This is a genomic window from Curtobacterium sp. USHLN213 (assembly GCF_037144815.1).
Taxonomy (GTDB): Bacteria; Actinomycetota; Actinomycetes; order Actinomycetales; family Microbacteriaceae; genus Curtobacterium.
In genome coordinates this window covers 335,802-390,065 of sequence record NZ_JBBCYQ010000002.1, presented here as the reverse complement: position 1 = coordinate 390,065, position 54,264 = coordinate 335,802, and the positions used below count along the sequence as shown (strand labels likewise).

Annotated in this window: 61 protein-coding genes (2 of these 61 running past the window's edge); 18 read left to right on the top strand and 43 right to left on the bottom strand. The window is 72.4% G+C overall.

Annotation, left to right across the window (positions count from 1 at the left end):
- Both WFH25_RS04520 and WFH25_RS04515 read right to left on the bottom strand, forming a co-directional pair.
- Nucleotides 1-2,292 carry the 5' portion of an ATP-dependent DNA ligase gene (locus WFH25_RS04520; RefSeq protein WP_336696951.1) on the bottom strand. Its footprint begins 231 nt before the window's first position, so only the first 2,292 of its 2,523 coding nucleotides appear in the window; the start codon lies at nt 2,290-2,292; its stop codon lies off the left edge, out of view.
- On the bottom strand, nt 2,289-3,179 hold the full coding sequence (locus WFH25_RS04515; RefSeq protein WP_092388240.1) for an SDR family oxidoreductase: 891 nt from the start codon (nt 3,177-3,179) through the stop codon (nt 2,289-2,291). The genes WFH25_RS04520 and WFH25_RS04515 overlap by 4 nt, the downstream gene beginning before the upstream one ends.
- Before the next feature lie 106 nt (nt 3,180-3,285).
- On the opposite strand from WFH25_RS04515, the gene ku reads away from it, so the two are divergent.
- Nucleotides 3,286-4,278, top strand: coding sequence for a non-homologous end joining protein Ku (gene ku / locus WFH25_RS04510; protein WP_336696950.1), 993 nt, complete (start codon nt 3,286-3,288; stop codon nt 4,276-4,278).
- 49 nt (nt 4,279-4,327) lie between these two features.
- Nucleotides 4,328-4,933, top strand: a complete 606-nt coding sequence (locus WFH25_RS04505; protein ID WP_442892398.1) for an antibiotic biosynthesis monooxygenase — start codon at nt 4,328-4,330, stop codon at nt 4,931-4,933.
- On the opposite strand, the gene WFH25_RS04500 is transcribed toward WFH25_RS04505, so the two are convergent.
- From WFH25_RS04500 to uriH, 4 genes are read right to left on the bottom strand one after another with little or no spacing between them, the layout of a single operon-like run.
- Complete coding sequence (locus tag WFH25_RS04500; RefSeq protein ID WP_336696947.1) at nt 4,930-5,865, bottom strand: Ppx/GppA phosphatase family protein; 936 nt, start codon at nt 5,863-5,865, stop codon at nt 4,930-4,932. The genes WFH25_RS04505 and WFH25_RS04500 overlap by 4 nt on opposite strands.
- Before the next feature lie 50 nt (nt 5,866-5,915).
- Entirely contained in the window at nt 5,916-6,773 is an 858-nt protein-coding gene (locus WFH25_RS04495) for a ribokinase (RefSeq protein ID WP_336696946.1), read from the bottom strand.
- Nucleotides 6,770-8,179: a uridine transporter UriT gene (gene uriT / locus WFH25_RS04490; RefSeq protein WP_336696945.1), complete on the bottom strand. Its 1,410-nt coding sequence runs from the start codon at nt 8,177-8,179 to the stop codon at nt 6,770-6,772. The genes WFH25_RS04495 and uriT overlap by 4 nt, the downstream gene beginning before the upstream one ends.
- 5 nt (nt 8,180-8,184) lie before the next feature.
- Nucleotides 8,185-9,180 (bottom strand): uridine-preferring nucleoside hydrolase UriH, encoded by a 996-nt coding sequence (gene uriH, locus WFH25_RS04485; RefSeq protein ID WP_070417195.1) that lies wholly within the window; start codon nt 9,178-9,180, stop codon nt 8,185-8,187.
- A gap of 179 nt (nt 9,181-9,359) precedes the next feature.
- On the opposite strand from uriH, the gene WFH25_RS04480 reads away from it, so the two are divergent.
- Nucleotides 9,360-10,358, top strand: coding sequence for a LacI family DNA-binding transcriptional regulator (locus WFH25_RS04480; RefSeq protein WP_254791849.1), 999 nt, complete (start codon nt 9,360-9,362; stop codon nt 10,356-10,358).
- A 366-nt stretch (nt 10,359-10,724) separates the two neighbouring features.
- Here the strand turns inward: WFH25_RS04480 and WFH25_RS04475 are convergent, their stop codons facing one another.
- Genes WFH25_RS04475 through WFH25_RS04420 form a run of 12 tightly spaced genes read right to left on the bottom strand, consistent with a single transcriptional unit; the run spans nt 10,725 to nt 22,057 of the window.
- On the bottom strand, nt 10,725-12,425 hold the full coding sequence (locus tag WFH25_RS04475) for an MDR family MFS transporter (RefSeq protein ID WP_336696944.1): 1,701 nt from the start codon (nt 12,423-12,425) through the stop codon (nt 10,725-10,727).
- Nucleotides 12,422-13,042: a TetR/AcrR family transcriptional regulator gene (locus WFH25_RS04470; RefSeq protein WP_070417197.1), complete on the bottom strand. Its 621-nt coding sequence runs from the start codon at nt 13,040-13,042 to the stop codon at nt 12,422-12,424. Before WFH25_RS04470 ends, WFH25_RS04475 begins: the two co-directional genes overlap by 4 nt.
- Before the next feature lie 53 nt (nt 13,043-13,095).
- Entirely contained in the window at nt 13,096-13,578 is a 483-nt protein-coding gene (locus tag WFH25_RS04465) for a GNAT family N-acetyltransferase (protein ID WP_229086503.1), read from the bottom strand.
- A 14-nt stretch (nt 13,579-13,592) separates the two neighbouring features.
- Nucleotides 13,593-14,105, bottom strand: coding sequence for a VOC family protein (locus tag WFH25_RS04460; RefSeq protein ID WP_336696942.1), 513 nt, complete (start codon nt 14,103-14,105; stop codon nt 13,593-13,595).
- Complete coding sequence (locus WFH25_RS04455; protein WP_336696941.1) at nt 14,102-14,821, bottom strand: HAD family hydrolase; 720 nt, start codon at nt 14,819-14,821, stop codon at nt 14,102-14,104. Before WFH25_RS04455 ends, WFH25_RS04460 begins: the two co-directional genes overlap by 4 nt.
- Before the next feature lie 54 nt (nt 14,822-14,875).
- Nucleotides 14,876-15,517 carry an MBL fold metallo-hydrolase gene (locus WFH25_RS04450; protein WP_336696940.1) on the bottom strand — a complete coding sequence of 214 codons (642 nt, stop codon included), beginning with the start codon at nt 15,515-15,517 and terminating at the stop codon, nt 14,876-14,878.
- Nucleotides 15,518-15,575: 58 nt separating this feature from the next.
- Entirely contained in the window at nt 15,576-16,007 is a 432-nt protein-coding gene (locus WFH25_RS04445) for a MarR family winged helix-turn-helix transcriptional regulator (protein WP_336696939.1), read from the bottom strand.
- Between the two features lie 37 nt (nt 16,008-16,044).
- On the bottom strand, nt 16,045-17,952 hold the full coding sequence (locus tag WFH25_RS04440) for an amylo-alpha-1,6-glucosidase (RefSeq protein WP_336696938.1): 1,908 nt from the start codon (nt 17,950-17,952) through the stop codon (nt 16,045-16,047).
- Nucleotides 17,949-18,773 carry a Type 1 glutamine amidotransferase-like domain-containing protein gene (locus WFH25_RS04435; protein WP_336696937.1) on the bottom strand — a complete coding sequence of 275 codons (825 nt, stop codon included), beginning with the start codon at nt 18,771-18,773 and terminating at the stop codon, nt 17,949-17,951. The genes WFH25_RS04440 and WFH25_RS04435 overlap by 4 nt, the downstream gene beginning before the upstream one ends.
- A 10-nt stretch (nt 18,774-18,783) precedes the next feature.
- Nucleotides 18,784-19,749, bottom strand: a complete 966-nt coding sequence (locus tag WFH25_RS04430; RefSeq protein WP_083295110.1) for a carbohydrate ABC transporter permease — start codon at nt 19,747-19,749, stop codon at nt 18,784-18,786.
- Nucleotides 19,746-20,786, bottom strand: a complete 1,041-nt coding sequence (locus tag WFH25_RS04425) for a carbohydrate ABC transporter permease (RefSeq protein WP_336696936.1) — start codon at nt 20,784-20,786, stop codon at nt 19,746-19,748. The genes WFH25_RS04430 and WFH25_RS04425 overlap by 4 nt, the downstream gene beginning before the upstream one ends.
- A 5-nt stretch (nt 20,787-20,791) precedes the next feature.
- On the bottom strand, nt 20,792-22,057 hold the full coding sequence (locus WFH25_RS04420) for a sugar ABC transporter substrate-binding protein (protein ID WP_336696935.1): 1,266 nt from the start codon (nt 22,055-22,057) through the stop codon (nt 20,792-20,794).
- Between the two features lie 96 nt (nt 22,058-22,153).
- Between WFH25_RS04420 and WFH25_RS04415 the strand changes: the two genes are divergently transcribed.
- Nucleotides 22,154-23,140, top strand: coding sequence for a LacI family DNA-binding transcriptional regulator (locus WFH25_RS04415; RefSeq protein ID WP_336696934.1), 987 nt, complete (start codon nt 22,154-22,156; stop codon nt 23,138-23,140).
- A gap of 28 nt (nt 23,141-23,168) precedes the next feature.
- On the opposite strand, the gene WFH25_RS04410 is transcribed toward WFH25_RS04415, so the two are convergent.
- Complete coding sequence (locus WFH25_RS04410) at nt 23,169-24,140, bottom strand: nucleoside hydrolase (RefSeq protein ID WP_336696933.1); 972 nt, start codon at nt 24,138-24,140, stop codon at nt 23,169-23,171.
- A 146-nt stretch (nt 24,141-24,286) separates the two neighbouring features.
- Between WFH25_RS04410 and WFH25_RS04405 the strand changes: the two genes are divergently transcribed.
- Nucleotides 24,287-24,928 carry a hypothetical protein gene (locus tag WFH25_RS04405; protein WP_336696932.1) on the top strand — a complete coding sequence of 214 codons (642 nt, stop codon included), beginning with the start codon at nt 24,287-24,289 and terminating at the stop codon, nt 24,926-24,928.
- Here WFH25_RS04405 and WFH25_RS04400 read toward each other — a convergent pair.
- On the bottom strand, nt 24,925-25,536 hold the full coding sequence (locus WFH25_RS04400) for a helix-turn-helix domain-containing protein (protein ID WP_336696931.1): 612 nt from the start codon (nt 25,534-25,536) through the stop codon (nt 24,925-24,927). The two genes, WFH25_RS04405 and WFH25_RS04400, sit on opposite strands and share 4 nt — an antisense overlap.
- A gap of 67 nt (nt 25,537-25,603) precedes the next feature.
- Here WFH25_RS04400 and WFH25_RS04395 point away from each other — a divergent pair, with 67 nt between their 5' ends.
- Nucleotides 25,604-26,587 carry an NAD(P)/FAD-dependent oxidoreductase gene (locus tag WFH25_RS04395; protein ID WP_336696930.1) on the top strand — a complete coding sequence of 328 codons (984 nt, stop codon included), beginning with the start codon at nt 25,604-25,606 and terminating at the stop codon, nt 26,585-26,587.
- Here the strand turns inward: WFH25_RS04395 and WFH25_RS04390 are convergent.
- The 5 genes from WFH25_RS04390 to WFH25_RS04370 form a co-directional block, all read right to left on the bottom strand.
- On the bottom strand, nt 26,572-27,237 hold the full coding sequence (locus WFH25_RS04390) for a pentapeptide repeat-containing protein (protein WP_336696929.1): 666 nt from the start codon (nt 27,235-27,237) through the stop codon (nt 26,572-26,574). The genes WFH25_RS04395 and WFH25_RS04390 overlap by 16 nt on opposite strands.
- Nucleotides 27,238-27,241: 4 nt before the next feature.
- The gene (locus WFH25_RS04385) at nt 27,242-27,661 is read right to left on the bottom strand and encodes a DUF6314 family protein (RefSeq protein ID WP_336696928.1); all 420 of its coding nucleotides are present in this window, start codon (nt 27,659-27,661) and stop codon (nt 27,242-27,244) included.
- Nucleotides 27,662-27,670: 9 nt separating this feature from the next.
- Entirely contained in the window at nt 27,671-28,015 is a 345-nt protein-coding gene (locus WFH25_RS04380) for an SHOCT domain-containing protein (protein ID WP_336696927.1), read from the bottom strand.
- A 75-nt stretch (nt 28,016-28,090) separates the two neighbouring features.
- Nucleotides 28,091-29,128, bottom strand: a complete 1,038-nt coding sequence (locus WFH25_RS04375; protein ID WP_336696926.1) for an NAD-dependent epimerase/dehydratase family protein — start codon at nt 29,126-29,128, stop codon at nt 28,091-28,093.
- Nucleotides 29,128-30,321: a zinc-dependent alcohol dehydrogenase gene (locus WFH25_RS04370; protein ID WP_071303342.1), complete on the bottom strand. Its 1,194-nt coding sequence runs from the start codon at nt 30,319-30,321 to the stop codon at nt 29,128-29,130. Before WFH25_RS04370 ends, WFH25_RS04375 begins: the two co-directional genes overlap by 1 nt.
- A 338-nt stretch (nt 30,322-30,659) precedes the next feature.
- On the opposite strand from WFH25_RS04370, the gene WFH25_RS04365 reads away from it, so the two are divergent.
- A complete protein-coding gene (locus WFH25_RS04365; protein WP_336696925.1) occupies nt 30,660-31,478 on the top strand; it encodes a polysaccharide deacetylase family protein in 819 nt (272 codons plus the stop codon).
- Here the strand turns inward: WFH25_RS04365 and WFH25_RS04360 are convergent.
- Nucleotides 31,470-32,096 (bottom strand): TetR/AcrR family transcriptional regulator, encoded by a 627-nt coding sequence (locus WFH25_RS04360; protein ID WP_336696924.1) that lies wholly within the window; start codon nt 32,094-32,096, stop codon nt 31,470-31,472. The two genes, WFH25_RS04365 and WFH25_RS04360, sit on opposite strands and share 9 nt — an antisense overlap.
- A gap of 54 nt (nt 32,097-32,150) precedes the next feature.
- On the opposite strand from WFH25_RS04360, the gene WFH25_RS04355 reads away from it, so the two are divergent.
- Nucleotides 32,151-32,477 carry a hypothetical protein gene (locus WFH25_RS04355; RefSeq protein WP_336696923.1) on the top strand — a complete coding sequence of 109 codons (327 nt, stop codon included), beginning with the start codon at nt 32,151-32,153 and terminating at the stop codon, nt 32,475-32,477.
- Here WFH25_RS04355 and WFH25_RS04350 read toward each other — a convergent pair.
- Nucleotides 32,461-32,961 (bottom strand): GNAT family N-acetyltransferase, encoded by a 501-nt coding sequence (locus WFH25_RS04350; protein ID WP_336696922.1) that lies wholly within the window; start codon nt 32,959-32,961, stop codon nt 32,461-32,463. The genes WFH25_RS04355 and WFH25_RS04350 overlap by 17 nt on opposite strands.
- 51 nt (nt 32,962-33,012) lie before the next feature.
- On the opposite strand from WFH25_RS04350, the gene WFH25_RS04345 reads away from it, so the two are divergent.
- The gene (locus WFH25_RS04345) at nt 33,013-33,597 is read left to right on the top strand and encodes a TetR/AcrR family transcriptional regulator (protein ID WP_336696921.1); all 585 of its coding nucleotides are present in this window, start codon (nt 33,013-33,015) and stop codon (nt 33,595-33,597) included.
- An 85-nt stretch (nt 33,598-33,682) separates the two neighbouring features.
- On the opposite strand, the gene WFH25_RS04340 is transcribed toward WFH25_RS04345, so the two are convergent.
- A complete protein-coding gene (locus WFH25_RS04340; protein ID WP_336696920.1) occupies nt 33,683-34,579 on the bottom strand; it encodes an aminoglycoside phosphotransferase family protein in 897 nt (298 codons plus the stop codon).
- Nucleotides 34,580-34,601: 22 nt separating this feature from the next.
- On the opposite strand from WFH25_RS04340, the gene WFH25_RS04335 reads away from it, so the two are divergent.
- Entirely contained in the window at nt 34,602-34,970 is a 369-nt protein-coding gene (locus tag WFH25_RS04335; protein ID WP_336696919.1) for a nuclear transport factor 2 family protein, read from the top strand.
- Between the two features lie 62 nt (nt 34,971-35,032).
- Here WFH25_RS04335 and WFH25_RS04330 read toward each other — a convergent pair whose 3' ends face one another.
- The 8 genes from WFH25_RS04330 to WFH25_RS04295 form a co-directional block, all read right to left on the bottom strand.
- On the bottom strand, nt 35,033-35,683 hold the full coding sequence (locus WFH25_RS04330) for a DNA alkylation repair protein (RefSeq protein WP_336696918.1): 651 nt from the start codon (nt 35,681-35,683) through the stop codon (nt 35,033-35,035).
- Nucleotides 35,680-36,483 (bottom strand): sulfite exporter TauE/SafE family protein, encoded by an 804-nt coding sequence (locus tag WFH25_RS04325; protein WP_336696917.1) that lies wholly within the window; start codon nt 36,481-36,483, stop codon nt 35,680-35,682. Before WFH25_RS04325 ends, WFH25_RS04330 begins: the two co-directional genes overlap by 4 nt.
- 38 nt (nt 36,484-36,521) lie before the next feature.
- Entirely contained in the window at nt 36,522-36,923 is a 402-nt protein-coding gene (locus WFH25_RS04320) for a sigma factor-like helix-turn-helix DNA-binding protein (protein ID WP_229085795.1), read from the bottom strand.
- Entirely contained in the window at nt 36,920-37,129 is a 210-nt protein-coding gene (locus tag WFH25_RS04315) for a ribonuclease PH (protein WP_336696916.1), read from the bottom strand. Before WFH25_RS04315 ends, WFH25_RS04320 begins: the two co-directional genes overlap by 4 nt.
- Before the next feature lie 63 nt (nt 37,130-37,192).
- On the bottom strand, nt 37,193-38,389 hold the full coding sequence (locus WFH25_RS04310; RefSeq protein WP_336696915.1) for a peptidoglycan DD-metalloendopeptidase family protein: 1,197 nt from the start codon (nt 38,387-38,389) through the stop codon (nt 37,193-37,195).
- Nucleotides 38,390-38,542: 153 nt separating this feature from the next.
- Nucleotides 38,543-39,019, bottom strand: coding sequence for an SRPBCC family protein (locus tag WFH25_RS04305; RefSeq protein ID WP_070417228.1), 477 nt, complete (start codon nt 39,017-39,019; stop codon nt 38,543-38,545).
- On the bottom strand, nt 39,016-39,405 hold the full coding sequence (locus tag WFH25_RS04300) for an ArsR/SmtB family transcription factor (protein ID WP_071303328.1): 390 nt from the start codon (nt 39,403-39,405) through the stop codon (nt 39,016-39,018). The genes WFH25_RS04305 and WFH25_RS04300 overlap by 4 nt, the downstream gene beginning before the upstream one ends.
- Before the next feature lie 79 nt (nt 39,406-39,484).
- Nucleotides 39,485-40,240 carry an AraC family transcriptional regulator gene (locus WFH25_RS04295; RefSeq protein WP_336696914.1) on the bottom strand — a complete coding sequence of 252 codons (756 nt, stop codon included), beginning with the start codon at nt 40,238-40,240 and terminating at the stop codon, nt 39,485-39,487.
- A gap of 76 nt (nt 40,241-40,316) precedes the next feature.
- Here WFH25_RS04295 and WFH25_RS04290 point away from each other — a divergent pair, with 76 nt between their 5' ends.
- Nucleotides 40,317-41,156, top strand: coding sequence for a sulfite exporter TauE/SafE family protein (locus WFH25_RS04290; protein WP_336696913.1), 840 nt, complete (start codon nt 40,317-40,319; stop codon nt 41,154-41,156).
- 27 nt (nt 41,157-41,183) lie between these two features.
- On the top strand, nt 41,184-43,076 hold the full coding sequence (locus WFH25_RS04285; RefSeq protein ID WP_336696912.1) for a gamma-glutamyltransferase family protein: 1,893 nt from the start codon (nt 41,184-41,186) through the stop codon (nt 43,074-43,076).
- A 19-nt stretch (nt 43,077-43,095) separates the two neighbouring features.
- Here WFH25_RS04285 and WFH25_RS04280 read toward each other — a convergent pair whose 3' ends face one another.
- Nucleotides 43,096-44,139: an NAD(P)-dependent alcohol dehydrogenase gene (locus WFH25_RS04280; RefSeq protein ID WP_336696911.1), complete on the bottom strand. Its 1,044-nt coding sequence runs from the start codon at nt 44,137-44,139 to the stop codon at nt 43,096-43,098.
- A 275-nt stretch (nt 44,140-44,414) separates the two neighbouring features.
- Between WFH25_RS04280 and WFH25_RS04275 the strand changes: the two genes are divergently transcribed.
- From WFH25_RS04275 to WFH25_RS04265, 3 genes are all read left to right on the top strand, one after another.
- Nucleotides 44,415-44,855 carry an OsmC family peroxiredoxin gene (locus WFH25_RS04275; RefSeq protein ID WP_071303323.1) on the top strand — a complete coding sequence of 147 codons (441 nt, stop codon included), beginning with the start codon at nt 44,415-44,417 and terminating at the stop codon, nt 44,853-44,855.
- A gap of 106 nt (nt 44,856-44,961) precedes the next feature.
- Complete coding sequence (locus WFH25_RS04270) at nt 44,962-45,219, top strand: hypothetical protein (protein ID WP_071303322.1); 258 nt, start codon at nt 44,962-44,964, stop codon at nt 45,217-45,219.
- 52 nt (nt 45,220-45,271) lie between these two features.
- Complete coding sequence (locus tag WFH25_RS04265) at nt 45,272-46,777, top strand: threonine/serine ThrE exporter family protein (protein WP_071296545.1); 1,506 nt, start codon at nt 45,272-45,274, stop codon at nt 46,775-46,777.
- A 148-nt stretch (nt 46,778-46,925) separates the two neighbouring features.
- Here the strand turns inward: WFH25_RS04265 and WFH25_RS04260 are convergent, their stop codons facing one another.
- On the bottom strand, nt 46,926-47,600 hold the full coding sequence (locus WFH25_RS04260; RefSeq protein ID WP_261646553.1) for a TetR/AcrR family transcriptional regulator: 675 nt from the start codon (nt 47,598-47,600) through the stop codon (nt 46,926-46,928).
- Nucleotides 47,601-47,768: 168 nt separating this feature from the next.
- Here WFH25_RS04260 and WFH25_RS04255 point away from each other — a divergent pair, with 168 nt between their 5' ends.
- Nucleotides 47,769-48,092 carry a hypothetical protein gene (locus WFH25_RS04255; protein ID WP_336696910.1) on the top strand — a complete coding sequence of 108 codons (324 nt, stop codon included), beginning with the start codon at nt 47,769-47,771 and terminating at the stop codon, nt 48,090-48,092.
- Nucleotides 48,093-48,157: 65 nt separating this feature from the next.
- Here the strand turns inward: WFH25_RS04255 and WFH25_RS04250 are convergent, their stop codons facing one another.
- Nucleotides 48,158-49,069, bottom strand: coding sequence for an SDR family oxidoreductase (locus WFH25_RS04250; RefSeq protein WP_071296596.1), 912 nt, complete (start codon nt 49,067-49,069; stop codon nt 48,158-48,160).
- 194 nt (nt 49,070-49,263) lie between these two features.
- On the opposite strand from WFH25_RS04250, the gene WFH25_RS04245 reads away from it, so the two are divergent.
- Nucleotides 49,264-50,076, top strand: coding sequence for a hypothetical protein (locus WFH25_RS04245; protein ID WP_336696909.1), 813 nt, complete (start codon nt 49,264-49,266; stop codon nt 50,074-50,076).
- 9 nt (nt 50,077-50,085) lie between these two features.
- Here the strand turns inward: WFH25_RS04245 and WFH25_RS04240 are convergent, their stop codons facing one another.
- Complete coding sequence (locus WFH25_RS04240) at nt 50,086-50,868, bottom strand: endonuclease/exonuclease/phosphatase family protein (RefSeq protein WP_071303320.1); 783 nt, start codon at nt 50,866-50,868, stop codon at nt 50,086-50,088.
- 25 nt (nt 50,869-50,893) lie between these two features.
- Complete coding sequence (locus WFH25_RS04235) at nt 50,894-51,454, bottom strand: sigma-70 family RNA polymerase sigma factor (protein WP_092388127.1); 561 nt, start codon at nt 51,452-51,454, stop codon at nt 50,894-50,896.
- A gap of 48 nt (nt 51,455-51,502) precedes the next feature.
- Between WFH25_RS04235 and WFH25_RS04230 the strand changes: the two genes are divergently transcribed.
- Nucleotides 51,503-52,144: a TetR/AcrR family transcriptional regulator gene (locus WFH25_RS04230; RefSeq protein WP_336696908.1), complete on the top strand. Its 642-nt coding sequence runs from the start codon at nt 51,503-51,505 to the stop codon at nt 52,142-52,144.
- Here the strand turns inward: WFH25_RS04230 and WFH25_RS04225 are convergent.
- On the bottom strand, nt 52,137-53,672 hold the full coding sequence (locus tag WFH25_RS04225) for an LCP family protein (protein ID WP_336696907.1): 1,536 nt from the start codon (nt 53,670-53,672) through the stop codon (nt 52,137-52,139). The genes WFH25_RS04230 and WFH25_RS04225 overlap by 8 nt on opposite strands.
- A gap of 138 nt (nt 53,673-53,810) precedes the next feature.
- Nucleotides 53,811-54,264, bottom strand: the final stretch of a protein-coding gene (locus tag WFH25_RS04220; protein WP_083295113.1) for an MFS transporter. The gene runs 893 nt beyond the window's last position; 454 of the gene's 1,347 nt are visible here — the last part of the coding sequence; the start codon falls outside the window, past its right edge — the gene reads right to left on this strand; the stop codon is at nt 53,811-53,813.

Genomic DNA, 54,264 nt, shown 5'->3' with positions numbered 1-54,264 from the left:
GAAGCCGGTGCCGACCTTCCCGATGTACTCGAGCCCGTCCGGCCCCGGGACGCCGAGGAGCAGCGAGCCGACCCCACCCGCACGCCGACCACTCCCCGGCTTCCACCCGCCGACCACGACCTCCTGCGTGGCGTGGTGCTTCAGCTTGAGCCACGCCTCCGATCGCCGACCCTCGGCGTACTTCGACCTCCGCTTCTTCGCGACGACCCCTTCGAGTCCCTGCTCCGCCGAGTCCGCCATCGCCCGGGCGAGGTCGCCCTGGTACGCAGGCGGGACGTCGATCGCGCCGCCCGGTTCGACCACCGTCTCGAGCGCTTGGCGACGCGCGTCGTACCCGAGGCGGGTGAGCTCGTGTCCGTCCGCCTCGAGCACGTCGAAGAGCAGCAGCCGGACCGGTGTCTCACGTCGCGCCGCCTCGACCTCGCGCGACTTCGTCAGTCCCATCCGGTTCTGCAGCAGCTGGAACGAGGGCCGCCCCCGATCGTCGAGGGCCACGATCTCGCCGTCGAACACGCCGTCCACCCCGGCGCGGTCGCCGAGTTCCTGGAGCTCGGGGTACTGCACCGTCAGGTCGTTGTCGTTGCGGCTGCGGAGTGTCACCGAACCGTCCCGGACGGTCGCGAGCGCGCGGATGCCGTCCCACTTCATCTCGAACGCCCAGTCGGACGCGTCCAGCGTCGGCTCGCCCTTCGCGAGGGTCGCCTGCATCGTGCGGCGATCAGCCGGAGCAGTGTCCGACGCGGCCGTCCGGTCGATGCGCGCGGTCGGGTCGCCGCCGGCGGGTGCGGGTCGGGAGGCGCGGCTCGTCCCCGCCCCCTCCCCGCCGTCCGCCAGGCGGTCCGGCTGGTCCTTCGTGCGGTGGATGAGCCAGTTCTTCTCGTCGCCGTCGCGCCCACGACCCCGTCCGCGGGTGTGCAGCAGCGCCAGTCGGCGAGCGCCCCCGGTCCGGCCGTGCAGCGTGACGATGACCTCTTCGCCCTCGCGCCACTTCTCGAGCTCGTACGTGCCGTCGTCCCAGATCGTGACCGTGCCGCCGCCGTACTCGTCCTTCGGGATCGTGCCCTCGAACGCGCCGTACTCGAGCGGGTGGTCCTCGGTCTGCACTGCCAGGTGGTTCTTCCCCGGGTCGGTGGGTTCACCCTTCGGCAGCGCCCAGCTGACCAGGACCCCGTCGTGCTCGAGCCGGAAGTCGTAGTGGTCGCGTGTGGCGTGGTGTTCCTGGATGACGAACGTCGGGGTGCCGTCCTTCCGCACCGTCGGGGCGTCCTCGGGCACGGGTTCCGGGGTCTTCGACGCGTCGCGCTTGGCGCGGTACGCGGCGAGCCGGTCGCGCGCGGGCTGCTCCGCGTCGTTCGCCTGCTGGGTCCGGTCGCTGTCCCAGTGGCCGTGGTCGTCCCGTCCGACCGCCAACGAGGCGGAGGCGACCGGGTGCAGGTGGTCGCCCCGTTCCTCCAGGCGTTCGAGGACCTCGTCGAGGGTGAGCTGCGCGAGCCCGCGTTCGGCGAGTTCCTTCCAGGTGCGGGGCGCGGCGACCGTCGGCCGGTCACGGCCGCGCAGGGAGTACGGCGCGATCGTCGTCTTGTTGCCGTTGTTCTGCGACCAGTCGACGAACACCTTGCCCGTCCGCTCCGCCCGGCTCATCGAGGAGAGCACGAGGTCCGGCAGGTCCTGCTCGAGCGCCTTCGCGAGTTCGTGCGCCACCTCGGAGACGTGTCCGGTGGAGGCCCCGCCGTCGAGCGCTGCGTAGAGGTGGATGCCCTTCGACCCGGACGTGACCGGGTACGGGTCGAGCCCCATGCCGTGCAGGATCTCGCGTGCTGCGAGGGCGACCTCGACGCACTCGGGCAGCCCGACGCCGTCGCCGGGGTCGAGGTCGAGGACGAGCCGGTCAGGGTTCTGCTGCCCGCCGCGGGGGCCGAACCGCCACTGCGGCACGTGCAGTTCGAGGGCGGCCTGCTGCGCCATCCACACGAGGGTCGGCAGGTCGTCGACGATCGGGTACTCGTTGTCGTGCTCGGCGTGGTGGATGGTGTGGTGCCGGACCCAGTCGGGCGCGGAGTCCGGCAGGTTCTTCTCGAAGAACACCTTGCCGTCGACGCCGTTCGCCCAGCGCTTCCGGGTCACGGGGCGGTCCTTCACGTGCGGGATCATCCACGGCGCGACCCGCTCGTAGTACTCGATCACGCGTCCCTTGGTGGTGCCGGTCTCCGGGTAGAGCACCTTGTCGGTGTTCGTCAGGGCGATGCGGCGGTCCCCCACCAGGACCACGGTCTTGCGCGAGGTCGGACTCACAGCGCCACCCCGGTCGCCCCCGCCACCGTGAGGGTCGTCCCCGACGTGTACGACGACTCGGGGCCGGCCAGGTACACGTACGCGCTGCCGAGCTCGACCGGCTGTGCAGGTCGGCCGAAGGGTGTGTCCTGCCCGTAGGCGGCGATCTCGTCGCCCGGGTAGCTGATCGGCTGCAGCGGCGTCCACACCGGGCCCGGCACGACGGTGTTCGCCCGGATCCCCTTCGCCGCGAGCTGCCGCGCCAACCCGTTCGTGTACGTGATGATGGCGGCCTTCGTCGCCGCGTAGTCGATCATCCGGTCCTGCGGTTGGTAGGCGGACACCGAGCTCGTCGTGACGATCGCACTGCCGGGCGCCATGTGTGGAACGGCCGCACGCACCAGCCAGAACAGCGAGTACAGGTTGACCTTCATCGTGCGGTCGAAGTCCTCGGTCGACTGCTCCGTCACGTCGTCGTGCACCTTCTGGTGGCCGGCGACGAGGACCAGCGCGTCGAGCCCGCCGAGCTCGCTCACCGCGTCGCGCACGAGTGTGTCGCAGAACCCCTCGTCGGTCAGGTCACCGGGGAGCAGCACGGCCTTCCGCCCGAGGTCGCCCACGATGTCCCGCACGGCCTCGAGGTCGTCGCGTTCCTCGGGCAGGGCGTTCAGGGCGACGTCCGCGCCCTCCTTCGCCATCGCGATCGCCGCTGCCCGTCCGATGCCTGAATCGGCCCCGGTGACGAGCACACGGTAGCCGGGCATGCGGCCCGTGCCGAGGTAGCTCGTCTCGCCGTGGTCCGGTGCCGGGTCCATCGCGCTCGCCAGTCCGGATCCCTGCTGCGTCTGCGCCGGGAAGGGCGGACGGGGGAACTGGTCGCGCGGGTCCTGCTTGTCGAGCTGGCTCATGGGCCCATGGTGCTCGCGCCGCGGCCACCGCGGTTCAGCGAAGCGGGATCTGTGGAGAACCCGTCCGCTACGGGCGCTCCCGTGGAGAGACGGGCATCATGTGCCCATGAGGTCGATCTGGAAGGGCTCCATCGCGTTCGGGCTCGTCAACGTGCCGATCAAGGTCTACGCGGCGACCGAGACGCACGACGTGTCGCTGCACCAGGTCCACGACGAGGACAAGGGCCGCATCCGGTACAAGCGTGTCTGCGAGTTCGGCCACGAGGTCGAGTACGCCGACATCCAGCGCGCCTACGACGACGGCGACAAGACGGTGGTGCTCACCGCCGACGACTTCAAGCAGCTCCCCGAGGAGCAGTCGCACGAGATCGAGGTCCTCGAGTTCGTCCCCGTCGACCAGGTCGACCCGATGATGTTCGAGAAGTCCTACTACCTCGAGCCCGACTCCCGCTCCCCCAAGGCGTACGTGCTCCTGCGCGAGACCCTCGCGAAGACCGACCGGCTGGCGATCGTGCAGTTCACGCTCCGGCAGAAGACCCGGCTCGGCGTCCTGCGGGTGAACGACGACGTGATCCTGCTGCAGGGGCTGCTCTGGGGCGACGAGGTCCGTGCCGCCGACTTCAAGGGGCTGGACGCAGCGGTGAAGGTCAGCGCGAACGAGCTGAAGATGTCGTCGTCGCTCGTCGACAGCATGTCCACGGACTTCGACCCCGACCGCTACACCGACGCCTACCAAGTGGAGCTGCAGCAGCTCATCGACGCGAAGCTCGAGTCCGGCGACGACATCGACACCGAGAAGACCTTCGGTGAGCGCTCCGAGGACGACGATGATGACGAGGGTGGCGACGTCATCGACCTGATGGCCGCCCTGCGCGCGTCGGTGGACAAGAAGCGGTCCGGTTCGGGAGGCACGGGGTCGCGTTCCCGGAGCGGGTCCCGTTCCACGAAGCAGGACTCCACGGCCGACGAGTCACCGGAGAAGGCCTCGGCCGAGAAGGCACCCGCGAAGAAGGTCCCCGCGAAGAAGACCCCGGCGAAGAAAGCCCCCGCCAAGAAGCCGGCCGCCAAGAAGCCGGCCGCCAAGAAGCAGGCCAGCTAGCCGGACCGCGCGACACGAGCAGGAAACACGCGTCGGCCAGACTTGACGCATGACTCCAGAAGAGCCTGGGGCCTTGTCGTCGCCACCCGCGACCGATGGCCCGCCCGTCACCGTCTCCATCACCCGACTCGTCGAACCCGAACGGATCCCCGACGTCACCCGCTGGGTGCAGTCCGGCGTGAACCTCGCCAACCGCTACCCGGGCTTCCTCGGCTCGGGCTGGGTCCGCTCGCACGCGACGAGCCGTGAGTGGCACATGCTCTACCGGTTCGCCGACCACGACTCCCTTGCCACGTGGGAGAACTCCGACGACCGGCTGCGGTGGCTCGACCTCGGCCGTGACCTCGTGGTGGAGTCCCGCGTCGAGAAGCGCACCGGGATCGAGGGGTGGTTCGACGCACCGGCCGGTGCCCCGGCGTCGAGCGCACCGCCGCGGTGGAAGCAGGCCGTGAGCATCTGGCTCGGGTTCTTCCCGGTCAACCTGGCGTTCACGTACCTCGTCGGCTGGCTCGTCCCCGCGTTCGGCGCGCTCCCCGTGCTGCCGCGCGTGCTCGTCACGACGCTCGTGCTCACGCCGATCATGACGTTCTGGGTGCTGCCGTTCGTCACGCGGATGATCCGCCCGTGGCTCCTCGCACCGCCGAGGAACGGCTAGCCGAGCACCGACAGCTGGTCGAGCCGCTCGAGGATCACGCCCTCGCGGAGCGCCCACGGGCAGATCTCGAGCGCCGGGAGGTCGAAGATGTCCAGGCAGGCCTCGGCGACCAGTGCTCCCGGCACCACCTGGTGCGCCCGGCTCGGCGACACCCCGGGGAGCTCGGCCAGCTCGGCGACCGACATCGTCAGGAGCGCCGGCAGCTTCGCGCAGAGCACGTCGCCGTCGAGCGCGCGCGGCACGAGCGGCCCGGCACCCGAGGGCGCCGCGCCGCAGATCCGTGCGATCGACCGGAACGTCTTCGAGGTCGCCACGGCACGGTCCGGCCGCCCGGCGCGCAGCAGCAGCCCGGCGTCGCGGGCGATCTCCACCCGGATCTCGTGGCGGATCCGGCGCACGTCGTCCTCGGTCGGGGTCCCCGCCGCGAAGTACGACCGGGCGAGCCGCGCGGCGCCGATCGGCATCGACCACGCGACGTCGGGCGCTTCGTCCGCTCCGCCGGCGATCTCGAGCGACCCGCCGCCGATGTCGAACACGGCCAGGCGACCGGCGGACCACCCGAACCACCGCCGCACGGCGAGGAACGTCAAGCGCGCCTCGTCTCCGCCGGACAGCACGGCGAGCTCGACGCCGGTCGCCCGTTCGACGTGGGCGAGCACCGCGTCGGAGTTCACGGCGTCGCGGACGGCCGAGGTCGCGAACGCGAGCATGTCCTCGCACCCGCGGTCCTCGGCGACGCGGACGGCGTCGGCGACGAACGAGGTCAGGGCGTCGACGCCCGCCTCCGTCACCGCGCCGGCGTCGTCGAGGTGCTCGGCGAGGCGCAGCGGTTGCTTGAACGACGACGCCGGCAGCGGGGCGGCACCGCCGTGGGCGTCCACCACCAGCAGGTGGCCGGTGTTGGACCCGATGTCGAGGACTCCCACGCGCATGCCACAACGCTAGTGGCCGCGTCGGACGGGCACGGCCCAGGAGGCGCGGTTCAGCCCCGCAGGAACGACTCCAGTTCCGCGGTGGTCGGGTACGACGCCTGCGCGCCCGCCTTCGTCGCGGCGTACGCCCCGACACCGACCGCGAACCGCGCGGCCTCGACCAGCGGGTCCCCGGCGGCGAGGCGCAGCGCCACCGCACCCATGAACGCGTCGCCGCAGCCCGTGGTGTCCACCGGCTCGACCTGGACGGCGTCGATCGACACCGGCTCGGCGTCACCGTCGTGCACGACGCACCCCGAGCCGCCCCGGGTCACGATCGACCGTCGGACGCCGTGCTCCCCGAGCTCGGCGGCCTCGTGCTCGTTGACGAGCAGGACGTCGGTCAGCTCGAGCAGCTCCGCCGGGACGGCACCGAACGGGGACAGGTTCGTGAGCACCGTGACCCCGGCGGCGTGCGCTGCGCGGGCGGCGGCCAGGACGACGTCGATCGAGACCTCGAGGCAGAGACCGAGCACGCCGGCACCGTCGAGGGCATCGGCGGGGACGTCGTGCGGGGTCAGCGTGCCGTTCGCGCCGGCGGAGATCACGATGGTGTTCTCCCCTGCGCGGTCGACCGTGATGACGGCGGTGCCGGTGGCCACGCCCTCCCGGACGGCGACGTGCGTCGTGTCGACACCCGCCGCCGCGACGGAGTCGCGCAGCAGTCGACCGTTCCCGTCGTCGCCGACCGCGCCGATCATGCGCACGGTGCCCCCGAGCCTCCCGGCAGCAACCGCCTGGTTGGCGGACTTGCCGCCTGGCAGGATCGCGAGGTCGGACCCCTGGAGGGTCTCACCGGGCTTCGGGAAGCGCTCCGTGCGGACCACCAGGTCCGCGTTGAGGCTCCCCACGACGACGATGCCGGTCATGCGGCGGCTCCTGTCTCGGCCGAGGCCGGGCGCGGGATGAGGAAGGACGTGGCGAGTGCCGCGCAGGTGATCACGGCACCGAGCAGCATGCCACCGGAGTACCCGGCGGTGCCCGCGGACCCGCCGGTCCCGAGCGCGATCTGCAGGGCCGGCAGGACGGCGAAGCTGATGCCGGCACCGAGGTTGAACGCACCGGCGTTGAGGCCGGGCAGGAAGCCGGGGTTCGACTCCGGCGAGAGCACGATGCCGAGCCCGTTCAGGATGATGTTCGCGATGCCGGCGTACGTGATGCCGATCAGCACGGTCGCGGCGATGAGCACCGGCAGCGAGTGCACGCCGACGAACGCCATGACGAGCGTCGCGACGATGCTCCCGACCAGGCCGACGCGCAGCACGGCGCGGTAGCCGAGGGTCGGTGCGAGCCGGCCGGCGAAGGGTCCGACGATCCAGCCGACCAGCGCGTACGGGGTGAGGAACGCGAGCGAGGCGAGGTCGGCCTCCATGCCGAAGCCCGCGTCCGGGTTCTGCGCGAGGCTCGTGACGAGGCCGTTCACGACCGCGAACACGCCCGTCATGGTGAGCAGGGTCGTGACGAGCAGGGCCCAGGTCGCACGGCGCTTGAGGAACCGTGTCTCGACGAGGGGCTCGCGCACCCGCGACTCGACCGCCCAGAAGACGCCGAAGGCCACGAGGGCGAGGACGATGCCACAGGCCACGAGCCCCCAGTTGGCGGCTGCGAGCTTGCCCGCCTCGTTGAACGCGGTGAGCAGTGCGCCGACGCTGACGACGAGCGGCAGGACACCCCACCAGTCCATCCGGGTGCCGGCCGACGGCTTCGACTCGACGCCCCACGCAGCGACCATCAGCGCGGCTACGACGGTGACGATCGCGATGACCCAGAAGATCCCGCGGAACCCGAAGTGCGTCGCGATCCACCCTCCGGCGAGGGCGTCGACGCCCGCGATGCCGCCGTTCACCGCGGTGAGCAGGCCGAGGGCGGCGCCGTAGCGCTTCGGGTCGGCGATCTCGTTGCGGAGGATGAGCAGGCCGATCGGGACGACCGGGCCGGTGACGCCCTGGATCATGCGGCCGACGAACAGCATCGGGACGTTGACCGCGAGCGCCGCCACGATGCTGCCGACGAGCATCACCGCGAGCATGCCGAGCAGGACGCGCTTGCGGCCGACGATGTCGGACAGGCGCGGCAGGAACAGCGAGAACAGCGCCGCCAGGGTGAAGAACAGCGTCTGCGACAGGCCGATCGTGGCGTCGTCGGTGTGCAGCTCGCGGGCCATCGTGACCAGGGCGGGGCTGAGCATGCTCGCGTTCAGCTGGAACGCGATGCAGGCTGCGAGGAGCGCGGCGGTGAGGGCGCCGATCGACTTCTTCGTCGATGTGGTGGTCATGGGGGTCAGTGCTCCGTGGTGGTCGTGGTGGCTGCGGTCCGGGGCGTCCAGCCGGTGTCCGGGGTCTCGCCGATGCGCTCGAGGGCGTCGACGACGAGGTCCCAGAACCGGCCGTGGTCGAGCTCCATCGCGGCGCTCGTGCGGCAGTCCTCCGGCGCGGGCGCGCGGAAGTCGGCGACGGTCATGCCGAGGGTCAGGGTGCCCTGCGTCTCGACGTGGATCGGGACCTTCACGGCACGGACGACGGTCGGGTCGATGACGTACGCGACGGCGCACGGGTCGTGCACGGGCGGGGCGTCGAAGCCCTGGGCGTCCTTGTACGTCTGGCCGAAGAAGTCGAGCAGCTCGCCGACGAACGCGGCGGGGGCGGTGCCGACGGCGGCGATGCGCTCGGCGACCTCGGGCGTCGCGAGCGCCTGGTGCGTCAGGTCGAGGCCGACCATGACGACGTCCCAGCCCGCGTCGAAGACGATCGAGGCGGCCTCGGGGTCGATGACGATGTTGAACTCGGCGACCGGGCTCCAGTTGCCGACGTGCACCCCGCCGCCCATCAGGACGACCTGCTTGACGCGCTCGACGATGCGGGGCTCCTTGCGGGCCGCGAGGGCGATGTTCGTCAGGCCGCCGGTCGGCACCAGGGTGACCGTGCCGGGCTCGTGCGCCATGACGGTCTCGATGATGAGGTCGACCGCGTGCCGCTCGTCCAGCTCGAACGACGGCGAGGGGAGCATCGGCCCGTCGAGACCGCTCTCGCCGTGGATGTCACCGGCGACCTCGATCTCGCGGAGCAGCGGACGGTCGGCACCGGCGGCGAACGGGACCCCGGTGATCCCGGCGATGCGGGCGACGGCGAGGGCGTTGCGGGTGACCTTCGGGAGCGTCTGGTTGCCGACGACGGTCGTCACGGCGAGGAGCTCGATGTCCGGGTTGCCGTGGGCCAGCAGGATCGCGACGGCGTCGTCGTGGCCGGGGTCGCAGTCGAGGATGATCTTCTCGGGCACGCGGGGCGCTCCACTTCTTCGGGGATCAGGAGGTCGATGCTCGACGAGGTGGGGATCCGCGGCGAGGATCAGCTCCCGCGGCACGTCAAGCGTTTGACATGGAAACACGTCAAGCGTTTGACGTCAAGTCACCGGCGGCGGACCCGAACTGCGCGGTCCGCGCTCGGTAGCATCGACGCGTGCCATCCTCCGCCGCCCCCGGCCGTCGTGTGACCGCTGCGATGGTGGCCGAGCGCGCGGGGACGAGCATCGCCACGGTGTCGCTCGTCGTGAACGGCAAGGACCGCGGCCGGGTCTCCGTGCCGATCGCCACGAGAGTGCGCGACGCCGTCGACGAGCTCGGCTACGTCGTCGACCACGCTGCAAGTTCCCTCGCGCGGGGCAGCGGCGACCTCGTCGTCCTGATCGCCCCCGACTTGTCGAACCCCTTCTTCGCCGAGGTGATCCGCGGCGTGCGCGACACCGTCGGCGACCGCTTCCAGCTCGTGCTCTCCGTGACGGAGCGCGGGGCCCAGCCCGTGGCCGCCGACGTCCGACGGTTCGAGCGGCTCCGCCCGGCCGGCATCCTGGTGGACGCGCCCGCCGCCGACGAGACGATGACCGCCACCGTCCCCGTGGTGCTGCTCGACGCACCGGGCGGCCCCGAGGCCGTGAACTACGACCTCTCCCCCGGTGTCCACGAGCTCGTCGCCCACCTGCACGAGCGCGGGCACCGGCGGGTGGGGTACCTCGACGGGACCTCGCGGGCTGCGACGTTCGGCGTCCGTCGGGAGCTCTTCGAACAGGAGTGCGCGGCCGTCGGCATCGAGGTCTCCGAGGTCACCGCCCGCGCCGACCTCACGGTGGACGCCGCGGCCTCGGCGACCGAGCACGTCCTCGAGGCCTGGCAGGACGACGACGTCACGGCGGTCGTCGCGGCTGCCGACACCCTCGCGTACGGGGTGCTCCGGGTCGCCGGGCAGCTCGGCATCGCGGTCCCCGGCGAACTCGCCGTCGCGGGGTTCGACGACCTGCCGTCGTCCTCGGTCACGGCGCCGGCCCTGACGAGCGTCGCACTCCCCGGCGCGGACCTCGGCCGGGCTGCGGCGCTGCGGTTGCTCGCGACGCTCGACGGCACCGCGCCGGAGGCCGCGGCGCTCCCCACACGCCTGGTGCGCCGCGCGAGCACGGGCGCGTAGCGCGCGCCGCGGCGGCTGCGCGCGGCGCCGCGGCGCCGCGCGCGGTCGCGGACCGCGGCGGTTCGTGCCGCGAGAGCGACGATGTACCGCGACCGCGCGGCGATCACCCCGCGGAAGCGACAGGTGCCAGCCGAGATCCGGCGGCAGCCTGTCGCTTTCGCGACCGGGGCGCGGTGGGCGCGGTGGGCGCGCGCCGTGGCGGACGGGAGGCGCGGTGCGAGCTGGCACCGCGCCTCCTGGCCGGCGGTGGTCCGGACCACCCCGCCGAAGCGACAGATCGGCGCCGCGGCGGCGGGTCCGTGCCGGGGAAGCGACAGTCCCCCGCAGGGATCCTGCGGGGGACTGTCGCTTTCGTGGATCGCGCGGTCAGCGCTCCGAACGGTCCGGACCGGCATCGGCCGGCTCGGGCGCCGGCTGCGGCTCGGCCGCGCCGGCCGTGTGCCCCGCGCGCTGCGCGCGCTCGAGCTCATCGGCCTCGGCTCCGCCGACCGCCTCGCCACGGGCGACCATGCCGGCCGTGTCGGAGAGCTTGATCTGCGGGAGGAACAGCGCGAGCAGGAAGGCCACCGCGATGAACGGCAGCAGGTACCAGAACACGGGGGCCAGGGAGTCTGCGTACGCGTTCACGATGCCGTCCTGCACCGCCTCCGGCAGCTTCGCCACGGTCGCGGGGTCGATGCTGCCCGCCGACGACGCCGCGTCGGTCGCCGATCCGCCGGCGCCGCGGAACACGTCGGTGAGCGACGTCGTGAGCCGCGCCGTGAAGAGCGCACCGAAGACGGCGGTGCCGAGGGAGGCGCCGACCTCGCGGAAGTAGTTGTTCGTCGACGTGGCGGTACCGACCTGCTCGGCGGGCACCGCGTTCTGCGCCACGAGGACGACCACCTGCATGATGAGGCCGAGGCCCGCACCGAAGACGAACAGGTACGCGCAGATGAGCCAGATCGGGGTGTCCGCCGCGAGCTGGGTCATCGCGAGCATCGCCAGGGCGACCAGGATCGTCCCGATGATCGGGAACATCCGGTAGCGACCGGTCTTGGTGATCAGGTTGCCGGACGCGATCGAGGTCCCGATCAGGCCGACCATCATCGGCAGCATCAGGAGACCCGAGACCGCCGCCGAGGTGCCGGACGCCATCTGCAGGAACGTCGGGACGAAGCCGATCGCCGCGAACATGCCGATGCCGAGCACGAGGCCGATGCCGGTCGCGAGCAGGAACGTGCGGTTCCGGAAGAACGACAGCGGCAGGACGGGGTCCGCCGCACGCGACTCGACGAGCACGAGGAGCGCTGCCGACACGACGAGACCGGCGAACCAGGCCCACGTCTCCGGGGCGTCCCAGCCGTGGTCCTTGCTGCCGCCGAACTCCGAGAAGAACACCAGGCACGTCGTCGCGGCGGACATGAAGAGCACGCCGAGGACGTCGATGCGCTTCGTCGCCTTCTTGCTCGGCAGGGTCAGCGCGAACCACGCCACGAAGAACGCGGCGATGCCGACCGGGATGTTGATGTAGAACGCCCAGTTCCAGGTGAGGTGGTCGACGAAGAACCCGCCGAGCAGCGGGCCGCCGATCGCCGAGAGGCCGAAGATCGCACCGAGCGGGCCGAGGTACTTGCCGCGCTGGGACGCCGGCACGATGTCCGCGATGATCGCCTGCGACAGGATCATCAGGCCGCCGCCGCCGAGGCCCTGCATGGCACGGAAGACCACGAGCTGGGTGAAGTCGCCGGCGAAGGCGCACCCGGCCGACGCGACGGTGAACAGGGCGATCGCGATGAGGAACAGGTTGCGGCGACCGAGGACGTCACCGAACTTGCCGTAGACGGGCATCACGATGGTCGAGGCGAGCAGGTACCCGGTCGTCAGCCACGCCTGGTGTGCGACGCCGCCGAGCTCGCCGACGATGGTGGGCATCGCCGTCGAGACGATGGTCTGGTCGAGGCTGGAGAGCAGCATCCCCGCGATGAGCGCGGAGAAGATGATCCAGATCCGGCGCTGCGTGAGGAGCAGCGGTCCGTCGGAGCCTGGGCGGGCACGCTTGGTCGTGCCCGGCGCGGTGGCGCTCATTCGGTGGTGTCCTGTCCGGTCGTGATGGCCGCCCTCATCAGGCGGAGGTTCTGGGTGAGCAGCTCGTCGAACGCGGGGCCGGTGGCTTCGTCGAACGCGTCGTCGAAGTAGGTCTCCGCCGTCACCTTGAGCAGCCCTGCGGCGGCCTCGGTGACGAGCCGCGCACGGCGGTCGGTGGCGTCGCCCCAACCGAACCGCGCTCGTACGGCGTCGGTGATGCGGCCGAGCTGCACGTCGGTGGCCGAGAGGAACCGGGCGACGAGCGCCGGCTCGCGTTCGAAGACCCCGCGGACGAGGACCTCGTCGGCGCGGTCGATGCCGGCCCGGTGGAACTGGTCGATCGCCAGCGCGACGATGGAGTCCAGCGGCTCGAGGTCGGCCGCGACGACACCGCCGGCGGCGTACGCGTCGATGGCTTCGACGTCCGCGTTGATCTCGATGCCGAGCACGGCGTCGTCCTTCGACGCGAAGTGGTTGAAGAACGTCCGCCGGGACACCCCGACCGTCTCGCAGAGCTGCTCGATCGTGAAGCCGTGCAGCCCGTGCTCGATGGTCGCCCGACGTGCCTCGACGATCATGCGTCGGCGCAGCGCGCGGGTGCGTTCGGTGGTGCTCACCGGACAAGAATTGCACTATCGGACTGAGAGTGCAATGTGGAAGTGGGGTACCGCTAGAGCGCCTTCTCGAAGCAGAACGACCACGGCATCGTCGCGGCGTACGGCTCGTACACCGGGATCGGGGTCCAGCCGGTCTTCTCGTAGAGCGCCACGGCCTCGGGCTGCTTGTCGCCGGTCTGCAGGATGAGCCGCGCGGCGCCCTCCTCACGCCCGACGCGCTCCCCCTCGGTGAGCAGCGCGGTGGCCGCACCCTTCCCGCGGGCGGCGGCGAGGACGATGAGGCGCTTCAGTTCGACCTCGTCACCGAGGCGCCTGACGGCGATGTGCCCGAGGGCCTCGCCGTCCTCGTCGATCGCGAGGATCGAGGTGATGATCGTCGCCGGGTCCACGGCGAGCGCCCGGCCACGCTCGGCCGTCACCGCCGGGTCCTCGTCGCCGTTCGCGGCGCCGTAGCGCTCGTGCATCTCCTCGTCCATGCGGGCGCGGAGCGCCACACCACGGGGGTCGTCCCACCGAACGCGTTCGATCGTGATCACGACCGACGATCCTGTCACGGATGCCAGCGTCGACGCGACGTGTGCTCCTCGTAGGGCTGGGGATCGGGGTAGGTCAGGAGCTCGACGGTGCTGCCCCACGGGGTGCGGACGTACACGAACCGGTTCCGGTCGCCGGCTTCGGGCCCCGGGAGCGGGCGGGGTGCGCCGAGCGCGGTCGCCCCGGCGGCCACGACCCGGTCGAGCGTGGCGTCGAGGTCGTCGACGTACAGCGCGAGGTGCTGCCACCCGAGGTCGGACGGCACCGCCGGGGTGTCCTGCTCGACGTGGTCGAAGGCGAACAGCTCGATGCCGGGGCCGTCAGGCAGCGCGAGCATCCGGATCCGCACCTCACGGGCGTCTCCGGGGACACCGAGGCGTGACGTCGTCGCCGCGCCGCCCTTCGGAGGCTGGTCGGCGGGGAGCGTGTCGTAGAGCACCTCGGCACCGAACGCGTCGATCAGGAACGCGCTGGCCGCGTCGACGTCGGGCACGGTCAGTCCGATGTGGTCGACGCCGCGGACGCTCACGCGCCCGCCCCTCTGCCGGCGGCTCCCCCGGCGTGGCTCGCCAGGTCCGCGATGGGGCCCCGGCCGGCCCGCAGGTCGGCGAGGACCGCTGCCGCGTCGTCGTACACCCGGACCGCCCCGGCCCGGCGCAGCTCGTCGCCGCCGATCCCGCCCGTCATCACGGCGACGCAGGGCACACCGACCCGTCCGGCGGACTCGACGTCCCACATCGCGTCGCCGACCATCACGGCGGCATCGGCGGACACGCCGACCTTCCGGAGCGCGACCTCGATGATCCCGGGGTCCGGCTTGGCCTGTTCGACGTCCTCCGAGCTCGTGACGGCGGTGATCCACGCCTCGGCGTCGAGCAGTTCGCGCAGGCGCACGAGTTCGTCCTCGGGCGCGCTCGTGGCCAGCACGACGGCGTGACCGGCCTCGACGACGGACCTGAGCAGCTCACGGGCACCCGGGAGGAGCCGCAACCGCGGCATCTGCTCGGCGTAGTACGCGGTGTGGAACTGCTTGACGGTGTCGCGCTGCTCGTCCGTGGCGTCCGGCAGCAGCTCCTCGAGCAGCTTCGCCGAGTCCATGCCGATCGCGCGGTGGATCCGCCAGGCGTCGACGGACTCGCCTGCTGCCGTGCACGCCCGCCACCAGGCGTCGATGTGCGGGTAGTTCGAGTCGACGAGGGTCCCGTCGATGTCGAAGAGGACGGCGGTGGAGGGTGCGTCGGGCATCCCTCCACCCTGCCCTGGAGGCGCGGATCGCCTCTCAGGGGCGCGTCACGTCCGTCAGACGGTGATCGACTCGCCGGCGGGCAGGATCTGCACCGGCACCGGTCCGAGACCGTCCGGGCCGAGGAACCGCGCGGCGGACTGCTGCCCGAGTTCGCTGAGCATCGCCTCGTGGATCTGCACGGCGTGCTCCGGGGAGACCGCGCGGACGTAGTCGACGGCCTCGGCGGTGCTCGTCCACGGGCCGCTGGTCGGCAGCAGCAGGGTCTGCACCGGGACGCCGGGCACGAGGTAGGCGTCGCCGGGGTGGAACACGGCGCCGTTCACGAGGTAGCCGACGTTCGCGATCGTCGGGATGTCGCCGTGGATGACGGCGTGCTCCTCACCGAAGACCTGCACCGAGAACGGGCCGACCTCGAACGTGTCACCGGCCGAGACCGCGGCGACGCGGCCGTCGTGCGCGCCGAGCTGGTCGACGATCGCGGCGGGCCCACGGACCACGAGGGCGTCGTTCGCGGCGAGGGCGGCACGGACGGCGTCGACGTCGAAGTGGTCGAAGTGCTCGTGGGTGACGAGGACGGCGACGGCGGCCGTCGCGAGGTCGGTGCCCTCCGGCGTGAACGTGCCCGGGTCGATGACGAGGGTGGCGCCGTCCTGCTCGAGGACGACGGTGGCGTGGTTGTACTTCGTCAGCTCCATGTCGACGAGTCTACAACAGTGTTGTACATCGACGTGGTCGATCCGGATGAGAGGGCGTTCACCGTTCGAGTCTCGCCGCGATGCGGTCGAACAGTTCCGGCACCCTGGCGAGTGCCGCACGCTCGGCCTCGGACAGCTCGGATCCGATCACCGACGCGAACGCCCCGGCTCGGGCGCTCCGTTCCCGGAGCATGACCGTGCGGCCCGAGTCCGTCAGCCGGATCACCGAGACCCGCCGGTCCCCGTCGGAGACGCCTCGCTCCACGAAGCCGCGCTCCTCGAGCTCCGCGACGGTCCGTGACTGTCCCTGGTGCTTCACGCCGCGGGCCCGCGCGAGCTCGGCGATGGTCTGCGGCCCCTGCCGGTCGAGCAGGCCCAGGCTCGCGCTCTGCGCCTGCGGCAGCTCGTCGGTGAGTACCCGGGTGGCCCGCACGATCCGGCCGATCGACTCGCGGAGCTCCTCGGCGAGGTCGTCCGGGGTCGTCGTCATGCCCTCGACCGTACCGCCGGAGTCCTGCGACGGCGGCCTACCGGAGCGCGACCCAGACGGGGAAGGCGGCGGCGGCACTCCAGGCCTGCGGGCGGCAGGCGGCCGGGTACGGGGCCGGACGTGTGACGGCGGACGCGTCGTCGCCGGCGTGCAGCTCGGGCATCCGGAAGTCGAACGCCACCGCCGCGGCGAGCAGCTGCTCGGACAGGACCCGGGCCTCGTCGTGGTGTCCGGACCGGGTGAGGCCCGTGATCACCACGGCGGTGTCGTGCGCCCAGACGGTGCCCCCGTGGTAGCTGAGCGGCCAGTACCCGGCGGCGGTCGTGGAGAGGGTCCGGAGGCCGAAGCCGCTCGCCAGGTCCGGGCTCACGACACGTGCTGCGACGACGGCTTCCTCGTCCGGGGTGAGCAGGCCGGTGCCGAGCAGGTGGCCGATGTTGCTCGTGGCGGAGTCGACGGGGCGCTTGCGGGCGTCGAGGGCGATCGCCGGGTACCGACCGATGTCGTCGGCCACCCAGAAGGCGTCGCGGAAGCGATCGGCCAGGCGGGCGGCCCAGGTACGCCACTCGTCGCCGCCGGGACGGCCGAACGCATCGAGCAGGTCGGCACCGTGCACCGCGGCCTCGTGCGCGTAGCCCTGCACTTCGCACAGGGCGATCGGGCCGTCGGCGAGGGTGCCGTCCCGCCACTGCACGCTGTCCCCGGAGTCCTTCCAGCCCTGGTTCGCCAGCCCTCGGCCGGACTCGTCGACGTACTCGAGCAGCCCGTCGCCGTCCGCGTCGCCGTGGTCGCGCATCCACGCCAGGGCGCGTTCGAGCGTCGGCAGGAGCGCTTCGACCTCGGCGTCGGGGAGCCCCGCACGCCAGGCGTCGTGGAGCAGGCACGCCCAGAGCGCCGTCGCGTCGACGGTCCCGTAGTAGAGCGGTGGCAGGGAGATCTCGTCGTTGTCGACCGGCAGGGACGCCTGGCGCAGCTCGTGCATGATCTTGCCGGGCTGCTCGGCGGTCGCGGGGTCGTCCGCGGTGCCCTGCAGCGCGGCGAGGACCCGGAGGGTGCCCCCGGCGGTGCTGGTGTCGACGGGCAGCAGGAAGCGGGCGGCCCAGATCGCGTCGCGGCCGAACAGGGTGAAGAACCAGGGGGCGCCGGCCGCGATGAACTCGCCCTCGGGCCGCGCCAGCCGCAGAGCGTCGAGATCGTCGGTGGCACGCTCCAGCCAGCGCCGGAGCCGGTCGTCCTGCACGCCGGCCGGGACGTCGAACGGGCGCGGGGTCGTCACGCCGGTGACGACGGCGTCGGGCGTCTCCACGGCGCAGTCCCACGCGAGGTCGACCTGGTGCGCGCGCTCCGTCCGCCAGCGCAGCACGACGTCACCGTCCTCGACGCGGACGGATGCTCCCGGGGCGTCGAGCCGGACCCGTACGGAGCCCGAGGTCCACGATGCGGTCTGCTCCGAGGCGTCGGCGGGGACCGGCTGGGGGCCGTGACCGGCCTTCACCGCGTCCATCCCGGCGGCGTCCGGGGTCAGCCTGACGGTCACGACGAGCTCCGCGGTGCTCGCGCCGGGCCCCTGGAGCCGATCGGTGACGCGCAGGCGTTCCGCCACCCCGTCGATGCGCACCGTCCGACGACGGTCGAGGCGGACGTCCGGATCGGCGCCGGTACCGTCGAGGCCGCGCAGGAGTCCGGTGAAGACGACCTCGCGGGCACCAACGGGCACGACGGCGACCGATTCCACCGCGGAGTGCTCGACGCTGACGCGCACGGCGGAGACGAACCGCTGGTCGCCGGTCCAGTAGCCGTGCACGGGGTTCGCGCCGATGGCACCGTCCCGACCGGACCATGCCTGCGTCGGTGCCGCGATGACGGCGACCTCGTCGTGGAGCAGGGGCTGCAGCGTGGCGGTCGTGGCAGCGGCGGTGGTGGTGTTCGTGGTGGTGGAGGTCATGGGGCTTCCTCGTCGACGGGTTCGGGGGACGGGATCCAGGCGCTGGGTGTCCAGCTCGGTACGGGTCGGGGTGCGTCCGGCAGGCGACGCACGAGCAGGGGCTCGGCACGGATGCCGGTCGGGTCGCCGGGGGCACGGTCGATGCGCACCGCGCCGCCTCCGTCGTGGTCGGTGACGGCTTCGACGAACGTGGCCGAGCGCCCACGGTGGACGACGCCGACGCCCTCGTCGAGCTCGATGCCCGCCGGGAGGTCCCCCGCCGCGACGGCTGCGCGGAAGACCGGCGACCGGTCCGGGTCCGAGTCGGTGTGGACACCGAGCGAGCCGGACACGAAGCCGAGTCCGTCGGCGAGGACCGACGGCTGCGGGCCGTGGCTCTGCGTGACGCCGCCGGTGTGCCAGCAGAGCGCGCCGGCCGATCCACCGGCGAGCACCACTCCGGCGTCCCAAGCCTCACGCAGGACCTCGTCGAGACCGTGGGCACGCCACACGGCGAGGAGGTTGACCACGGAGCCGCCCGAGACCCAGACGACGTCCGCACCGAGGACGGCGTCGCGCAGGGACGGCACGTTCCGTCTCGGGAAGAACCGCAGGTGCGACGCCTCGACACCGGCCGTACGGGCCGCTGCGAGCTCTGCCCCCTCGACGGTCCGCTGGTCGCCGCCGGCGGTGTTCACGTGCAACACGCGTGGTGGCCGACCGGCGGGGACGCGGGCGAGCCGGACGGCCTCGAACAGGAGGGGACCGTAGGCCGAGTCGTCCCACTCGCCGCCGACCAGACCGCCGCAGGTGGCCAGGATCGTGGGTTCGGTGGCGGTCACGTCGGGGTGCTCATTCCTTGACCGCCCCGTCGCTGCCGTTCATGATGCGCTTCTGGAACACGAAGAACGCGACCGCCACGGGGATGGTCATGACGAAGGCCGCCGCGAGCTTGACCGGGAACTGGTTCCCGGCGCTCAGCGCGCCCGACGCCAGTGATGCGACGCCCTTCGTGAGCGTGGTGAGGTCGGGCGACGAGGTCGACACGATGAAGTGCGCGAGCTCGTTCCACGATCCCTGGAACGACAGGATGGTGATCGTCACGACGGCCGGACGCGCCATCGGGAGCACGACCGACCAGAAGGTCCGGAACGTGCCGGCACCGTCGATCTTCGCCTGCTCCTCGACGCTCACCGGGATCGATTCGAAGAAGTTCTTCATGATGAACACCCCGGCGGCGTCCACGAGCAACGGCACGATCATGCCCGAGTACGAGTCGTACATGCCGAGCTGGTTGATCACGAGGAACTTCGGGATGAGCAGGACCACGCCCGGCACCGCCATGACGGCGATGAGCAGGGCGAAGACGGTCTGGCGACCCGGGAACCGCAGTCGCGCCAACGCGTACCCGGCGAGGGAGTCGAAGAAGATCCGGCCGAGCGTGACGAAGACCGCGACGATGATCGAGTTCATCGCCCAGATCCCGAAGTCGGAGTTCTCGAAGAGGGTCTGGAACGCCGCGCCGGTCCAGGTGACGGGGAGCGCCAGCGGGTGCAGGGAGGCGTCCTGGTCGGTCTTGAACGCGTTCACGATCGCGACGTAGAACGGCAGCAGGTAGACGACGGCGATCAGGACGCCGAACACCAGCAGCACCACGCTCCGCGGCGTGAGCCGACGTGGCCGCCGGCCCGGGCCGGGTGCCTGCGTGACGGTGGTGGCGCCGAGGTCCGGCACCGCGCCTCCTGGCACTGCCGCCCTGGAGGCGCGGGTCGGCTCGGTCCCGCCGCCTGCGGTCGCCGGGGTGGGTGCGCTGGTCATCGTGTGCTCCCCTTCTCGATCCACCGCATCCGACGGCGGGACACCGGGCGGTCGCGCAGCGCCCACCGCTGCAGCAGCGTGAAGACGACGATGATGCCGAACAGGATGAAGGCGATGGCTGCGCCGACGCCCCACTGCTGGCTCTGGAACGCGGACGTGTACGACAGGAACGCCGGCGTGAGCGTCGTGTTCGCCGGGGCGCCCTTCGTGCCCGTGTAGATCTGGTCGAAGACCTGCCACGTCCCGATCAGCCCGAGCGTCAGCACCGTGAAGAGCGTCGGGCGCAGCTGCGGCAGGGTGACCCGCCAGAACCGCGTCCAGGACCCGGCGCCGTCGATCATCGCCGCCTCGTCGACCTCCGGCGAGAGGTTCTGCAGCGCCGCGATGAACAGCAGCATGAAGGTGCCGCTCGTCGTGAACACCGCGAGCAGGATGAAGGCGGTCATCGCGACCGACGGACCCGCGAGCCACTCCCACCACGAGATGCCGAGCATCGTGTGGTCGGCGAGGAAGGCCGGTGGTGTGCCTCCGCCGAGGTGGAACAGGCCGGTGGGCTCGTTGAACCAGTTCGGTCCGTTGATCCCCGCCCAGCTGATGATCTTGTTGACGGCTCCCGTCGACGAGAACAGGAACAGCCAGAGGACGGTGATGGCGACCGAGCTCGTCACCGAGGGGAAGTAGAACGCGGTCCGGAAGAACCCGCGCCCGCGCAGTGCCCGACCGCTGACGAGCAGGGCGAGCCCGAGCGCCACGGCGGTCTGCAGCGGGACGACGAACACGACGTACCAGAGGTTGTTCCTCAGCGCGGTGCCGAAGTTCTGCTCGTCGAGGCCCCCGCCGCCGAGGATCTTGGCGTAGTTCTGCCCGCCGACGAAGGAGACGTCGGACGAGAACGGGCTGCCGACACCCCGCCAGTCGGACACGCTGACCCAGGCCGCCATGACCACCGGCACGGCGAGGAACAGGCCGAGGACGATGATCGTCGGCGCGGTGAACAGCCAGCCCGAGACGGCTTCGGCACGGTTCTTCCGGGACACGTCCGTCAGCCCTTCAGCGCGGCGGCCATGTTCTTCTGGACGCCCTCGAGCAGGGTCTTGGTGTCGGTCGTCCTGAGGCTGCCGAGCTTCGAGTCGAAGTCGGCGATCACGTCGGCGGTCCCGGACGCGTTCGGCAGGCCCTGGGCGGCGTCCGCCTGGTCGAGGAACGCGGCGTACTGCGGGTACTCCTGCTTCCAGGTGCCGGCGGCCGACTCGACCGAGGGCATCACACCGAACGCCTTCGCGAAGGCGAGCTGCTGGTCGGTGCTCGTCATCTTCTCGACGAAGGACAGCGCTGCCTTCTGGTTCGGGGAGTCCTTCGCGATGCCCCAGCAGTTCGTGAACTGCAGCGTGCCGGCACCCTTCGGGCCCTTCGGCAGGGCGACGACCTCGTAGTCCACGCTCGGGTAGCTCGACGACATCGCCCCGGTGAGCCAGTTGCCCTCGATGGTCATCGCGGCCTTGTCCTTGCCGAACGCGTCACCTCCCCAGCTCTCGCCGAGGTCGCTCGAGAACTTCATCGAGCCGTCGTCGAGCAGGCTCTTCACGTAGTCGAGGGCCTCGACGTTCGCGGCCGAGTCGACCGTCGCCTTCGTCTGGGCGCTGTTCGTCAGGGCACCGCCGGCCTGGGTCATGAACGCCCCGAGACGCTCGATCTGCGGGCTGGTCGTGAGTCCGACCCGTCCGTCGCGGGTGAGCTTCTCGGAGACCGTCCGCAACTGGTCCCAGGTGGTCGGGACGTCGCTGTCGGTCAGCCCGGCGGCCTTCCAGTCCTTCGTGTTGATGAACAGCGCGAGGGTGGAGAAGTCCTTCGGCGCGCAGTACAGCTGGTCGTCCACGGTGAACGACTTCGTGAGCGTCGGGTAGAAGTCGCTCGTGTCCTCGAGCTGGTCGCCGTAGGCCAACAGCGAGCCGTTCGCGGCGTACCCGGCGAGGGACGACGTGCTGACGTAGAACACGTCGGCGGGCTTGCCGGCCGCGAAGCCCTGGGCGAGCTGCTGGTCGAGGTTGTTCGCCGGCTGCACCGTCGCGCCGGTGCCCGAGGACTTCGACCACGCGGCGGCGGCGCTCTTCACGGCGGCGGTCTCGGCGTCGCCCGACGAGCCGATGAGGACGGTGAGGGGGTCGTCGCTCGAGGTGAGCTTCGCGGCGCCACCGCCGGAACCGTTGCCGCCCGAGCTCGAGAAGCCGGAGCCACAGGCGGAGAGGGTCAGAGCTGCGGTGAGCGCCATCGCTCCCGCGGTCAGCATGCGTGCTGTGCGTCGTTGCATCAGGGGGACTCCTCGTCGAGTGCAGTACTTCGATCGTTCAAATTTGATCGATCAAACGAGTCGACCATACACCTGCGAGGCGCTACGGTGAACCCCATGTCGCATCCCGCCACCGTCGCCGACGTCGCCCTCGCCGCGGGCGTCTCACGGCAGACGGTGTCGAACGCGTTGAACCGGCCCGAGGTCGTCCGCCCCGCGACGCTCACCAGGGTCCGGGCCGCCATCGACGACCTCGGGTACCGGCCGCACGCGTCCGCCCGTCGGCTCCGCACCCGCCAGAGCTCCACGCTCGGCGTCCGGCTGGAACCGGTGCACGGCATCTCCGGCGCCGTGCTCGACCGCTTCCTGCACGCGCTCGTCGAGTGTGCCGACCTGCGCGGGATGCGCATCCTGCTCTTCACCGCCACCGACGTCGACGACGAACTCGCCCACATCGAACGCCTCGTCGAGGGTTCGGACGTCGACGGGTTCGTCCTCACCTCGACGTTCCACGGCGATCCCCGCGCGGCGTGGCTCGGCGCCCGGGACATCCCCTTCGTGACCTTCGGCCGGCCGTGGGGTCTGCCGGACATGGACGCCGCGCCGCACCCCTGGGTCGACGTCGACGGGTACGCGGGCGTGCACGTCGCGACCGAGCACCTGGTGGCGCAGGGGCACCGCCGGACCGGGTTCCTGGGCTGGCCGAGCCCGTCCGGACAGGGTGACGAGCGCCGACGGGGCTGGCGGGACGCGATGCGCGCGGCCAGGCTGCCCGACGATCCCGGGCTCACGTGCGAGGACGACGTCACCGCGGCCACCGGCACGGTCGCGGCGGCGGTCGAGGACGGCGCCGGGTTCGACGCGCTCGTCTGTGCGTCGGACACCCTCGCCCTCGGAGCCCGGTTCGCGCTCGGGGCGGCGGTGCCGGTGGTGGGCTACGACGACACCCCGGTGGCCGAGGCGGTGGGCATCTCCAGCGTGGAGCAGCCCCTGGTCGAGGTCGCCGCGGCCGCGGTCGAGCTGCTCATGGGCACCGGTCGGACCGTCCTGCCCGCGTCGACCGGACACCGCCTGCTGGCTCCGCGGGTGGTCTGGCGGAGCTGAGACCGCGCGACCACGGCGTGCCGCTGCGCTACCGACCGACGCCGTCGCGCCCGACCGACCCGGTCGACACCGTGCCGACGTGGAGGATGCGCTCGCGGATGACGTCCGCCGCACGGTCGTCGGCCGACACCACGACACGGACCGCCGGCCCGTCCGCAGCGGGGACGGTCCGGCCGTGCTCGGCCCCACCGACCACCACGTCGAGCGGGGTGGTACGGACCGCGAGCTCGACCTCGCCCGCCGCGACGGCCGCCGCCAGCGGGTCGTGGAGCGGTGCGCGACGGACGTGGTCGACCGACTCGTAGAAGTCGACGTAGCTGCGCAGCATCGTGCCGAGCGCGACCCGGAGCGGATCGCCGGCCGCCGTGAACCGGTCGGCGTCGGTGTCGTCGAAGCGGTGCTGCCGGGTGACGTCGAGCGGCACGAGCACGAGGTCGAAGCCGGCGCGGAGGACCCGCCTGGCGGCCTCGGCGTCGTTGTGGACGTTCGCCTCGGCGGTGGGCGACACGTTGCCCGCGTCCCACACAGCGCCGCCCATGATCGTCAGCGTGCCGACGAGCTCCGGCAGACGCGGCTCGGCCTCGAGCGCGACGGCGAGGTTCGTGAGCGGGCCGATGGCCAGGACGTCGAGCTTCCGGTCACCGGCTGCGTGGTCGCGGGCCAGCCGGACGAGGAGCTCGGCGGCGGGGTCCTCCGCGGCCGCGACACCCGGCGGGAGGTCAACCCCGCCGATGCCGTTCGCCCCGTGCACGTGCGGTGCGCCGCCGCCGTAGGAGCCGCCGATCGGGTCGTGCGCGCCGACCGCGACGGGCACGGTCCGGCCGCACAGGGCCAGCAGCGCCGCGGTGTTGACGGCCGCCGTCGCCGCGTCGGTGTTGCCGGAGACCGTACCGATGCCGACGAGGTCGACGTGCGGGACGTCGAGCAGGTACGTGAGGGCGAGGGCGTCGTCGACGCCGGTGTCGCAGTCGAGGAAGAGCGGGACGGTGGGCGTGGTCACCCGGTCATCCTCCCATCGCCGGCGGGAACCGCCCCGGACACGATCCGATGACGATCGGATCGGTCCGCGGACGCCGACGACTACGGTCGGCTGCGGGGCCGCCGACCGGCCCGTGATCGCGGTACCAGGGGGAGCACATGCGACGGATGACGACCACAGGGAGCACGGCGATCGCGCTCGCAGCACTGGCCCTCACCGGCTGCGCCCAGGGCTCGACCGGCGCCGACCCTGCCCCGACCGGGACGACGTCCGCCGCGGCTCCGAGTGCCTCCCCGACCACGCCGGGCTCGACCCCGCGTCCGACCTCGACGATCACCCCGGTGCCCGGGGTCGACGACGACGCCGGCCGGATCCCCGACTCGTGCGAGGCGCTCATCACGGCGGGCAAGTGGGACTCCTCGTTCGCGGGTTCGCCCCTGAACGACCCCACGGTGGTCGGCGACCCGGTGGTGGTGCCGGAGGACGACCTCACCCCGGTGCTCCAGCCGGACGGCAAGCAGCTCTCCTGCGTCTGGAAGGACCCGCGGGCGGACATCTCGTTCCTGTCGATCCGGGTCGCGACCGTCGACTCGACCAAGGCGTACCCGCACCTGAAGACGGCACTGGACGGGTACGACTGCTCCCTCGACGGCTACGGGTACCGCTGCCAGAAGGTCACGCAGAACGCCGAGTACCCGGTCACCGACGGCGACACGTACTACACCCGCGGCGACGTCGGCATCCACGTCCAGCAGTCGAACACGCCGACGTCGGGTCTGCTCGACGACGTCGTCGCACACGTCTTCTAGCGGTCGGCGGGCCGCGACCGGATGTGCGCCCGCTCGCCCTGCGGCCCGTACAGGCACAGCACCTCGGTGACCTCGTCCGTGGTGTTCCCGACCCAGTGCGGCGTGTGCGTGTCGAACTCGACGACCTCGCCCGGCCCGAGGTCGAAGTCACGGTCGCCGAGGAGCAGCCGGAGCCGTCCGGACAGCACGTAGAGCCACTCGTAGCCCTCGTGCGTCCGGAGGGACCGATCGGTGTTCGCGGGCTCCGGCGGGATCAGCTGCTTGAAGGAGCGCACGCCTCCGGTCCGTCGGGTGAGCGGCACCACCACCCGGCCGCCGTGCAGCTCCGGCGCGAGGTGCACCCGCGGATCACCGGTCCGAGGCGCCCCGACCAGGTCGTCGAGCGGCACCTGGTACGCCCGTGCGAGCGGCAACAGGAGCTCGAGCGTGGGCTTCCGCTGGCCCGACTCGAGCCGCGACAGCGTCGACACCGAGATCCCGGTCTCGGCGGCGAGCGCCGCGAGCGTGACGGCACGGCGCGTCCGCAGCGCGCGCAGTCGCGGGCCGACCCCGTCGACGACCTCGGCCGTCGTGCGCGGGGTGATCCGTTCCTCCCGATCCGTCGTCATACCGGCCATGTTGCCAGACCGGCAAGGATGTTTGCCGTCAGCGCTCATGGATCCGCAGGATGCAGGCATGCGTGATCACTACGACGTCATCGTGGTCGGCGGAGCAGCCGCCGGCCTGTCAGCAGCACTCGTCCTCGGCCGTTCGCGGCGGTCCGTGCTCGTCGTCGACTCCGGCGAGCCGCGGAACGCCCGCGCCGAGGGGGTCCACAACTACCTGGGGCGCGAGGGTGCCTCGCCAGCGGAGCTCGGCTCGGTCGGCCGCGACGAGGTGGCCGCCTACGGCGTCGAGGTGACGACCGGGAGGATCGTGGCCGCGTCCGCCACGGACGGTGACGGTGTCGACCCGGTCGGCTTCTCGGTCACGCTGGAGTCGGGCGCGGTCGTCGCGACACGCAGGCTGGTCGTCGCCTCCGGCGCCGTGGACGTCCTGCCGGAGGTCCCGGGCCTCGCCGAGCAGTGGGGGCGCGGTGTGGTGCACTGCCCGTTCTGCCACGGGTGGGAGATCCGCGACCAGCGCATCGGCGTGCTCGTGACGTCGCCGATCGGGGCGCACCAGGTGCTCATGTTCCGCGCGCTGAGCGAGGACGTGACGGCCTTCGTCACGGACCCGGCGCTCGTCGACGACACCACCCTGGCCGGTTTTGCCGCCCGCGGTGTCCGGGTCGTGACGGGACCGGTGCGCGACGTGGTGTCCGACGGTGATCGTCTCGCCGGCGTCTCGCTGGTGTCCGGCGAGTTCGTGGCGCTCGACGCCCTGGCCGCGGCGAGCACGGCGGAGGCGCGCATCGGGTTCCTCGAGGGACTCGGGCTCGAGGCCACCGACCAGTTCATGGGTGACCACCGGTACGCGAGCGCCCTGACGGTGGACGCCGCCGGACAGACGAGCGTGCGAGGCGTGTACGCGGCCGGGAACGTGGCGGCGCCGATGGCGACCGTCATCGCGTCGGCGGCGGCCGGGACGCAGGCGGGCGCGGCGGTGCACGGCGACCTCGTGCAGGCTGACCTGGCGCGCGCGCTGGCGACCGCGCCGGCGGGTCAGTCGACGCGGTAGCCCGCCTGGGCAGCGAGGAGCGGCGCGAGCGTGTACAGCTGGTCGGCGGCGATCGTCGCGCCGCGGAACCCCTCGAGCCGCTCCACCCGGTCGAGGTCGGCGGCGCTGAGGTCGACGTGCTCGATCCGGGTGTTCGAGCCCTCGGCCGCGCGGATCCTCGTCCCCTCGAACGACACCCGCAGCAGTCGGGCATCGGCGATGTCCAGCTCGTCGACGACGCAGTCGCGGAACACCACGTCGGTGAGCGTCGACCCACGGAGGTTCACGAACCCGAGCTTCATCCCGACGAACTCGACGCCGTTCAGTCCCGCGTCGTACAGCTCGGCGGAACCGATGCGGCCGCCGGCGATCCGGACCTCGCGCCAGGAGCTGCTCGACGCCCGGAGCACCGGCGCGTCGAGCGTCTCGACGACCGAGTCACGCACCCGCAGTCCCCGGAGGTCGGCGCCGTCGACCCGGAGGGTGCCGATCACCGACTCCTCGATCTCGAGGTCCGGCAGCCGCTCCCCCGCGAGGTCGAACACGTCGATGCGCTTCCCCTCGATCCGGTCGCCCGTGAGGACGTCGCCGGGACCGGGCGTCCAGTCGTCGAGGTCCGTCGGTTCGGTCAGGGTGATGCGCGGGGCGTCGGTACCGGAGCTGCGGGGCATGCGCTCAGTCTGCCGCCTGGGACCGACGTCGCAGTGTGCTGTCGAGGACGTAGTCCTTCGCGGGACCGTGTGCCTCCCACCGGACCGTCCACCGTTCGGCGTCCCCGGCGAGGACCCCGGAGTAGTCGTCGGGTGAGCACGCGTGCGACACCGCCGATCCCCAGACCCAGTCGTGGAACACCCGGCCGTCGGCGAAGTGCACGGTCCAGCGGTCGTCCGGGCCCCGGCGCACCCGGAGCGTCCGTGCCACGGGGACGGTCCGCCCGTCGAAGGCCATCGTGCCGGTCTCGTCCCAGCGGACCTCGTCCGGAGCCGCGCGCGTCAGCGTGGTCGTCCCGGTCACGAGGCCGTCGACCCCGGCACGCCGGTCGTGGACCGTGCGGCGCAGGGTCCACTCCCCGAGCAGGTCGATGGGCTGCAGCACCCGCCCAGGCTAGCCGCGGAGGGCCTCGGTGCGGGCGGTGCGGTGCTCCTCGTCGGAGATGACGCCGCGGGCGCGCAGGTCGTCGAGCTCGGCGAGCCGCTGCTCGAGCGACTTCTCGGGCGCGAGCGTCCGGCTCTGCATGGCCTGGTACGCCAGGTCCTCCTCCATCGTGAACGGGTTCTGGCCCCGCTTCGCCATCCGGGCGCTGCGGAGGACGATCGTCACGACGATCGCGACGAACCCGAGGCCGATCACGGCCGAGCCCACGCCGAACAGGACCCCGAACGCGCCGAAGTCGCCGAAGCCGAAGCTCCCGAACCCGCCGCTGCCGTCGCTGTACAGATCCCCGAACACGCCGTCCCCCTTCGTCGGAACGATCCGACCGTAGCGCTTCCCCGGCCCGGGCGCTGCCCCGCGAAGGGGCCACCCTCACCCGCTCAACGGCCCCGACCCCGGCACCCGCGCCCCGTCCGCGAACCCGGCCACGAGCTCGCGCAAGGCCTCCTCGGAAGTGTGCCGCGCCTCCCATCCGAGCACCGACCGCGCCCGGTCGGTCCGCATGATCGGCACCTGGGCCGCGATGTCCACCCACCCGGCGTCCGTCGGCTGCAACCGCAGCCGCCACGTGAGCGTGACGAGCCCGCGGATCAGCCACATCGGCGCTCGGATCGCCCCGAGCATCCCGAACGCCCGCGCCATCCTCGGCGGGTTGAGCACGGGTGTGGCAGCGATGTTGAAGGCTCCGCCGGCACGTCGGTCGATCGCGCGCCAGAAGGCATCGGCGACGTCGTCGGCGTGCACGGCCTGGAACACGAACGGCAGCGGCAACGGCAGGACCGCCCAGCGGATCCACCGGACGATCGACATCGGCACGAGTCGTCCGAGGAACAGTCCGCGGAGCTCGGCGGCGGCGCTGCGCTGGAAGACCAGTCCGGGGCGGAGCCGGGTCACCACGACCTCCGGGTGGCGAGCGGCGAAGGCGTCCATCGCCGCCTCGTTCTCGGCCTTGTGGATCGAGTACGTGGCGGTCGGGATGCCGGTGACGGGGAACTCCTCGTCGACGGGCGTCCGCTTGCCGTCCACGTCGACCCCGCGGTACGCGCCAACGGACGAGGCGACGACGACCTGGGGCACGCCGACGCGCGCCACGGCCTCGAGGACGTTGGCGGTCCCGGTCACGTTCGTCCGGTACTGCGCCGGGATGTCGTGCGTCGGTTGCAGGGCCCAGCCGAGGTGGACCACCGCGTCGGCACTCCGGAACACGGCGGCCAACTGGTCGACCGCGTCCGGGGCACCGATGTCGACGGCGTGCCAGACGGCCGTCCCGTACGGATCGGCACGGAGGTCCGGCAGCCGCCGAGCGATCCCGACGACCTCGACGGAGGTGCCCTCGGCACGGACCGCTGCCAGCCGCCGCAGCACGGCGGTCCCCAGGTTGCCGGTCGCGCCGACGACGACGATCCGCATCAGGCGGCGGCCAGTGCGGGGTCGAGCACGACCTTCACGCAGCCGTCCTCCTTCTTCTGGAACACCTCGTACATGTGCGGGGCGTCCTCGAGCGAGACCCGGTGGGTCGTCAGGTCGAGCGTCCCGAGCGGGTCCGACGGGTCCTGCACGAGCGGCATGATGTCGTCGATCCAGCGCTTCACGTTGCACTGCCCCTCGCGGACGGTGATCTGCTTGTCGAACAGCGTGAACATCGGCATCGGGTCCGCTCGACCGCCGTAGACACCGCTCAGCGAGACCGTGCCGCCACGGCGGACCAGGTCGATCGCCGCGTGCACGGCGGCGAGCCGGTCGACACCGGCGACCTCGATGGCCTTCTGCGCGATCGCGTCGGGCAGGAGTCCGGCGGCGCGCTGCGCGAACCCGGCGACCGGGTTGCCGTGCGCTTCCATGCCGACCGCGTCGACGACCCCGTCGGGACCGCGACCGTCGGTCATGTCGATCAGCTGCGGCACGACGTCCTTCGTCAGGTCGAACACCTCGGCACCGTGCTTCGCCCCCAGGTCGCGGCGGACCTGCTCGGGGTCGACGGCGAGCACCCGGTAGCCCAGGTGTGCGCCGATGCGGGCGGCGAACTGTCCGACCGGACCGAGGCCGAGCACCGCGAGCGTCCCACCCTCGGGCACGTCGGCGTACTGCACGGCCTGCCAGGCGGTCGGCAGGATGTCGCTGAGGAACAGCCAGCGGTCGTCGGGCGTGCCGTCGTCCGGGATGACGATGGGTCCGTAGTCGGCGTGCGGCACGCGGAGGTACTCGGCCTGTCCGCCGGGGACCTGGCCGTACATCTTCGTGTAGCCGAACAGCGAGGCGCCCGTCCCGTACTCGGCGGTCTGGGTGGTCTCGCACTGCGACTGCAGGCCGTTGCGGCACATCCAGCAGTGGCCGCACGAGATGTTGAACGGGACGACGACGCGGTCGCCCACCTTGAGGTTGGTGACGGCGGAACCGACCTCCTCGACGATGCCCATCGGCTCGTGGCCGAGGACGTCGCCCTTGTCGATGTAGGCGCCCAGCACCCGGTAGAGGTGCAGGTCGGAGCCGCAGATCGCGGTCGAGGTGATCCGCACGATCGCGTCGGTCGGCTCCTGGATGGTCGGGTCGGGGACGGTCTCGACGGACACCTTCTCGGTGCCCTGCCAGGTCAGTGCGCGCACGTCGCGTTCCTCTCGTGGTCGCTTCGGGCCGGCCAGGAGGCGCGGCTCGTCTCCCCACGTCGGTACCCGCCCGCCCCGTGGTGCGTTCCCAGCCCCGTCCGGTCAGCGCGTTCCGTGGCGGACGCGAGCCGCGCCTCCTGGCCCGCCCGCGGCGACCCCGTGTCCCGCGTCAGCCGCCTGCCGGAGGTGCGCATCGGAACGACGTCTGCGCGCCGTGCACCGTGCGCACTCGTCGTCGCCGTGCGCAGTCCCGTGCCCGCGCCAGGTGGCCGATCGGCCAACCGGATCGTCCCGCCAGCCGATGTGCCCGACCGGCCGGTCGACCGAAGCTGGTGCCGATGGACCACCGCACCACCCGCCGCTCCCTGCTCGCCGGAGCGGGCGCCCTGCTCGCCGCCGGGGCGCTCTCGGCCTGCTCGCCGACCGGACCACGACGGGAGGCCGTCGCGACGCACCCACCGACCCCGACGCGTTCCCCGACGCCGACGCCCACTCCGACGCCGACACCGACGTGGGTGCAGCCGACGATCTCGAGGACGCCGCTCCCGGCGGGCACCGTGACCGGACTGCCGGCGGGGACGCCCGGGATCGCGTGGACCGTCGACGACGGAGCGTCCTCCGACGTCGTCGGTGCCTACGCCCGCTTCGCCGCCGCGACCGGCACCCGGTTGACGTTCTTCGTGAACGGGGCGCGGCCCTCCTGGACGGAGCACGCCGACGTGCTCCGGCCCCTCGTCGAGTCGGGGCAGGTGCAGATGGGCAACCACACCTGGGACCACCCGGCGCTGACGAAGCTCGGCGACCAGGCCATCGAGGACGAGCTGACGCGCAACCACGAGTTCATCGAGCGCACGTTCGGCGTCGACGCGCGCCCGTACTTCCGGCCGCCGTTCGGGTACCACGACGCCCGGGTCGACGCGGTGGCCGCTCGGGTCGGCTACACCACGCCGTTGCTCTGGTACGGCACGCTCGCGGACTCCGGAGACATCGGTGCCGGGCAGATCGCCGGGTTCGCGGACCAGTGGTTCACGCCGGGCCGGATCGTGATCGGGCACGCGAACTTCCCGGGGACGATCGACGCGCTCCCCCGGCTGGGCGCACTCGTCCGGCAGCGTCGGCTCGGGACGTACACGTTGGACGACGTGTTCTCACGCTGACCGCGGACCCCGCGCGGGACCGGGGCCGGGATCGGCGGGGTCGGCGGGGTCGTGCCGGGTGGCCGGGACCCCGGGTCCTGCTCCGATGCGTGCCAGCGCGCGACGGGCCGCGGTGCGGGCCTCGGCAGCGGTCGGGGCGGGTTCGAGCCCCAGCAGTCGCCGACGGTGTCGCTCCCCGAGGAGCAGCGTGAAGAGCGTCTCCGCCTCGCCCGGGTCCGCGCCGGCGCGGACGAGCGCGGCCTGCGCCGTGAGCGGGCCGGCCTCGTGGAAGCCCCGTGCGAGTTCAGGCGAGCTGACGGCCGTGGCGATGACCAGCCGGTGCAGCGCGACCGCGCGGTCCGAGAGCAACGCCTCGACCACGGCGGTCGCGGTCGATTCGAGGTCGGGGTGCGCGTCGTCGCTGTACCCGTGGTGCCGCTGGACGACCGCCCGGAGCAGGGCCGCCTTGTCGCCGAAGGCCGTGTAGATCGTCCGCTTCGTGACCTCGGCCGCCGCGGCGACGCGGTCGAGCGAGACGTCCGCGAAGCCGTGCGCCAGGAAGAGGTCGGTCGCGACGTCGAGCAACCGTTCGTCGCGTGCAGCACGCTCGTCCGCGGTCGGTCGCCCTCGCTTGCCCATGGTCCGAGTGTACCGGTAATGATACGTTGGCGTTTCATTACGAGAGGATGCGCAATGGACGACGTGATCTGCCACGTGGCGATCGCCGACGACTGGGAGATGAGCCGCGGGTTCGGCGTGTACGAGGTCGCAACCCGGAACGTGCCACTCGAACCCGGCGACCACGTCCGCGTGGCCACCCCCGCGGAGGTCGGTGCGATCGTGGCCGAGCGCTACGCCGACCTGTCCATCCCACTGCTCCGGATCGACCTGAGCGTCGCCGGACTCCGGGCCGCCGGCGTGGAGGTCGCCTGGCACGAGGGCACACCCCGGGTCCTCGGAGGCATCCCGATGGACCCGGACGTCGTCCTGGCCGAGACACCCATCAGTCCGCGGCGCTGACCTCGGGGACCGCGTCGAGTCGCCGACCGAAGCACACCGAGTTCGTCGACCCGGCGTAGGCGCCGAAGAGCGGGATCGCCGTGTACCCCTCGCGCCCGTAGAACCGGATCGCGTCGGGCTGCGCCGTGCCGGTCTCGAGGACCACCGAGCCAGCGCCCGCCCGCACCGCTTCCCGCTCGAGCCGCCGGAGCACCGCCGTCGCCACACCGGTCCCCCGAGCGGACGGCGCCGTGTACATCCGCTTGATCTCCACGACACCGGCACCGAGGACGTGGTCCGGGAGCGGCCGGAGTCCGCCGCAGGCGATCGCGGAGCCGTGCTCGTCACAGGCCAGGACGAACACCGGAACGTCGGCCGCGGTCGGCGGGACGCCGGGCTCGTGGTCGCTCGTTCCGTACCGCGCGTCGAGCTCCTGCCGCTGCGCTCGGCGGAGCCGGTCGGCGTCCGGGTGGTCGAACGGGACGGTCGTGATGGTGCAGCGCATGGCGATCCTTTCGGTAACGACCGTTACGGTAACACCTGTTACGCTTCCGGTGTGCCCCGGACCCGAGACGATGCCGCCCAGCGGACCCGGCTGTCCGAGGCCGTCTTCACCACCCTCGCCGACCTCGGTCCGACGGGCCTGACGCTCCGTGCGGTCGCCGAACGCGCCGGGTGCACGACGGGGCTCGTCCTCCACACGTTCCCCGACAAGCGCGCCCTCCTCCTGCACGCCCGGGACGTCCTGCACGACCGCACGAGGGTCCGTGCCGACGCGCTCGAGGCGAACGCCCCGGATGCGGCATCAGCAGTGCGAGCCGTGGCCGGCGGCGCACTCGCGGTCGATGCCGGACGCCTCGCCGAGGCGCGGGCGTGGGTCGCGTTCCTCGCCGCTGCGCTCGGTGACCCCGTGCTGCGCGATCGGCACGTGACGAACAGCCGCTCCTTCGCCGAGCGACTCGCTCGACTGCTCGCGCTCGCGACCGGCCTCGCGGGTGCGGTGTGCGACGACCGCGCGGCTGCCCTGGCCGCGACCGTCGAGGGGATCACCGCGTTGGCCGCGGGCGACCCGGAGCGGTGGAGGCCCGAGCGACAGTTCGCGGCACTCGACCTCGTGCTGGACGCGGTGCTGACGCCCTAGTCCCGCCGACCCCGTCCCCGGCGGGCGGTCCGGCTCCTCGGGTAGGCCGGGCTGCGCGGGGCGGCCCAGCTGCGTGACGCGCAGCTCAGACCGCGACCGGATCGGCGAGGACCGCCCGCAGCACCGCCTCGTGCTCACTCCGGTCCCCCGGCCCGGAGCTCCCCGCGAGCATGATGAGCGCCTTCCAGAGCGCCCAGCCCCGAGCACGCGCCCACGTGTCGCCGTCGAGACCCACCGCGTCACGGAAGTCCCGGCGGGCATCGCCGTCGAGGAACGTCCACGCGAGGACGAGGTCGCACGCCGGGTCGCCGACGCCGCACGTACCGAAGTCGATCACCGCGGAGAGCCGACCGTCCGCGCCGACGAGCAGGTTGCCCGGGGCGACGTCGCCGTGGAACCACACGGCGGGCCCGCGCCAGACCGAGGCCGTCGCAGCGTCCCAGACCGCTTCGCAGGCACCGCGGTCGACGGCGTCCCCGAGCGCGTCGAGCGCCGCCACCACCTCGGCCGCGTAGTGCGAGGGGTGCGCTCCCCGGTGGAACGAGTGCGCCCCGGCGACCGGCCCGTCCCCAGCCGGCACGGCCCGGAGCTGCCGGAGCACCGCGCCGACGTCGGCGGCGAGGACCCGTCGGTCGAGGTCCGTCGCGCGGAGCGCGACCGTGCCGTCGATCCAGCGCCGGACCGACCACGGGAACGGGTACCCGTCGGCGGGGACGCCCAGGCCGACGGGCTCCGGCACCGGGACGTCGAGCCGCGACGCGAGGTAGGGCAGCACCCGCTGCTCCTTCTCGACCGCAGCCACGTAGCCGGCGGCGCTCGGCAGCCGGACCGCGAACTCGCCGCCGAGCCGGTAGGTGCGGTTGCCCCACCCCTGCGGATCGACCTCGCGCACGGGCAGCCCGGACCACTGCGGGAACTGCGCGGCCACGAGCCGTTCCACGAGTGCGGGATCGATGCGGGGTCGGGGCACCTCGGTGTGCATGCCCCCAGGCTAGGCTCCGGGCATGGCCACCGTGTCCGAGCTGCTGACCGCGAACCTCCACGACGTCTTCGGGAACCGCGACGCCGCTGCCCGGCGTGCCGCGATCGAGCGGACGTACTCCCCCGACGTGACCTTCACCGACCCGGAGGGCACCGCCGTCGGCTGGGACGCCCTCGAGCAGAAGGCCGCCGAGCTCCTCGAGACCGTGCCCGGCGCCTTCCAGTTCGTCGAGGAGGGGCGTCGCTACGTCTCGGAGACGCACGGCGCACTCGCGTGGGGCTTCGGCCCGGTCGGGGCGCCCGCCGTGCGCGGGATCGACGTCGTCGAGGTCCGCGACGGTGTCGTCGTGTCGCTCACGACGTTCTTCGCGGAGCCCACCGAGTCCGACTGAGGACACGCACCGCGTCCGACTGAGGACACTCGCCGCGTCCGACGTGACGGCCGACGGTCGCCTCAGCCGCGCAACCGGTCGCGTTCGGCTGGCGGCAGGTGCTCCGTCGCCGTCGACCGCGCCGCCGGGCTGAGGAACCGCCCCTGCCGCTCGAGGAACGCCACGAGCGCGTCCTCCGACGCCCGCTTGCCGGTCTCGCGCAGCACCCACCCGAGTGCCGACTGAACCGTGTCGCTCCGCTCCCGCACGAGTCGCCCCGCGATGGCGAGCGGCACCTCGGCGTCGCCCTGCTTCACGAACGCCAGGGTCGCGACCAGAGCGATCCGCCGGACCATCGCCACGTCGGACTTCACGAGCGCGAACAGCGGTCCGGTCGAGCCGCCGACGAGCGGGGCGCCCACGAGCTCCTCCGCCCCGAGGTCGACCAGCACCGTGTCGTCGAAGCGCTCCGCCTTCGCCGCCGACAGGTACTCGTCGGTCAGCTCCGGGTCCGGGTGCTCCCGCATCGCCTGCACCATCAGGAGGACCGCGACGAGCCGTGCCCCCGCGTCCTCGCTCCAGAGCAGCGCGGACCGCTCGCCCTCGTCGAGGTCGGCGAACTGCCGCGCGACGCGTCGCGCCGCCGGCACGTCACCGGTCGTCCGTGCGAACGCCGCGAGTACGGCCTCCGCATCCGCCGGGTTCCGTCCACCACCGGCCTGGAGGCGCGTCACGCGACCTCCCCGTCCGTCGCCTCGTTCCGCGGCACGGCCCGGCGACCACGGCGCAGGACGATCACCGCGACCACCACGAGGAACGCGGCGAAGAGCCAGGTGCCCACCTGCGGATCGACGAGGCGGGCGATCCACGCGCCTCCTGGAGAGCAGATCGCGGCCGTGATGCCGATCGTGAGGCCGACCCGCAGCTCCACCGCACGGCGACGGAGGTTCGCCACCGTGCCGGAGACCGACGTCGGCACCATCGTGAGCAACGAGGTGCCCTTCGCCAGCAGGTCGCCCGCGCCGAGGACGACTTCGAGCCCCGGCACGATGACGACCCCGCCGCCGACCCCGACGAGTCCCGACAGCACGCCCGAGAGCAGCCCGAGCAGCAGGAGCACGATCGCCTCGACGATCCCGAAGTGCACGTCGCCCCCACGCGTCGGCACCGTCGTGAACAGGGAGACGAGCACGACCGCGATGAACCCGACGAAGATCCACGGCAGGACCCGCAGCGGGAGCGCACGGAGGAGCCGCGCACCGATCGGGGCGCCGACGACGCTGCCGACCGCCAGGGTCAGGGCCGCGAGCCAGTGCACCTCGCCCTGAAGGGCGTAGGTGATCGCACCGACGACGGCCGCGGGGGCGATCGCCACGAGGGACGTCGCCGATGCCCGACGTTGGTCGAGGTGGAGGAACGCCATCAGTGCCGGCACGACGATGACCCCGCCGCCGACGCCGAACAGGCCGGAGAGCACCCCCGCGACCACCCCGATCGCCACCAACACGAGCACCCGGCCGCCGCGCTTCTCCATCCCGACAACCCTACGGCGCTGGAGGAACGGCTCAGCCGTCAGGAGGCGACCGCCACCGCAGAGTCGTCCTCGTGCACCAGCTGGTGCACGCGCTGGTACGAGACGCCGAGCACGACCGCGATGTCGCGCAAGGTCATGCCGTCGCCCTGCAACGCCACGGCGATCGCCCGGCGGAGGGAGAGCGCACGCGCTTCCTTGGCTTCGGCCTCTGCCCGGAGCGCGGTCGCTTCTTCGAGGGATCGGGCGAGGGTCGGCTCGAGCTCAGCGCGGATGACGACCACGACGTCCGCCTGGTCGACGTCCGCCACGAACGCGATCGCCTCGCGCTGCGCTGCGGCGGCGAGGTCGAGTCGCTTGACCTGCGAGATGGCGCCCGGGTGCTGGTCGTTCTGCACGACCCACCAACCGCCGTCTCGGTGCGCGTGTGACGTGTAGGTCATCGCCACCACCCCTTTCCGAGCTCCTGCTCGAACTGCTTGAAGAACGCTCGCGCAGTGCCGTCTGCGATCTCGGTGTGCCGCCCGATCGTGCTCCGAGTACTCCCGACGATCACACCCGTGTGGTTGGTCAACTCGATCTCGCGATGATCCAGGCCTGCTCTGCGCGCGGCGATCTTGATTCGTTTGAGGACCGCCTGACCCTTCACAGCATATGTCTAACGCCCTTGACGCATCAAGTCAAGCGCGTTAGACGATACCAGCGGCTTGCGTCAGCGGAAGTGCAGCAGCGTCAACGGATCGAAGAGCGACCCCGCCCGCCGCGTCTCCACGTGCACGTGCGGCCCCGTCGACTGCCCGGTGTTCCCGGACCGCCCGATCTCGCTCCGCACGGACACGATCTGCCCCTGCTTGACCTCGATCTTGCTGAGGTGCGCCGTGAGCACGGTGACGTTGCCGTAGCTCACGACGATGTAGTTGCCGTACGAGGCGTTGTTCGCGACGGTGCTCGTCACGGTGCCGGTCCCGGAGGCGTACACGGGCGTGCCCACCGCGACCGGGGCATCGGCACCCTGGTGGTAGCGCGGGACGTGTCCGGCCCCGCGGTCGTCGCCGTAGCGCCCGGAGATCTTCGTGCTCGCGACCGGCCACATCATGCCGGTGACGGGCTTCGTCGACCACACCCGGGTGTCCTTGCCGCCGTAGAGCACGACGTTGCCGTCCACCTGCACCATGAGCGTGCCGGCGCCGGCCGTTCCGGTCCGCGAGTTCCAGAGCGTGACCTTCTTCTGGGCGGCGTCGCGGCCGACGACGGCGAAGTTGCCGTCCTTGCGCAGCTCGGCCCACGCGCCCTTGTGGCCGGCGGTGCCGGACTGCCAGACGACCTTGCGGTTCACGGTCTGCACGAGGTTGCCGTCGGCCTGCATGGAGAGACGACGGGCACCGCTGGTGTCGGAGCTGAGCACGGTGCCGGAGTAGATCGAGTTGCCGGCGGGGACCGTGCCCTGCTGGCTCGTCCAGTTCACGATCGCGGTCTTGCCGGAGTAGAGCCCCATCGTGCCGTCGGCGCGGACGGCGAACGACGTGGACTGCGCGGTGCCGGCCGAGGCCCAGCGGACGATCCGCTTCCCGCCCCGCAGCAGGTCGACGGCCCGGTTGCGGCCGATCGTCACGATCGCGCCGGGCTGGTTCGAGGTGTTCGAGGCCCAGAGCACCTGGTTCCCGACGCCGTACTCGACGAGGTTGCCGTCGCCCTGCAGGATCAGCCGGAACTGCCCGTTCGGCGAGGTCACCGAGTCCCCGGGCTGGAGCGTCGTGCCGGCCGGGACGGAGCCCTTGTGGACGACGGCGGCGGACGCCGGTTCGGCGATCCCGACGACACCGCCGGCGACGACGGCGATGGCCACGACCGCGGCGGCGAGTCGAGGGAGTCGGCGTGCGTGCGCGACGGAGGACGGTGTGCTGGTCATGGAACCCCTGATCTGGAACCGGCCGAGCCCCTGCGCGGCCGTTCGGCGACGTGCTCTCGACACGCCGCCGAACGATGGTCACCTTTTCGTGACGAGTCCACAACCCCCGTTGCCCGGACCGGACAACCCCAGTTCCGGGGGCAACGGCCGTCGTCACGGGGCCTGGAGGAACTCCTTCGGCGACCCCAGCAGCGCCTCGAGCTTGTGGAACGACTGCGTCCAACCGGCGATGTTCATGTCGCGCATGACCTCGGGGAAGGGGCCCTGGGTGAGCGTGACGATCGTGCCGTCGCCGTCCTCGGCGAACTCGAGCGTGAGGGACAGCGGCGTCCCGTCCTCGATCCCGGGGATCCCCTGGGCGGTCGAGGTGCCGACGATGATCCGGTTCTCCTCGATCTGCTCGAGCACCGAGGTCACCGGCGACGTCCACTCGGGGTTGTCGTTGCTCACCATCGTCAGGTTCCACGCCCCGCCGGCCCGGGCGTCGACCTCGACGGTGGCTGCCGGGACGTGGAAGCCGAGCGGCCCGAACCACAGCGCGAGCAGGGTGGGGTCGACGAAGGCGCGGTAGACGTCCGCGACGGGGTACGCGAACCGGTGCGTGGCGTGGGCGGTGAACTGTTCGGTCATGACTGCTCCTGGTGGTCGACGGACGTGACGGTCGGTGCGGTGGACGCGCCACCCACCGGGGCGGGCGGTCGCTGGGAGGCGAGCAGCGCCTCCAGGCTGTCGAACCGGCGGTCCCAGTCGGGCCGCAACCGGCCCACCCAGGTGCCGAGCTCGTCGACGGCCTCCTGCCGGAGGCGGCACGTGCGCCAGGTGCCGTGCCGTTCGCGGGTGATGAGGCCGGCGCGTTCGAGGATGCCGAGGTGCCGGGAGATCGCCGGCGCACTGACGTCGAACGGTGCCGAGAGGTCGGTGACGGTGGCTTCGCCCCTGCCGAGTCGTTCGACGATGCGGCGACGGATGGGGTCGGCGAGCGCCGACAGGACGGCGTCGGTGCGATCGGTCTCCATCGTCGCCTCCTCGGTGAACCCTGCGGTTAATTAACCGCTGGGTTCAGTATGGGTGCGTGCTCGGTCCTGCGCAAGCCCCTCACCGGAACCGCGACGGCGGCGCACCGAACGCCTTCGTGAAGGCGGCAGTGAACGCCGCCGGGGTGGCGTACCCGAGCCGGCCCGCGACGTCCGTCACGCTCGACCGCCGGAGGGCCGGGAGGCTCGACAACAGACGCGCACGGACCCGCCAGCCCGCGGGCCCCACGCCCGTCGCCTCGCGGAAGTGCCGATCGAGGGTGCGCTCGGACACGGAGGCCGCGCGCGCCCAGTCCGCGTTCGTCACGTGGACGTCCGGGGCTGCCAGGTAGGAACGACACAGCTCGCGGAGGACCCCGTGCGGCGGCAGGGACACGGTGAGCGGGATCGGCGCCACCCGCTGCAGCTCGTGCAGGGCGAGCCGGACGAGCACCGCGTCCCGACCGGCCTCGTCGTAGGGGACCTCGAGCGCGTTCGCGGCGCGGAGGACCTCGCGCAGGAGCGGGCCGACCTCGACGACGGTGCAGACGGTCGGCCACCACGGGACGGCGTCGGGCTCGACGTAGAGGCTCCACGTCGTGACGTCGAGCATCCGCACCTCGTGCGCGACGCCCGCGGGGATGAGCACGGCGCGGTCGGTCGGCACCGTCCACGACCCCTCGCCGGTCTCGACGAGCATCACCCCGCTCGCGCCGTAGAGCAGCTGTGCCCGCCGGTGCTCGTGCCGGGCGAGCAGGTGGTCGGGCGGGTAGTCGGTGCCGATCGGCAGGACGTCCACGGGGAGGCCGTCGAAGTCGGCCACGGACACGTTGCGCACACGGCAAGGCTAGGTCTCGAAGGAAGTTGCCGCACATGCGATCGTCCGCCGCTCCCCTTCCGGCTGTGATGGAGGGGTGTCGTTCGTCGTGCTCGTCCTCATCGGTGTCCTCGTCGGGGTCACCACCGTCCTCTTCGGCTTCGGCGGCGGGTTCGTCACCGTGCCGATCATCACGGTGGCGGACGCCGCGCTCGGCGGGGACGCCGTCCGGGTGGCGACGGCGACCTCCGCGCTCGTGATGCTCGTCAACGCCGCGGTGGCGACCGCGTCCGCGCGGCGGGCTGCGCTCGCGCCGCTCCGGGGCCGGTGGACGCTCTTCCTGCTGCTCGGCGGCGGTGGGGTCGTCGGCGTCGCGGCGGCCCGGTTCGCCCCCGACGTGCTGATCCGGTGGGGCTTCGTCGTCTACCTCGCCGTCACGGTCGCGGACCTCGTGCTGCGCCCGGGGTTCCTCCGTCCCGGCCGTGCACGCCCCGGCGCCCCGGACCCGTCCGTGCAGTCGACCGCGGGCCCGGCGACCGCCGCCGGCGTCCCGACCGGTGGCGGCCTGCCGACGGTGGCGGGCCTGCCGATCGGTGCCGCCGCGGCGTTCCTCGGGGTCGGCGGCAGCGTGATGACCGTCCCGGTGATGCGCCGAGCGGGTGCGACGATGTCCGCCGCGACGACCCTGGCGAACCCGCTCACCCTCGCGATCGCCCTGCCCGCGACCATCGCGACGCTGCTCGTGCCCGCCGGGGGCCTGCACGCGGCGGGCCTCGTCGGCGCCGTGGACGTCCGGGCGGCGGCAGCGCTGCTCCTCGGCGCCGTGCCGGTCATCGTCCTGCTCCGACGCCGTCCCCCGCACCTGCCCGAAGCCGTGCACGCGTGGGGGTACCTCGTGCTGCTCGTCGCCGCCGGTGTCGCCGTGGCTGTCGCCTGATCGGGACCGCGGGGACAGGATGGGAGCATGCCGAACCCCGCGTTCACGCCGCCCACCGCACACCCCACCCGCCCGGACATCCGCGGCACGTTCGGCACGGCGGCGGCCACGCACTGGATCGCGACCGCCACGGCGCAGTCCGTCCTCGAGCGCGGCGGGAACGCCTTCGACGCAGCGGTCGCGGGGGCGTTCGTCCTGCAGGTCGTCGAACCGCACCTGAACGGCCCCGGAGGCGATCTCACCGCGGTGTTCGCCACCGCCACGGACCCGACGCCGGCGGTGCTCGTCGGGCAGGGTCCGGCCCCGGCCGGCGCGACGCCGGAGCACTACCGCGCCGAGGGCCTCGACCTCGTCCCCGGTTCCGGTGCCCTCGCCGCCACCGTCCCCGGCGCCGTCGACGCCTGGCTCCTGCTGCTCCGCGACCACGGCACGTGGGAGCTCGCGGACGTGCTCGCACCGGCGGTCGGCTACGCACGCGACGGCCACCCCGTCACGCCCGCGGTGGTCCGGACGATCACCGCCGTGCAGGATTTGTTCCGGCAGCACTGGCCCACCTCCGCAGCGCAGTGGATGCCAGGAGGCGCGGTGCCCGTCCCCGGGGAACTGGTACGCAACGAGGCGCTCGCCTCGGTGTTCGAGCGGCTCGTCGCCGCCGGTGCCGACGCCGACACCCGGACCGCCCGCATCGACGCCGCCCGCGGCGAGTGGGCCGAGGGCTTCGTCGCCGAGGCGATCGACCGGTTCGTCCGCGAACCGCACCGGCACGCGTCCGTGACCGACCACGCCGGGGTGATCCGAGCGTCGGACCTCGCGGCGTTCCGGGCGTCCTACGAACCCGCGACGACGGCGGCGTTCCGCGGCTGCACGATCGCGAAGACCGGCCCGTGGGGTCAGGGCCCGGCGCTCCTGCAGACCCTCCGGCTGCTCGAACCGCTCGACGACGCCCGGCTCGACCCCTCGACCGAGCTCGGCGCGCACACGATCGCCGAGGCCCTGAAGCTCGCGCTTGCCGACCGCGAGGCGTTCTACGGTGACGGGGACGTGCCCCTCGACGTGCTGCTCTCGGACGAGTACACCGACGCGCGCCGGGCACTGATCGGCGAGCGTGCGTCGGCCGAACTGCGTCCGGGGACGGTCGACGGGGTCGTGCACGCCATGCCGCCGGTCCGGACGTCGTACGCGACCGGTGCCGCGGCGGGGCTCGGCGAACCGACCGTGCAGGTCGCTCGGGACCGCGCACCCGGCGCGGCTGCCGCACCCGCCGTGCCTGCTGCACCCGCCGCTCCCGTCGAGGACCGCGGCGAGCCGTTCGTCGCCCCGGACGGCGAGACCCGCGGCGACACCTGCCACATCGACGTCGTCGACCGCTGGGGCAACATCGTCAGCGCGACCCCGTCCGGTGGCTGGCTGCAGTCGTCCCCGACGATCCCCGAGCTCGGCTTCTGCCTCGGCACCCGGCTGCAGATGACCTGGCTCGAACCGGGCACGGCGTCGACGCTGCGCCCCGGCGAGCGCCCGCGCACCACACTCACCCCGACGCTGGTGCTCCGCGACGGCGAACCGGTCGCCGCGCTCGGCTCACCCGGCGGCGACCAGCAGGACCAGTGGCAGCTGCTGTTCCTGCTGCGGTGGATCGTCGGCGGGTACTCCCCGCAGCAGGCGATCGACGCCCCCGCGCTGCACACGACGTCGTTCCCGGGGTCGTTCTGGCCGCGCACGTGGGAACCGGCGGGGCTCGTGGTCGAGGACCGCCTCGGGGACGACGTGATCGCCGGCCTCGAGGCCCGCGGGCACGTCGTCACCCGGGCGGGCGACTGGGCACTCGGGCGGCTGTCCTGCGTGACGCGGGACCCCGCGACCGGCGTGCTCGGCGCTGCGGCGAACTCGCGGGGCGCGCAGGGCTACGCCGCCGGACGCTGACCGCCCCGAGGCGAGTGGGTCAGAGCGTCGGGACGACCACCGCGCGGCCCGAGAGCTCGCCGGCCTCGAGCTTCCGGTACGCCTCGAGCGCGTCGGACAGGGCGTAGCGCTCGACGTCGGGGACGATCTGCCCCGCCCGGTACATCGCGACGACCTCGTGCAGGTCCTCGATGGTGCCCCAGTACGTGTTCGTGATGGTCGACTCGTACGGCGTCCGGAAGAAGTTCCACTCGGTGGTGCCACCGGCGATCCCGACGACGGTGAACCGGCCGCCGACGGCCATCGACGCCTGGGTGACCGTGATCGTCGGCGTCGCCCCGACGAAGTCGAACGCGGCGTCCACCCCGCGGCCGCCGGTGATCTCGCGGATCGCAGCGGCCTGGTCCGGGCCGCCCGGCACCGTGATCGCCCCGCGGGCAGCAGCGCGGTCCATCGCGTCCTGCTTCATGTCCGTCGCGATGACGGTCGCACCGGTGAGCGCCGTGAGGATCTGCACGGCGATCTGGCCGAGGCCGCCGAGTCCGACGACGAGGGCGTACTTGCCGCCGCCGGCCAGGTTCGGCAGGGAGTTCTTGATCGCGTGGTACGGCGTGAGGGCCGCGTCGCTGAGCGGTGCGGCGGCGACGGGGTCGGCGTCGCCGAGCGGCACGAGGTTGCGCGCCGGCACGGTGACGTACTCCGCCATGCCGCCGTCGCGCCCGAGGCCGATGCCCATGTACGGGTTCGTGGCAGCGTTCTCGCAGTAGGTGTCCTGCCCCTTCGAGCAGTACGAGCAGTGCCCGCAGCCGACCGGGCCGTAGACGAGGTAGGCGTCGCCCACCGTGAAGCCGGAGACGCCGTCGCCGAGTTCCTCGACCCAACCCGAGTTCTCGTGCCCGAGGACGAACGGGGGCTGCTGTGCGCCCGGCTGCCCCGCCTGGAACTCGCGGTAGACGGCGACGTCCGAGTGGCAGGCACCGGCACCGGCGACCTTGAGGAGCACCTCCCCCGGACCCGGGGTGGGCTTCGGGACGTCCTTGAGGGACGGGAACGTCTGGAACTGTTCGAACACGACGGCGCGCATGGTGGGTCTCCTTTGAACGCCCTCCAGATTACACCCGTCGTTCAGGGCGACACGTGTTGCGCATCGGGCCGGACCGCCGCACGACCGGCGAAGAGCCCGTGGTCGAAGCGGGCCCCGCCCGGACGCGATCGGCCGACCACCACTGTCCCCCATGCGCCCGATCGTCGTGCAGACCTGCGTCTTCCCCGAGAGCCGATGCGAGAACGGTCGTTCTCTGATTGACTCGGCGTCGGCGGTCCCGATCGGGACCGATCCCCCACACGAAAGGAGCGGCCATGCCCACGCGCACCGCACGCACTGCTTGGAACGGCGGCCTCGAGGACGGCACCGGCCAGGTCGAGCTCTCCAGTTCGAAGGTCGGCACGTACGACGTCTCGTTCCCGAAGCGCGCCGCCGAGGACGCCGACGGCACCACCAGCCCCGAGGAGCTCATCGCCGCCGCGCACTCCGCGTGCTACGCCATGCAGTTCTCCGCCGTCCTCGGCGAGGCCGGCGGCACGGTCGAGGCACTCGACGTCAAGGCCGACGTCTCGCTCGGCCCGGACAGCGCGGGCGGGTTCAAGCTCACCGGCATCGTCCTCACCGTGAACGGCGAGGTCTCCGGCATCGACGAGGCGGCCTTCCTCAAGGCCGCCGAGGACGCCAAGGCCACCTGCCCCGTCAGCAAGGCACTCACCGGCGTCGACATCACGCTGCACGCGACGTTCGAGCAGTAGGCGAGCGACGCGGGAGCCGTCACCTGATGACGGACTGGAGGCGCGGGGGCGGGGGGGCCCCCGCCGCCCCCCCGCCTCCCGTCCGTCACCACGTACGCTGGCCGACGTGATCCGACGTCTCTTCGCCACCCCGACCGGCATCGCGTTCTGGGCGGGACTCGTCGCCGTGGTCGCGGGACTCGTGGTCGCGGCCTCCGCGCCGCCGGCCGCGTTCGGGTGGTTCGCGTACGCCCCACTGTCGGACTACGCCTTCGTCGCGGGGACCAACTCGTGGCAGCGGGTCGTGGGTCAGCTGCTCGTCGTCGTGGGCGCCGTGGTCGCCGCGTTCGCCGCCGGTCGGCTGAGCGTCCGTCGCCCGCGCTGAGGCGTTCAGCGCGCGTCCGGACTCGGCGGAGCGCGCCTGGCACGATGGCGTGATGGCCGAGCAGTCCCTCCCCGGAGCCAGACCCGGGCGTCCACCACGGCCACGCGTCCGGAGCCTCGCGCAGCACGACATCCGCGACGCCCGGGCACGCCTCCGCGGCACCATCTACGAAGAAGTCGTCCCCGACACCCGACCGCTCGAGCAGTACTCGCCGGTGCAGATCGTGGACTTCTGCCTCGACCTCGCCGAGGTGATGCTCGCGTCCGGTGCGGACACCCGCAGCGTCGAGACGGCCGTCGTGGCGGTGTCGACGAAGTGGAACCTGGCGCCGCTCGACCTCGACTTCTCCGGCAGCTCGGTGACGATCCAGTACGCACCGGCCGACCACCCGCCGCTCGTGAAGGTCCGCACGGTGCAGTCGGACGGATCCGACCTCGACCGCCTGGCGCGGGCGAACCAGATCGTCGACGACCTCGTGCACGACGAGCGCGACATGACCTCTGCCGTGAGCGCCCTGGTCGCGGTGCTCCGGCTCCCGCCGCGCTGGCCGCGGTGGACGGCCGACGTGGGGCTGTCGATCCTCGGTATCTCGATCGCGATGCAGGCCGGCGGCGGTTGGCGTGCCGGACTCGGCGCCTTCGTGCTCATGCTCGGGATCATCGTCTCGGGCCGGTGGCTGACCGGCCGGGGCTTCCCGCAGTTCTTCGTCTCCGGCGCGCAGGGTGCGGTGGCGTCGGCGATCGGCACCCTCGCGATCTGGGCGGGTGTGCTGCACCCGGGGCAGGCGGCGACGATGGTGGCCGCGCTCGTGGTGCTCCTGCTCCCGCACCCGTCGCTCGTCACCTGGGCGCAGGACGCGATATCGGGCTTCCGGGCGATGGCGGTGGCCCGGGCATTCTACATCGGGCTCGTCATCGCCGCGATCGTGGTCGGGGTGCCCGCGGGCATCGCCGTGACGAAGTGGCTCCGGATCGAGGTCGACCCGTCCGGCATCGTCACGCAGACGCTGCCGCTGTGGGCGTCACTGCTGCTCACCGTGGTGTCGGCCGCGGCGAACTGCTTCGTGCAGCAGGCCAGCGCGCGGGTGATCCCGGTCGCGGTGGTCTTCTCGGTCGCCGCCGGTGCCGCGCTGCGGGGCCTCCGGGAGCTCGGCATCCCGTTGCTCGGTGCGACGTTCCTCGCCGCCGTGCTGCTGGGCGTCCTCGCGACGATCGCGGCCGCGCGGATGCGGACGGCGGTGGCGGCGATCTCCGTGCCGGCGTTCTGCGGCGCCCTGCTGCCCGGTGTCGCGGTGTCGAACGCGCTGCTCAACTTCATGTCCGGGTCGTCGAGTGCCGCGCTGGACTTCGTCGCGGCGGTCTCGGTCGCGCTGGCGATCGGGGCGGGGCTGGTCCTCGGCGGCCTCGTGGCGACGCCGGGGGCACGGCGGGCGCTCCGGCGGTCCCGGCGGGTGGTCGTGCACTCGGTGCACAACGACACGACGGCGATCAAGGTCATCCGCGACTCGGGCTACGACCCCGGCAACGGCTCGGTGCCGCGGGGGCCGCGCCCGCGCTGACGGGCTGGCGCCGGCGCCGCGCCGGCCGGCCGGCCGGCGAGCCGGCCAGCCGCCGACTTCACGGGCTGGGCGACATCTCACGGGCCTCGGCGCGCGTGAAGTGTCGCCCAGCCCGTGAGACCGCGGGGCCGCGCACCGCGGCGCGGCGTCAGAGCTCCCAGCCGCCGTCGCTCCACGTCGAGAGCCGCCGGGCCGCCTGCGGCTCGTACCGCTCCATCCAGCCCCGCTCGAGCCGCGCGACGGCCCGGTCGAACGCCGGCACGAGGTCGAGGTCCGACCGCAGCAACGCCTGCAGCTGGAGTCCCTCGTACAGCGCGATGAGCTGCTCGGCCCCTCGGCGCGGGTCCATCGTGTGCGGTGCCCGACCGACCGCGATGTCGTGCTCGAGGCCACGCTTGATCTGCGCGTAGAAGAGCTGGTAGCGCGACCGGAGGTACGACGCCATGGGGTGCTGCGGGTTGCCCGCGACCGAGAGCAGCGCCACGAGGAGCCGCATGAGCGCCGGGTCCTCGGCGTTCGACGCGACGATCCCGCGCAGGAGCTGGACGGTCGAGCCGTCCCCGACCTCGCGCGCGACCTCGTCCATGCGGCCGCCGTTCCACCGGTCGACGGCGGCGAGCACGAGTCCGTCCCACGAGGGGAAGTGCTGCCGGAGCTCCTCGACGGTGATCCCCAGTCGCTGGGCGACGAGTCCCGCATCGGCCTCGTGGAAGGGCACGTCCCGCAGCAGGTCGACGGTCGCCCCCACGATCGTGATCCGCAGGTGCAGGGTCGCGGCCGCGGCGGCTGCCGCCTGCGTGTCCGCGCTGGTGTGTTCGAGCATCGTGCCCTCCGTCGGTCCCCGGACGTCCTGTCCGTGTCGCCCCTGGGGGCAGGTCCATCCAAACGGAGATCGGGGGACACCAGAATCCCCGGTCCGGGTGTCGGCATGTCGGGGGACAAGCGACGCGGTTCGCAGCGCGTTCGCGGTCATCCGTGTGACGATGCCGTCATGACCCCGAACGACCCCACCGCGCAGGGACTGGCGACCATGGCCTCGGCCGGCTTCGAGTTCGGCGGCGACCCGGATCAGGTCGCCCACGACGTCCGGACCATGTGGCAGCAACTCGGGCGGCCGACCGGCGCGTTCGACGCCGCAGCCCGGGCGATCGCCGCGCTCCCGCAGCGCCCCGAGGTCCCGATCGCCGACCAGGCCCGGCGCCGCGCGTTCGAACGGGCCGTCGGCATCAACCCGGTCGAGGTCGAGCTGGCCGCGGCGCTGTCCGCGCGCGAACTGCTCGAGCGCCTGGCGCGCACCTGCACCGCGCCCTGCTGACGATTGATTGTCGGGAGGGACGGTGCCAGCTGGCACCGTCCCTCCCGTCCGTCGCCGGGTCGCGACTACGGCGTCGGCATGCCCCCGTCGACGTGGAGCGTCTCACCCACGACGTACGACGACTCGCCGCTCGCCAGGAACACGTACGCGGGCGCGAGCTCGGCCGGCTGACCCCAGCGGCCGAGGTAGGTCTGCTCACCGGCGGACGGCAGGGCCTCCGGCGGCTGGCCACCGGCGGGCTGGAGCGGGGTCCAGATCGGCCCCGGTGCGACGGCGTTCACGCGGATGCCCTTCGGCGCGAGCTGCGCGGCGAGGCCCTTCGCGAGGTTGTTCACGGTCGACTTCGTCGCCGCGTAGTGCACCAGGTGCGGCGACGGCGCGTACGCCTGGATCGAGGTCGTGTTGATGATGGTCGATCCCGGCTGCAGGTGCGGCACGGCCGCCTTCGTGATCCGGAACGTCGCGTAGACGTTGGTCTTGAACGTCTCGTCGAACTCCTCGTCCGAGATGTCCTCGATCGAGGACACGTTCTGCTGCTTGCCCGCGTTGTTCACGAGGATGTCGAGCCCGCCGAGCTGCTCGACGGCGTCCGCCACGAGCTGCTCGCAGGTCGCGAGCGAGGTGATGTCACCGGGCAGGGCGACAGCCTTGCGACCGGCGGCCTCGACGAGGGCGATGATCCGGTCGGCGTCCTCCTGCTCCTCGGGGAGGTACGAGATCGCGACGTCGGCACCCTCTCGTGCGTAGGCGATCGCGACGGCGGCCCCGATGCCCGAGTCACCGCCGGTGATGAGCGCCTTGCGACCGGTGAGTCGACCGGAGCCGCGGTAGGTGTCCTCGCCGTGGTCGGCCGGGACGTTCTCCGCCATCTCCTCGTCCGTGCCGGCACCCTCGAGGTACTGCTCGTCGGGCTTCTTGTCGGCGTACATCTTCGTCGGGTCCTGCATGCTGTACTGGTCGATCTGCTGGTCCGTCATGCCGCCGACGGTACGCACGCGGTGCCCCCGCACCGTCCAGGAGGCTGTCCCCCGTTCGGCCGACAGGCCCCCGTCGGCGGGGCTTGCCGAGGGCATGTGACGCGTCACCGACGAATGTCACGGTCCGGTGACGACCAGGCTCCGATTCGGTAACACCCGTCGTCCAGACGGGTCGGGCGTCGTACCGTCGAGTGGTGACCTTCCGGACCGTGCTGGCGTTGAGCGCCGCCGTGCTCGCCTTCTCGGCCGGCACGGTCGCCGTCGACGGCACGGTCGGGACCGGGGTCGCAGCGACCCCCGCGAGTGCGGCCGAGCTCGGACCGGACCCGGTGCGCCACGAGCCCGTCCGGGTCACGAACGCGAAGCTCAAGCGGGTCGACTCGATCGAGCTCGACGCCGAATCGCTCGTGTTCCGGCGCGGCGACAAGACCGTGACCGAGGCGTCGATGCGCGACTCCCGCACGACGGTCAGCCTGCTGAACCGCCTGCTCGGCACCGCGTCGCGCACGCAGACGGCCGAGGGGGACGGCGGCGCGTGCTTCCCCGCCGGGACGACCTACACGTGGGGCGGGGCGGTCCGCGTGGCTGCCCTGACGTCCCCGGCCGCTGCCGGCAACGCGGTGGAGATCCGCGTCCTGCGCGAGACGGTGCGGTCCCGTTTCGGCGGCGACGTCGAACTGACCGGACCCGACGGTGTCCAGGTGGGCGACGACATCCGCACGGCGATCCGGGACGCCCCGAAGTCCGACCGGATGTCGTTCGGCTCCGCGGACGCCCGTGCGTTCCAGCTCCTGCTCGAGCCCGGGTGGGCCCCGCAGCACGACACCGCGAGCCCGCCCGACAGCCGCGGCACGGGCACCGAGACGGACACGAGCACGCCGTCCGACACGGACACGGAGTCCGCTGCCGCCGACCTCGGGACGAACGGCGTCTCCGCCCTGACCGACGACACCACGGTCACGGTGCTCGGGTCGCCGATGCCGGTGCACGCCAAGCGCACCTGCTGACCGGCCCGGTCAGACCCGCAGCGTCGCCACCACCGGGAAGTGATCGCTCGCGAACCACGTCTCCGGGCCGTCGTGGTCGATGACGACGCGGTCGACGCCGGCGATCCCCCGGGTGAACACCCAGTCGATGCGCTCCCCGGAGTCGACCGGCGGCTGCCAGTCGTTGAAGGTGGCCGTCCGGTCCGCCGGGTCGCCACCGACCAGCCAGGCGTCCTCGAACCCGGCCTCGACGAGCACCCGCGACGCAGGTCCCGCTCCGGCCGGCTCGTTGCAGTCCCCCGCCACGATGACCGGGCCGTCCGCCGTGCTCAGGCGTTCGACGATGAGCGCCGCGCTCCGCGCCCGGACGTCGTCCCCGTGCGGTCCGACCTCGTGGTCGAGGTGCGTCGTCAGGAGCGTGAACGCCTCGCCCTCGGCGTCGAGGAACCGCGCGTGGTTCGCCACTCGGGGGAACAGGCTCCCCCAGGTGTTCGACACGGGCTCGTCCGGGGTGTCCGAGAGCCAGAAGGCGCCCTCGTCGATCGGCCGGAGTCGGCTGCGACGGAAGAAGACGGCCGCGTGCTCACCGGCCGTGCCGCCCTCGCGCCCCTGGCCGACGTCGCCGTGGTCGGGCAGACCGGCGCGGAGGTCGTCCAGCTGGTGCGCGAAGGCCTCCTGGACACACACGAGGTCGGGGTCGTGCCGCCGGACCACGTCGAGCAGTACCGGCAACCGGGCGGGCCAGTCGTGGGCCGGATCCGGGTTCTTGACGTTGTAGGTCATCAGGGTGATCGGACGCGCTGCGTTGCTCACCCGTCGAACCTACCGACGGGCGCGCTCAGGGCACCATGACCCGCCGCAGTGCGATGACCCCGTCGCGCGCCCGGGTCTTGGCGGTGCCGACCGGGACCCCGAGCCGCGCGGCGACCTCGGGCCCGGTCATCCCCACCAGGTGTCGGAGGACGACGGCGTCGCGCTGGCGCCCGGGGAGCGCGGCGACGGCGCGGCGGAGCTCGGCACGGTCGAGGACGCTCTCGGCCCGTTCCACGCTCGAGTGGTCCACGAGGTCGGCGTCCCTGGTACCGATCCGCAGGTCGCGGTCACGGTCCGCCCGGCTCTTCCGGACCCGGTCGATCGCCCGGCGCTGCGCGATCGTGCGGATCCACGCGATGGCCGAGTGCGCCGGGTCGAACCGGTCGGCGATCTGCCAGATCTCGAGGAAGACGTCCTGCACGACCTCTTCCGCCTGCCACGCATCGACGAGCTGGTGGCGGACGTACCGCTCGACGAGCGGTCGGAAGCGGTCGTGCAGCCGGGTGAAGGCGGCCCGGTCACCGGCGGCCACCGCGAGCAGGAGCATGCGTTCTTCGTCGCGCTTGGCGAGGAGTTCGTCGTTCACGACTCGAATGTCACATACTGCAAATGTACTCGCAAGTACACTCTGAGCATGCGCCCCGAACACACCCCGAAGACCCTTCGACGCACGACGTCGAAAGGACTGGCGACCCGGAGCCGGATCGTCGCCGCCGCGGCCGACCTGATGCTGACGCGCGGCATCTCGGGGACGACGCTCGACGACATCGGCGCCGCCGCCACGGTCGGACGGTCGCAGATGTACCACTACTTCGCCGACAAGCAGGAGCTCGTGCGCGACGTCGTCCGGCAGCAGACCGACGCGATCATCGCGCACCAGGGGCCGGACTACGGCGACCTCACCACGTGGGACGCCTGGCAGCGGTGGCGGGACCGAACGGTCGCCGACGCCGAGGCCGGCGGCTGCGTGGGCGGCTGTCCGCTCGGGTCCCTCGGGACCGAGGTCGCCGAGCGCGACGCCGACACCCGCGACCTCGTCGCCGCCGGCTTCGCCCGCTGGGAGCAGGGGTTCCACGACGGCATCCGCACGATGCGCGAACGCGGGCTGCTCGGACCGGACGCCGACCCCGCCGCGCTGGCGACGACCGTGATGGTGGCGCTGCAGGGCGGGCTGCTCCTGGCGCAGGTCCAGCGGGACGTCCGCCCGCTCGCGATCGGGCTCGACACCGCGATCACGACCATCCGCCGGCAAGCGACCGGCTCCGGCGTCAGTTGATGCAGACGCCTGCCTTGCCGTAGCTCTTCACGTCGGTCGACGACGGCTTCGGCTCGGGCGCGGCGGGCTTCGAGGCCGCCGGCTTCGACGCCGCAGCGCCGGAACCGGTCGAACCGGCACCGGACGAACCGGAGCCGGCAGCGGGGCTCGAGGCAGCACCACCGGCAGCGGCGACCGGGGTCACCGTCTTGCCGTCCGACCCGAGCACCAGCGTCACGCCGGTGACCGCGTTCGTCCGCACCGCGACGGCACCGGGCACGACGGCCGCGACCGCCTTCGCCTGCTTCTCCATGCCGGCCGGGTACTGCACCTGGGTCGTCTTCGTCAGGTCGGAGGACCCGGGTGCACCGACCTGGAAGCCGCGCGCGGTGAGGACGGCCCCGGCGGCTCCTGCGGCACCCGTGACACCGCTGCCGTTCAGCACGGTGACCGAGGTGCTCGCCGGCTGAGCGCGCCCGGCCTTGCTGTACTCCGCGGGCTCACCGACGAGGCCCTGCACGAAGGCCGGCAGCCCGACGGTGTCGACCTCGACGATCGACAGCGGCGAGCCGTTGACGGTGATCGTCGGGGTACCGAGCGTGGGGATCGTCGCCGACTGGATGTTGCCCGGGCGCAGGTTCCGCATCTGGGTCGCCAGGTTGACCAGGTCGGTGTCGGTCTGGATCGAGCCGCCGACCGCCTTGAGGATGTTGCCCATCTTGATCGGGTTGAGCAGCGTCCCCGCGGAGAGCACCTTGCGGGCCTCCTGCGAGAGGAAGTACTGCTGCCGGACGTTGCGGTCGAGGTCCCCGTTGGGCAGCCCGTGCCGCTGTCGGACGAAGGACAGCGCCTGCTTCGCGTCGAGGGTGGACTTGCCCTTCGGCAGGTTCACGCCCGAGTACGGGTCGTTGACGGCGTTGTTGAGGCAGACGTCGACCGGCCCGAGCTCCTTGACCACCTGGTAGAAGCCGAGCAGGGAGACGCGCACGTAGTGGTCGATCGTCAGGCCGCTGAGGTTCTGGATCGTCTTGATGAGCAGCTTCGCGCCCCCGGTGTCCCCGCCGCCGTTGAGGGTGCCGAAGTAGAACGCGCTGTTGAGCTTGCCCTTGCCGACTCCCGGGATGTCGACGTACGAGTCGCGCGGGAACGAGATCATCGTCGCCTGCGAGCCGTCCTCGTTGATGTGCAGGACGATCATCGTGTCGGTGTTCGTCGCACCGCCGTCCGACTCGGTGCTGAGCTCCGCCATCTCCTCCGGCGTCGCGTTGTCCGGGCGGTGGTCGTCGCCGACCAGCAGGATGTTCTGCGCCTGGCCGTCGACGTCGTCCTTCGTCGCGGTGCTCCCGGTGATCGCGTTGATCTTGGTGACGCCGTTCGACAGCGATCCGTAGGCGTACGCGGCGTAGCCGCCGCCGAGCAGGAGGGCCATCGTGAGCACGCCCGCGACGGCGGGCAGGACCACCCCGCCACGTCGCTTCTGGCGGCCGTGCCGCGGTGGCGTGAAGCCGCGGCGGCCACGACCGGTCGTCTGCTCGGGCTCGTTCGTCACCCGGAAACCATAACGGGCGTGTGTGCCGACAACATCAAACCGCCCTGGCAGGTCGCCGCGATCCCGCCGTGACCAACCGGCGGACGGGCGGCGGGGGGCGAGCTGGCACCGCGCCTCCCGTCCGTGTTCGGTCGCGTCTCAGGACGCGAGCTTGCCCTTGTTGGTCTCCCGCGCCCGCAGCACCGTGATCCCGGTGATCGCCGCGGCCGCCATCACGTAGAACGCCGGCGCGAACGTGTTGCCCGTCGCCGTGATCAGCCAGGTGGCGAAGTACGGCGTGATCCCGCCGAAGAGCGCGACGCTGATGTTGTACGCGATGCCCATCGACCCGTAGCGGATCGCGGTCGGGAAGAGCTCGGCCATCGCAGCGCTCACCGCACCGTCGAAGGCCGCCATGAACAGCCCGAGGAGCACCATCGCTCCGGCGGCGGCCCAGAAGTTGCCGGCGTTCATGAGCATGAGCGTCGGGTAGGTGAGCACGAGGAATCCGCCGCAGCCGGCGAGCATCACGGGCTTCCGGCCGATCTTGTCCGAGAGCAGGCCGAAGAACGGCACGAGTCCGGCGATCACGATGAACCCGATGACGACCACG

What these genes read in the sequence shown, in the direction of transcription:
- WFH25_RS04300 (WP_071303328.1), bottom strand. Translation starts at nt 39,405, where the DNA reads ATGGAGACCGATCGCACCGACGCCGTCCTGTCGGCGCTCGCCGACCCC.
- WFH25_RS04255 (WP_336696910.1), top strand. Translation starts at nt 47,769, where the DNA reads ATGACCCCGAACGACCCCACCGCGCAGGGACTGGCGACCATGGCCTCG.
- WFH25_RS04415 (WP_336696934.1), top strand. Translation starts at nt 22,154, where the DNA reads ATGTCGCATCCCGCCACCGTCGCCGACGTCGCCCTCGCCGCGGGCGTC.
- WFH25_RS04445 (WP_336696939.1), bottom strand. Translation starts at nt 16,007, where the DNA reads ATGACGACGACCCCGGACGACCTCGCCGAGGAGCTCCGCGAGTCGATC.
- WFH25_RS04360 (WP_336696924.1), bottom strand. Translation starts at nt 32,096, where the DNA reads ATGGGCAAGCGAGGGCGACCGACCGCGGACGAGCGTGCTGCACGCGAC.
- WFH25_RS04505 (WP_442892398.1), top strand. Translation starts at nt 4,328, where the DNA reads ATGACTCCAGAAGAGCCTGGGGCCTTGTCGTCGCCACCCGCGACCGAT.
- WFH25_RS04420 (WP_336696935.1), bottom strand. Translation starts at nt 22,057, where the DNA reads ATGCAACGACGCACAGCACGCATGCTGACCGCGGGAGCGATGGCGCTC.
- WFH25_RS04375 (WP_336696926.1), bottom strand. Translation starts at nt 29,128, where the DNA reads ATGCGGATCGTCGTCGTCGGCGCGACCGGCAACCTGGGGACCGCCGTG.
- WFH25_RS04280 (WP_336696911.1), bottom strand. Translation starts at nt 44,139, where the DNA reads ATGCGCGCCGTCGTGTTCGAACAGTTCCAGACGTTCCCGTCCCTCAAG.
- WFH25_RS04405 (WP_336696932.1), top strand. Translation starts at nt 24,287, where the DNA reads ATGACGACCACAGGGAGCACGGCGATCGCGCTCGCAGCACTGGCCCTC.
- WFH25_RS04310 (WP_336696915.1), bottom strand. Translation starts at nt 38,389, where the DNA reads ATGACCAGCACACCGTCCTCCGTCGCGCACGCACGCCGACTCCCTCGA.
- WFH25_RS04230 (WP_336696908.1), top strand. Translation starts at nt 51,503, where the DNA reads ATGCGCCCCGAACACACCCCGAAGACCCTTCGACGCACGACGTCGAAA.
- WFH25_RS04320 (WP_229085795.1), bottom strand. Translation starts at nt 36,923, where the DNA reads ATGACCTACACGTCACACGCGCACCGAGACGGCGGTTGGTGGGTCGTG.
- WFH25_RS04355 (WP_336696923.1), top strand. Translation starts at nt 32,151, where the DNA reads ATGGACGACGTGATCTGCCACGTGGCGATCGCCGACGACTGGGAGATG.
- WFH25_RS04500 (WP_336696947.1), bottom strand. Translation starts at nt 5,865, where the DNA reads ATGCGCGTGGGAGTCCTCGACATCGGGTCCAACACCGGCCACCTGCTG.
- WFH25_RS04285 (WP_336696912.1), top strand. Translation starts at nt 41,184, where the DNA reads ATGCCGAACCCCGCGTTCACGCCGCCCACCGCACACCCCACCCGCCCG.
- WFH25_RS04325 (WP_336696917.1), bottom strand. Translation starts at nt 36,483, where the DNA reads ATGGAGAAGCGCGGCGGCCGGGTGCTCGTGTTGGTGGCGATCGGGGTG.
- WFH25_RS04440 (WP_336696938.1), bottom strand. Translation starts at nt 17,952, where the DNA reads ATGACCTCCACCACCACGAACACCACCACCGCCGCTGCCACGACCGCC.
- WFH25_RS04305 (WP_070417228.1), bottom strand. Translation starts at nt 39,019, where the DNA reads ATGACCGAACAGTTCACCGCCCACGCCACGCACCGGTTCGCGTACCCC.
- WFH25_RS04455 (WP_336696941.1), bottom strand. Translation starts at nt 14,821, where the DNA reads ATGCCCGACGCACCCTCCACCGCCGTCCTCTTCGACATCGACGGGACC.
- WFH25_RS04495 (WP_336696946.1), bottom strand. Translation starts at nt 6,773, where the DNA reads ATGACCGGCATCGTCGTCGTGGGGAGCCTCAACGCGGACCTGGTGGTC.
- WFH25_RS04475 (WP_336696944.1), bottom strand. Translation starts at nt 12,425, where the DNA reads ATGAGCGCCACCGCGCCGGGCACGACCAAGCGTGCCCGCCCAGGCTCC.
- WFH25_RS04265 (WP_071296545.1), top strand. Translation starts at nt 45,272, where the DNA reads ATGGCCGAGCAGTCCCTCCCCGGAGCCAGACCCGGGCGTCCACCACGG.
- WFH25_RS04430 (WP_083295110.1), bottom strand. Translation starts at nt 19,749, where the DNA reads ATGACCAGCGCACCCACCCCGGCGACCGCAGGCGGCGGGACCGAGCCG.
- WFH25_RS04450 (WP_336696940.1), bottom strand. Translation starts at nt 15,517, where the DNA reads ATGGAGCTGACGAAGTACAACCACGCCACCGTCGTCCTCGAGCAGGAC.
- WFH25_RS04340 (WP_336696920.1), bottom strand. Translation starts at nt 34,579, where the DNA reads ATGCACACCGAGGTGCCCCGACCCCGCATCGATCCCGCACTCGTGGAA.
- WFH25_RS04515 (WP_092388240.1), bottom strand. Translation starts at nt 3,179, where the DNA reads ATGAGCCAGCTCGACAAGCAGGACCCGCGCGACCAGTTCCCCCGTCCG.
- uriT (WP_336696945.1), bottom strand. Translation starts at nt 8,179, where the DNA reads ATGACCACCACATCGACGAAGAAGTCGATCGGCGCCCTCACCGCCGCG.
- WFH25_RS04350 (WP_336696922.1), bottom strand. Translation starts at nt 32,961, where the DNA reads ATGCGCTGCACCATCACGACCGTCCCGTTCGACCACCCGGACGCCGAC.
- WFH25_RS04400 (WP_336696931.1), bottom strand. Translation starts at nt 25,536, where the DNA reads ATGACGACGGATCGGGAGGAACGGATCACCCCGCGCACGACGGCCGAG.
- WFH25_RS04250 (WP_071296596.1), bottom strand. Translation starts at nt 49,069, where the DNA reads ATGACGGACCAGCAGATCGACCAGTACAGCATGCAGGACCCGACGAAG.
- WFH25_RS04395 (WP_336696930.1), top strand. Translation starts at nt 25,604, where the DNA reads ATGCGTGATCACTACGACGTCATCGTGGTCGGCGGAGCAGCCGCCGGC.
- ku (WP_336696950.1), top strand. Translation starts at nt 3,286, where the DNA reads ATGAGGTCGATCTGGAAGGGCTCCATCGCGTTCGGGCTCGTCAACGTG.
- WFH25_RS04365 (WP_336696925.1), top strand. Translation starts at nt 30,660, where the DNA reads ATGGACCACCGCACCACCCGCCGCTCCCTGCTCGCCGGAGCGGGCGCC.
- WFH25_RS04390 (WP_336696929.1), bottom strand. Translation starts at nt 27,237, where the DNA reads ATGCCCCGCAGCTCCGGTACCGACGCCCCGCGCATCACCCTGACCGAA.
- WFH25_RS04335 (WP_336696919.1), top strand. Translation starts at nt 34,602, where the DNA reads ATGGCCACCGTGTCCGAGCTGCTGACCGCGAACCTCCACGACGTCTTC.
- WFH25_RS04275 (WP_071303323.1), top strand. Translation starts at nt 44,415, where the DNA reads ATGCCCACGCGCACCGCACGCACTGCTTGGAACGGCGGCCTCGAGGAC.
- WFH25_RS04260 (WP_261646553.1), bottom strand. Translation starts at nt 47,600, where the DNA reads ATGCTCGAACACACCAGCGCGGACACGCAGGCGGCAGCCGCCGCGGCC.